This is a genomic window from Bowmanella denitrificans, assembly GCF_039522935.1.
Classification (GTDB): Bacteria; Pseudomonadota; Gammaproteobacteria; order Enterobacterales; family Alteromonadaceae; genus Bowmanella; species Bowmanella denitrificans.
On sequence record NZ_BAAAEI010000015.1, the window covers coordinates 1 to 57,671 of the forward strand.

Sequence of the window (57,671 nt, forward strand, 5' to 3'; positions counted from 1 at the left end):
TGGTAAGGGAAACTGCGCGTATTTGATCAGACTTTAAGATGATTTACAAAGTTTGATCCCGCCCTGGGCCATACCCACATTAAACCTCATCTACACCAGTCTTTCTGCAAATGTTGGTTTAAGTGCATCCGAAGTTGATTGGGCCGAAGTCGCCTTTGTTGACGATGAAAGCTATATTCCCCCCAGGCAGAATGGGAAAACCAGGTGGGTAGTTGTTCACCCCAGTTCCAACAGCATATCCACAAGGGCTCTGAAAGATCTATACACCTTCATTGGGCATGAGCAAACGCATTCAATACAAAATACTATTAGCTGTGATGTTCCCAGGTGGTTTAAAGAAGGCCAAGCCATGTGGAATGAACAAAAAACAACAAAAGCATGGGATGAAAGGGTGGCGCGGGAGGAGCGTCAAAGATATCAGACTGCGTTTCAGAATCTGGTCGGTGAATTGAATCTGGATAATTGGGGAGCTATGCAGGTAAAACCTGATGCAATAGAGCGACAACTGACGCCGGAACAGAAGAAGAAAAAACAGCAAGACCCAAGTTATTCTCCTCCTGGTCCCTTTTCTTTTGGACCGGATGACATAGTTAGCGATGAATCAAATACATCCGCTAGATATTTTGTTTCATTAACAATATTCGAATTTCTTGAAGAAAAGCTAGGATTAAAAAAACTTCAAGAGGCCTTCAATGATATTAGGAAATCAGAAAGTTGCTCTTCAGCTGAACTCAAAAAACTTATCAGAGATAAGTATAATACTGATATTTCCAGTTTCTTTAAGTAAGTTTCTGAATTTAACTGCATGTAAATTAAAAATAAGAAGGAACTAATTTTGTGCAAAGACCTTGTGATTATTCGCCCCCTCTTTAGTTAGCCTACATCTGTTCGACAACCAACAGATTTTTTTAGCCAGGAAGTCATTGAGTGTCGAACTTTGCGTACAAGGTGTTCACCAGAATCATAGGGCTTTCTATAGACTTCATCAGATATTCTTTGTAGATCCGGCTTCATTCCGCTCAGCTCATCTACACTATTGAGATGGTGCTAGCGGTATCAGACACCTTTTATCGGAATTACCGCTAAATTTTGACGGCCCCTGCCGATACAGAATTTGACTCAAAGCAAGTAGTTGCCGCGGCGAGAGCGAAATCCGGATGTCAATTAGGAGGTTTGTAGTCATGTCTTACAGAAGTATTGAATCGTTAATGATCAACGCATTGGACTGGGTTGATGAGTGGGACCCTATGAAGGGCAACCAGTTTCACCGGGTGTCAGCGGATGGCGGCAGCGTTAGAATGGCAGTAGGCGATATAGACCACGGCGGCATGCGTTACCGCGCTCTGAAAATCTTCGATATTGTTATCCCCAGCGGGAAAAGAGAGCAGGGGCTCTATTCCTTCTTTGTCCATCGCCTGGAAGACACTGCTTATGGCTTCGGTGCCATCTGGCATGATCAGGTAGACAACCCCATTCTGCGCGCCCGACACCTGCGCTACAAATTACAGCGCCGGGGCTGGTCCTTCTACAAAATTACCGGTATGCCTCATCCCAGACATCTGGTGGCGGGGAACAGCTTCTTACACTCACTGGAAGCGGTTGGCTATCATTGATAGCCAACCCAGATTGATTTCAACCCTGATCGGTAGGCGATGCTATTCCAACTCGCCTTTACGATAAGGGATTTGTTTATCCAGTTTCTCCAGCTCGTGTGTCTTTTGCAGCGGTGAGCCGGTGTGACGTGCCAGCCAATAATAGGCGGTGGGCACCACATACAAGGTCATAAAAGTGGCCATCATTACCCCGGCAAAAATCACCATACCAATCACCATACGGCTCTCCGAGCCTGGACCACTGGCCAGTACCAAGGGCAAGGAACTGAAGACAGTGGTAAAACCTGTCATGACGATGGGGCGCAGACGCTGTTTGGCAGCGCGTTTTAAGGCCTGCTCGAACTCAATGCCCACATCCCTGAGCTGGTTGGCAAACTCCACAATCAGGATACCGTTCTTTGCTGCCAGGCCAATCAGCATCACCATTCCTATCTGGCTATAGATATTAATCGACATATCCGCCAGATACAGACCTATATAGGCACCAAGCAGTGCCAGGGGCACGGTCAGCATAATCACCAGAGGGTGTACCCAGCTTTCAAATTGCGCCGCCAGCACCAGATAGGTGACCGCCAGTGCCATGGCAAAAATAAACAGCACCGAATTGCCCGACTCGTGGAAAAGCTGCGACTCCCCACGATAGTCCACCGCAATGGTATCGGCGACCTCTTCGTCCACCACTTTGTTCAGGAACGTCAGGGCTTCGCCCAAGGTGTATCCCTCTGCCAGGTTGGCACTGATAGTAATAGCCCGCATGCGGTTGTAACGATGTAATGTGGAAGACGTTGCCCCTTCTTCGAAGGTCAGCAGGTTGTCCAGCGGGATCAATTTACCGCTTCGGTTGGAGCGCACGTAGAGGTTTTCAATACTTTGCGGGCTGCGGTAATCCTCCTTGTTTCCTTCCATAATCACATAGTACTCCTGGCCACGGTCTAGGTAAGTGGAAACCCTGCGCTGCCCCAGCATGGTTTCCAGGGTGCGGCCAATATCACCAATGGAGACGCCGAGATCGGCGGCCCTGTCCCGGTTAATTTTCACCAACAGTTGTGGCCAGGTTTCCTTATAATCACTGTCAATCCGCACTAGTCCCGGATTTTCAGCGGCTCTGGCCATTACAATATCACGGGCCCGCACCAGGTCCTCGTAGGTATCGCCTTTAAGCACAAACTGCACCGGACGACCCAGGCCCCTGCCGCCAATACTGCTGCGCATAATGGCAAACGCACGTACATCAGGGATCTCTGAAATCTTAGCACTGACCTCGTCCATTATATCGAAGGTAGAACGTTGCCTGAGCTCCCAATCCACCGCACCAACTATGGCAATACCTGCTGTTCCTCCCCAGCCAGGGGTGCGCACCAATACCCGGTTCACCTCCCCGGCATCCAGATAAGGCAGTAAGATGCTCTCTATCTTGGCGATATTGCGACTATTGCTTTCAAAGCTGGCTCCCTCGGCGGCCTGCATCATAATAAAGAAGTTACCCCGATCTTCTTTGGGCACAAACTCACTGGGTACCTTGGCCGTCAGACCATACAGGGCAACCAGACTGACCAGCACCATCAACAAGCTCACCAAAGGCTGGTGCAGGCTCTTACCTAATGCTGTAAAGTAGCTGTTTTCCAGGCGCAGAAAACCTTTGTCCACCAAACGCCCAAACCAACTGCCTCTTTCTCTTTTTTCCAGGATCCGGGAACAAAGCATGGGTGACAGGGTCAGGGCCGTAAAACTTGAAAACGCCACGGCCGCCGCAATGGCCACGGCAAACTCGGTAAACAGGCGACCGATATTGCCCTGCAAAAACACCAGGGGCAAAAACACCGCAATCAAGACCAAGGTGGTGGCGATCACGGCAAACCCCACCTCCCTGGCGCCACGGTAAGCGGCCAGTAGCGGTGGCTCGCCCATTTCGACCCGACGATAGATATTTTCCAGTACCACGATGGCGTCATCCACCACCAAGCCGATGGCCAGTACCAACGCCAGTAATGTCAGCAGGTTAATGGAATACCCCAGCATATACAGCACCATAAAGGCCGCCACCAGGGACACAGGCACTGTCACGGCTGGAATTAGTGTGGCGCGTACATTGCCTAAAAACAGGTAGATCACTATCACGACCATTGCCATCGCAATAGCCAGGGTTTCGTAAACTTCATCGATAGAGTCTTCAATAAATACCGACGAGTCATAGCTGGGCACAATAAAGATACTGGCGGGCAGGTTAGCTTCGATTTCGACAATGGCTTTTCTGGCCGCAATAGCCACATCCAGGGTATTGGCCTTGGATTGTTTGACAATGCCCAGGCCAATCATATTCACGCCATTCCCACGGAATTCGGTTTCATCGTCTTCGGCCGCCAGTTCCACCCGCGCGACTTCCCCCAGTCGCACCAGATAGCCGTCTTCACCCGCCTTGATGGTTAACTTGGAAAAATCGTCCGGGGTCAGAAAGGTACGCGCCACCCTGACCTCAAAGTCCCGGTCATCTGATTCAATCACCCCGGCTGGTAGCTCTACGTTCTCGGCACGAATGATCTGCTCAATATCGCTGACTGTGATATTGCGGGCTGCCATGGCATTGCGATCCAACCACACCTTCATGGCGTAGGTGCGTCCTCCACCAATCTGCACCCTGGCCACCCCATCAACTATGGCCAGACGGTCAACAATATAGCGATCGGCATAATCGGTCAGTTCCATCACCGACATGGTATCGCTGCGCAGGTTGTACCAGACCACCACATCTTCGTCTGAATCTGACTTAAACACTTCCGGCGGATCGGCCTGTTCCGGTAAGTTATTTAAGGCCCGGCTAACCCTTTCCCGCACATCGTTGGCGGCCGCATCAATATCCCGATACAGTTCGAATTCAATGCTGATGGATGAGCGGCCATTACGACTGCTGGAGGTAATATTTTTGATACCTTCGATACCGCTGATTCTGTCTTCCAGTAACTGCGTAATGCGGCTTTCGACAATATTGGCTGACGCGCCGGGATAGTTAGTGTTAATTGAAACAATGGGCGGATCCACATCCGGATATTCCCGCAGCGACAACATACTGACCGCCACAATACCGAACACAATCAACAGCAGGTTAACAACAGAGGCGAAAACCGGGCGTTTTACCGACAGATCTGACAGCAGCATGACTTTACTCCTGAATCCTGACCTGTGACCCTTCGCTTAAACGCAGGGTCCCTTCAATCACCACCTTGTCACCGGCCTGGATACCGGACAGGATTTGCGCCAGACCGGGTTTTCGCCGTCCAACCTCAACTTCCTGTTGGTGGGCTTTACTATTGCTGTCCACCACATACACATATTGCTTATCCTGAATGGGTAATAGCGCCCCTTCCGGTAACACCAGCGTGTTTAGTACTTGTTTTTGCAAATTAATTTGCAAAAGCATACCTGGGCGAAGTTTCAGCTCCGGGTTACTAATCATGGCGCGCACCTGCACTGAGCGAGTCACAGGGTCGATACGCGAATCCAGACTGGATATCTCTCCCCTGAATTGTTGCCCTGGATAGGCCACGGTGCTGGCCAGCACCAGTTGCCCTTTTTCCACATCAGGCAGGTGGGCTTCGGAGATACTAAAGTCCACTTTAATCTGCTGAAGATCATCCAAAGTAGTAATCACATCGCCGGGTTTTACCAAAGCCCCTTTACTGAACCGGCGAATACCCAGCTTACCGGCAAAGGGGGCACGTATTTCCAGCTCTGCTAATTGCGCATTCGCCACTTCCAGTTGAGCAGCCAAAGCATTGACTCGGGCTTCCTGTGCATCCAGTAGTTGCGCCGATGTGGCATTCTCTTTGGCCAAGTCACGAATTCGCATCAACTGGCGCTTGGCTTCCTGCAGGTTGACTTCCAGTTCATTCACTCTGGCCCGCTCTTCGCGGTTATTTAAGGTCAGCAACAACTGACCTTTCTTGACCAAATCACCGTCATCAAAAGCAATACTGTCAACAATCTCACTTTCCAATGCGGTAATGGCCACGGCTTCGTTGGCTCTGGCGGTTCCCAGTGCTTCAATCAGCACGGCAAATTCCTGCTGCTGCGCCTGTTGCACTTTGACCGGCACAATCTGCACCATACGCTGATTCTGCGTCTGGTCTTCCTGTAAAAATAAATAAAGGGTTAATGCCGCCACCAGCAGCAGTATGATTAGTACGGGTGAAATATGGCGTTTGTTGCTCATCTGGCCTGTTGCCCCAAAGGTAATTCATTATTTTACGGGGTCGTGGACACGCCCACCCCTGTTATTGTTAACTTATGCAGTATGGCAGAGTTATGCGGGAAGTATTGATTGCCAAGTACCATCCGCCTAATATGGGCGCCTGCCCGACTCAATACCAATGCTGCCTTGCGAATCAAATTACTTGTTGCCTGTACTTTATCCCTGATGGCCTGTACCCCAGAGCGGCCAGCCGATCCTATGTGCAGGGTAAAAGAACAGACCAAGGAGGCTACCCCCGGCAACGCAGCCTGCCTAATTAAAATCGACAAATGGCTGGTAACTATAGGTCACCGACATTCCGGAAAACTGGACTTACCCGGCGGTTTACGCAGCGGGCAGGAAAGTGCCCAGTGCACTGCACACCGGGAAACCTGGGAAGAAACCGGCTTTAACGTGGAAGTGGGACGTTTTCTGGGCGCCAATGAAAACGGCTTTCGTATTTACGCCTGCCAGTTGCAGGGTAATTTCGGCCATGATTTTAAGACCTTCCCGGTCCCGGAATGGGCCACAACAGAGGTCAGCAGCATCCAACTGACCGACCCATTTGAGATACAGATTCAACAATGGCGTTTTGAAGAAGAGCTACTTCTGATCAGAAGGCTATTTAATCAGGCTGATTAGTCACTTAAATCCCGACATTCACTATAAAACTGCCGCAAACCCACAAAATCATTTAATGAACTTATCTATTTTGCCGTTGAACAAGGTTAAAGATGACAAGGCCAGCGCAGAAAGTAGAGCTAATACTTTGAATAATACACATAAAATCGACTTAACATGGTTAATTCAAACCTGCATAGTTAAATGCAAAAGTGGTTAAAAAGCACACTATTTTTAAATCTTATCGTTCCTAATCAACGGTAATTAGGAATTGTTGCGCCACTTTTATCGTCTTTACACATAATTTGTAACAAAGCTGCTATTAGTCGCACTTTTATTCTTGGAGCTGGCTTTCAGGCAAAGATGGCAGCGACGAAGCCGATGGGTTTTGGTGGTAAAACCACAAGCGCATAAAGTCCTCTGCAATCTTTTGTTCAATTTCAATGGCTTGCTCAGTCGGGCAGAAAATCTTAATCCGGACTTCAGTATCGCCAAGATGATTGGTGGTCACGCGGATATCTGGGTCTGGCCCGGGGATACTGACATCCAATCGTTTCTGAATCAGGTTGTTGTAACGCATGGCCACATCGCGAAAGTGTTCACAATGAACTTTTGCCAGGTCGAGTAATTCCCGTTTGAAGGCAAACACATTCACCGACTGATCCCTGACCAAAGTGAAAGTATGGCTGGCATAACGTTTCAGATAATTGAGGTTTTTAACCGTGCTGGTGACTAACAGATTGTTAGGTATGTTTAAGGTTTTACCTGAATACTCATAGGTCTCGATATCGACTTCGAGCAGGGTCAGGGTAAACCAGTGGGACTCTATAACCTCCCCCTGATAATTGCCCACCTGGATCCAATCACCAACCCTGAACATACGGGTACTGGTGGCATATACAAAACCCATGATGCACTGAATAAATTCACGGGTAGCCAATACAATGGCCACCATAAAAGCGGCGATGGACAGGGCCAGATTCTGCAATTCGGTGGACCAGACCGCCAGCAAAAACAACACTAACAACAGGTTAGTAATGTTTTTAATAGCATTGACCACATGGCGTTTATCTTCTGACTTACGCTTGGCACGTTTACGGATCAGCCTTAGCAGCCACTGCCGCAGCACCAGAAACAGCGCGCCAAACAGCACAGACAACACCAGCTTATGTCCGACCACAAACTCCAGGATCTTCTCAAGCCACAATTCCAAGCCTTATGCTCCTCGCTTCGCAAAAAGGGCAATAATCCGGTCTGATAAGGCAGATTGCAAGGGGTGCCCGGTCAATCAGGGCTGGTAAAGCGCCAGACTGCCTATGCGACGATGTATTTCTTGAATTTCAGCCTTATAGGCTTGGCTATCTACCTGCTGATATCGTTCGGTGAATGCCTGTTTATCTAAGCCTTCCGGCAATCCACTAACATCGGGGAAAAACAATGCTTCATTACCCAGGCCGGCAACCGCTTCCTGCAGCCTGACAGCCGTATAAGGGTGCGTGGCCAACTCAGCAAAGCGTATCCCTGTCATATCTGCCGTCAGGTCTACAAAACTGAAACCACTGTCTTTCTTACTTCTGTCCATCAATTCCTTAAACTCCCCGATAGCCATACTGACGCCTTGTTCCGATAACAGCTTGATGGCCGCAGAGTAAAGAAAGTGCAGGCTAAGGTCACGACGACCCGCCAGGGTTGTGTGGGTTCTCGCTACCGGTATCTTGCCCTGCGCATTGTTAAGGTCGCCAACAAAATGGGCGAAACGGTATGTTCCGGCAAAGATAGCCAGCGCCATCAAAGCGGCTTCATTTTCTTCATATGCATTGGCACCAGCCTGGGCACGCTGTTTGGCATGTTCAAAAACATGTCCAATCAATGGGCCAAGAGAAATGTCTGCCGGTGGCAGCGCCATGCTGTCTAACTGACTCAGGTAAAACTGTACTCGCTGTCGCTTTAACTCATCCTGTGCCGATAGGGCAGATTTGGGTAAGGCTTTGAGCTTGGCATATAAATCATTAAATGCCGCGATGCGCACTAGGACCTGTTGTTCACTCAATTGCACTTGCTCTATGCGCTGCAAAAAATCACTGGCCAGTTCATCGCCCAGTTTCCAGTCCAGCAGCCAAAGTGCCAGACACTTGACTGTGTCACCTGAGAAACTTAAGCCACCAACCCGGATATCGCCAAGCTGAATACCATTAGCCGGCAACAACTCTACACTCAGATTAATATACCGGCCAAAAGGGTTGTCTGGCAGACGATAGCTCCAGACCGTCCAGCCCAATTGCTCACTCAGTCCGACCTGACCCTGCAAACCTGGCAACGCACGCTGGGCCAATCCGGCTAAACTTTGCAACTGAGGTTTGCTGACCCTGAGCGTTTGCGGATACTGATTGTAGCGCAGCAAGCCGCGTGCTTGCTTCAGCAAGGGGTTAACGGAATCGGCCTGATCGAGCTGGCTGACAACATCCTCTTCAACCCAAGGTTTGTCTTCGAGCAGCCACCACGCCGTGCCAGCAGTAAGCAGAGCCAGCAGTAAAAATAGGCATACCAACCCGTATGCCAGGCGCGCGACCGCTTTTGTCATTGAATAACCGCCAGGTTCCCTTTGTTCTCAAGCCATTCCTTGCGATCGCCGGCGCGCTTTTTATTCAGCAACATATCCATCAGTTCCTGGGTGTGAGCGTCATCATCGACGGTAAGCTGAACCAGGCGACGGGTATTGGGATCCATGGTGGTTTCGCGCAATTGCAACGGGTTCATCTCGCCCAAGCCCTTAAAGCGCTGGACATTGACTTTACCGCGTTTGTTTTCCGCTTCGATGCGGTCCAGAATGCCCTGCTTCTCGCCTTCATCCAGGGCGTAATACACTTCTTTACCCACATCAATGCGAAACAGTGGCGGCATCGCCACATACACATGCCCGTGCTCCACCAGTGCGCGGAAATGGCGGATAAACAAGGCACATAGCAAGGTCGCAATATGCAGACCGTCTGAGTCGGCATCGGCCAGAATGCAAACTTTGCCATAGCGCAGACCAGATAGATCACTGGAGTCTGGGTCTATCCCCAGTGCCACAGAGATATCATGGATTTCCTGCGAGCCCAGCACCTGACTGGACTCCACTTCCCAGGTATTAAGAATCTTTCCACGCAGTGGCATCACCGCCTGAAACTCCCGGTCACGGGCTTGTTTGGCACTGCCACCAGCCGAATCCCCTTCCACCAGAAACAGCTCACTGCGACTGTTATCCTGACTGGAGCAATCGGTTAGCTTGCCGGGCAAAGCCGGACCTTGTGTGACCTTTTTACGTTCAACTTTTTTCACCTGACGCAAACGACGCTGGGCATTACTGATGCACATGTCTGCCAGTTGCTCAGCAATGTCGGTATGCTGGTTCAGCCACAGACTAAAGGCATCCTTAACCACACCAGAAACAAAAGCAGCAGCCTGGCGGGATGACAAACGCTCTTTGGTCTGGCCGGCAAATTGCGGATCCTGCATTTTGGTCGACAGGATATAACTGCACCTGTCCCAGATATCTTCCGGGGTCAGCTTGACGCCTCGCGGCATCAGGTTGCGGAATTCACAAAACTCGCGCATAGATTCCAGCAGGCCCTGACGCAAACCATTCACATGGGTGCCGCCCTGGGCGGTGGGGATCAGGTTCACATAGCTTTCGGTTAACAGCTCCCCGCCTTCGGGCAGCCAGATCACCGCCCAGTCAGCGGCCTCGTGATTGCCGGAAAAACTGCCCACAAAGGGATTGTCGCTGGGAATACTGATGCTCTCGCCCACCGATTGGAACAAATAATCACGCAGGCCATCCTCATAGTGCCATTCATGACTTTGATTGCTGGTTTTGTCTTCAAAGCGAATCCGCAGACCCGGACAGAGTACCGCTTTAGCGCGCAGAACATGTAACAGTTTGGATACCGAAAACTTTGGTGAATCAAAATATTGGCTGTCAGGCCAAAAACGCACCCGGGTGCCGGTATTGCGTTTGCCACAGGTATCCACCACCTGCAGCTCTTCCACCTTGTCACCATTGGCAAAGGCCATTTGATAGACCTGACCGTCACGGCGAATGGTTACTTCAACCCGGTTAGACAGCGCATTCACCACTGAGATACCGACGCCGTGCAAACCGCCGGAAAACTGGTAGTTTTTATTGGAAAACTTACCGCCGGCATGCAGCTTGGTCATAATCAGTTCTACGCCGCTGATGCCATGCTCAGGGTGAATATCCACCGGCATGCCACGACCATCGTCAATCACTTCAAGTGACTGATCTTCAAACAAGGTGACCTTAATACTGCTGGCATGCCCCGCCAGGGCTTCGTCCACGCTGTTATCAATAACTTCCTGGCTCAGGTGATTGGGCCGGGTTGTGTCGGTATACATGCCCGGACGGCGTTTTACCGGGTCCAGTCCACTTAAGACCTCTATGGCTTCTGCGTTATAGCTTTGATTTGACATGCAATTTCTACAGGTTGGAGGTTGATTCAGGCCGTTCCGGGGCATAGGAAAGCGGCGACTGGTTTGATGTTATCAACTCAATGTCAGCGGAGCAATTCCAGCATCAGGCACAGTACATACCGTCTTGTCATTAAACAGAAAATCCACAATCTGCGGCAAATAGCGCTCAAAGCCATCAAAAGCGTGGCTGCCGTTGGCTTCGATGCTCAAGTGCCCGTGCTGATACAACTGTTCTGCCCAGCGATAATCCAGGGTTTCATCCCCCTGTTGCAGCAATACCCAGAAGGCGTCAGGCTGCTTAATGCCTTGTACGGCCAGTGCCTGCAACTGCTTCACATGCTGGCCATCCAGGGTAAATTGCTCTTGCGTGTAGGGATTTTGGTGCTGTCCTAATAAACCGCTTAGCAGTATATGTGGGTTAACGGCAGGGTTGATCAGTACCGCGCGACCACCAAATTCATTGACCAGATGGGTAGCCAGAAATCCGCCCATTGAGCTGCCGATAAAGGCCAGCTCCGCATCTTTATACTGGCTGGCCAGCGCTCTGGCCTGAGCCAGTGCCTGTTCAGGGAAATTGGCCAGCTGCGGGCATTCCATACGAATATGCCTGGCATGCGTGGCCATATAATCTGCGACCAGTGACGCCTTATGGGATTGTGGCGAACTTAAAAATCCGTGCAGGTAGATCAGCACCTTTTCCGTCATAGTATTTTCCTAAATATCGCTGTCTAATGACAACCTGGCTACCCGGCTGTGTATGTCGCCATTGTCGCCCAGATCAATAATACGCAGTCCCGGCCGTTCATCGGCCAGGGCAAATTCCGGCTGCATAGCCCATTGCCAGCAACTGGAGGGGCAGGCGGCAATAGTGGTGCTGGCATATTGCCAGGTTTTATCGGTGTGAATATGGCCATGCAACACCAGGCGAATCGATGGATTGCGCTCCAGCAACTTAAGAAATGCTTCGCTGTTGACCCAGGCGTGCTTATCCATCCAACTATCAGACGCTAAGGGATGATGATGCACCGCCACCAGATGATAAGGTTTTGTCGATGCATTGATACGCTGTTGCAGGTCAGCAAGCTGCGCCGCACTGACCTGGCCTAAGGTGCCACGGTATTGGCTGTCCAAACCATGCAATTGCCAGTATCCCATATCCACAGGGCTAGCCAGACAACCCATATTGTCGGTAAACATTGACTGCATCAGTGCACTGTCATCATGATTGCCGGGAATCAGATGCCAGGGTATCCCCTGGCAATACTGGTTGATTAAGGTCTGCAAGTGCTGGTAGCTGTGCCGCGACAAGTCATTACTGATATCGCCGCTAAACAGCAAGGCATCCGCTGTGAACTGAGTCGCCAACTTAAGAACTTCAGCCAGACTGTACCAGGGCCGGATACCGCCGTAACCGGCTCTATCTGGTTCAGCAAACAGATGACAATCGCTGATTTGCACCAGCCGAAAGGATTTCATATTGCCTGTAATCAACCTTGTTGGATGGATGAAGGGGACAGGTTACGCAGGCAGAATCCCAGCCATTCCGATAGAAAATGGTTCACCAGTTCTTTTTCGTTGCGCTGATGCATCAGGCTGTTTGGATAGGGGTAGCTGGGCTTAAATCTGCCCATTTGCTGAAAACCCATCACTTCTGCCATTCTGGCATCATGATATAAGCGGATTTGCATAACCGGTTGCATATAAGCTGGCAACCCTTCATTTAACTGACGCATTTCCAAGGTAGTTGTGTAAGGTTCACAAAGCTGAATCACGATGCGGTAACTAAGCCCTTTACCCACGGCAAAACAATACTCCAGCTTCTGCTGATCCAAATCCGGCAGCAACCTGAGTAAACGGCCATAATTCGCCTCGCAAACTGCGTGCAGACTGGCCAGTTTTGGCACATGTTTTTTCAGGGTTCTTACTTCACTCACACCATTGCTCGATCAGTTTGTTCTTGTTCAGGGCAAACCACTGCAGAGATATCAGGGTTGCCGCGTTATCTATCTGGCCATTTTCCATCATGGTCAGGGCCTGGGCAGAAGGCATTCTGTGTACCCGAATATCTTCGCCCTCTTCAGCCAATCCGTGCACGCCCTGGGCCTGTTCGGCCCGACACTCGCCGATATACAGATAAAGGCGTTCGGTCGTGCCACCCGGACTGGACAGATAACTGAGCATGGGATGCAAACGGCCAATCTGCAACCCGGCTTCTTCCATTGCTTCACGCCGGCAAACCTGTTCGGGGCTCTCACCCTCGTCAATAATGCCGGCAACACATTCAAACAACCAGGGATTAGCAGAGGTGGCCATGGCCCCCGCCCTGAATTGTTCTATTAATACCACCTCATCGCTGACAGGATCATAGGGCAGTACCGCCACAGCATGGCCCCGTTCAAAAATTTCCCGGTGCAGTATCTGACTCCAGCCGCCTGCGAACAGTTTATGCCGGAAACTGTACCTGAGCATGGTGAAAAAACCCTTGTACAGAGGCTGCTTGTCCAACATTTGTACCTTGTCGTCGCAACTGACTCCGAAGTCTTTCAATTCCTGCTCCTAATTCTGGTAGATTAACGGCGGGAGCCTAGCATAGCCAAATCGAAGCTGAATTGTCAGTATGGATTTAGTTAATTCCGGACCTGGATTTGCTGAATAAATATTCTGTTACACTTGGACACTCAGTGTTACCCTTAAAAGGTTACAGTTAGCGCTTGATTTACTTAGACTTTGCAGCCACTAATCAGAATTGTGATCGTGCAAATCATTTCTTAGGAACACTCATGAAGAAATCCCTGCTGTCTTTGCTTGTGGGTTTTAGCCTGACCTCGCAAGCTTTCGCTGACGACCTGTTCCAGGTGTATCAGCAAGCATTACAAAAAGATCCAGTTATTCTGGCAGCCCAGGCTCGTAAGGAGGCCGCTAACTCCGCGGTAGGTATTAGTCGCGCCAGTTTGTTGCCACAAATCGATTTATCCCTGAATGCAGGTATGGAACGTTGGGATGCCGACGGTGAAAGCAATAGCGGCACCCTGACCCTGCGTCAGTCCATTTATGACCACAGCTACTGGAAAAGCCTGGACAGGGCAGAGCTGTCAGCAACACAAGCCAATGCTACCTATGCGCAAGCCCAGCAAGCCCTGATTGTGCGTGTTGCCAGTGCCTATTTCCAGGTGCTGCAAGCCCTTGACGATCTGGAACTGGCGCAGGCAGAAAAACGTGCCATTGAAAGACAGTTGGAGCAAACCAAACAACGTCATGCGGTAGGCTTAACCGCCATTACTGACGTACATGAATCACAGTCCCTGTTTGACAACGCGGTGGCAAAAGAGATTTCTGCACGTAATACGGTTGAAATCAGCCGCGAAGTGTTACGCGAAATAACCGGTGCATACCATGCCGACATTAATGTGCTGAATACCGACAGTTTCAGTACTGCCCCGCCAACTCCTGCAATCGTAGAGGATTGGCTGAAGATTGCTGATGAGCGCAGTCTGGAGCTAACCGTAGCCAAGCTCGGCGTGGATATTGCCAAGCAGGATATTGAAATCGCCAAATCCGGCCATTTGCCGTCGGTGGGATTAACCGCGTCAGCGACCTCAAGTGACACAGATAAGATCAACAGCCGCAATAATACGGCGTCTATTGGCATTGGTATTGATATTCCGATTTATTCCGGTGGCAGAGTCAGCTCGCAAACGGAACAGGCCAGACATCAGTTTGTTGCCAGCAGCGAAGAGCGCGAGCAGGTTTACCGCAAAGTAGTGCGGGATGTACGCTCAAACTTCTATGATGTGTCTGCCTATATTTCCCGTATCAAAGCCCTGGAACAGGCCGTGGTCTCGGCCGAAAGCGCCCTGAAAGCCACAGAAGCCGGTTTTGAAGTGGGTACTCGTACCATTGTTGACGTGTTAAACAGTACCAGTAACCTGTACAACGCCCGCCGTAACCTGTCGATTGCCCGTTATGAGTACATCGTAGCCAACCTGGAGCTGAAACAGGCCGCTGGCACCTTATCTGAACAGGATGTAATGGATATTAACCGTGGCCTGAAGGTCGCCGGAAAATCCTGATTTAACAGATATTTCTGACCAAGCCCCGATTCAGGGGCTTTTTTATTTCTGAAGTTTTTCTGATCTTCTCCTTGTTAGCCCGGTGGCAAAGCGCCGGCTAAAAAAGTGTGTAATTTTTCCACAAAAACAGCATTGACAACGCTGTCATTCGATGAATAGGATGTTATAAATTTACAAAACAAAGGCACCAACATGAACAAAAGTCAGCAAGGGTTACCGCTTTACCTCAGTGTGGTGTTGCTTGTGACGGCCTGCTCGCAAGAACAGAGGCAAACATCTCATTCCACAGATCCAGTCACCAAACAAGTGATGTTTGACGATTTTGCTTATCCAGACCTGGCAGCCTTCTATGCTAACGGTTGGAAGAGCCGGGATGAAACCGGCCACCCTGGCATTAAAGGTGCGAACTGGTCCGACGAGGGCATCAGTTTCCATCAGGCGCCAACCGGCGCGGAACATGGCATTCTACGCATGGCATCACAAACGGCCGGACAAGGGGAAAATACCCGCCATACACAGATTTGCCATGCGCGAAAATACCTGCAGGGTACTTATGCGGCCAAAGTATTTTTCCGCGACGAACCCACTTTCGGCCCCGATGGTGACGAGGTTATTCAAACCTTCTATGCCATCAGCCCAATAGAAGCGCCGATGGATCCTGATTACAGCGAAACCGACTTTGAATATCTACCTAATGGTGGTTGGGGACATAATCATGATCCGGCCATGTGGACCACCACCTGGGAAACCTTTCAGTTAGAGCCATGGACACCGGTTAACGAAAACACCCGTCAGGGCGGCAGCTACGCAGGCTGGCATACTTTACTTCTGCAAGTAGAAGAAGATGCGGTGCGTTACTACGTGGATGGGCAGCTGTTCAGTACCCATTCCGCAGCCGTGGCCCCGGAAGTACATATGTCGATGAACTTCAACCTGTGGTTTATGCCTAAAGGCGCGGATGGCTCACAGGGCCCCCTGGAGTCAACCGAATTGCGTGAATATCAACAGGACATTGACTGGGTTTACCATAGCGTTGATGAGCTGTTAAGTCAGGATGACGTTGAGCAGCGAGTTGCGGCACTGCGTGCCAACCAACAATATTTTATCGATACCGTCACGGAGCAATCCCCTGCTTTACCCTCTCCCTGTGGCCTTTAACGCTTGTTGAAGGAGTGCGGATACGGACTGCTTGTGTCGTATCCGCTTTTTTCTTCTCATCCCAAGTCAATTGGTATTCCAGACAAGCTGGTGTATAACTGAGCCCAATAAAGTGCTGTAGGCAGGTTTCCCCATTTATGAAAGGTAAGGCCACATCGTTTGATATAGCTCATTTGGCCGGCGTATCTCAGTCCACCGTCTCCAGAGCCCTGCGCAATAGTCCGTTGGTTAACCAGGAAACACGCGACAAGGTCAAGGCCATCGCCCGTGAACTGAATTATAAAGTGGATAAAAATGCCAGCAGCTTAAGACAAAAAAGTAGCAAGACCCTGGCCCTGTTGTTGTTTGAAGATCCCACCTCGGACGACTCCATGATCAATCCATTTTTTTTATCCATGCTGGGCAGCATTACCCGCGCGTCGGCTCAGGAAGGTTACGATTTGCTGGTGTCCTTTCAGCAATTAAGTGATGACTGGCATGCGGATTATGAAGATACCAACAAAGCCGACGGTATTATCCTGCTGGGTTATGGCGATTATATGGATTACCAGGACAAGTTGGCCAAGCTGGAACAGCAGCAGACGCACTTCGTGCTGTGGGGCGCAGTGGATAAAGAACACCCTGGCATCTCCATTGCCTGCGACAACTTTCAGGGTGGCTACAAAATCACGCAGCATCTGATTCAAAAAGGGCGCAAACATTTTGCCTTTGTCGGCGGCGCCGACAGCCACTGCCCGGAGTTTTTTGAACGATACCGGGGTATGTGCCACGCCCTTTCTCAAGCCGGGGCGAAACAGCTTCCATTGCAAATGGATGCCATTACCACCGAAGACTCAGGCTACCGGGCGGCCATGCAATTGTTGGACACTGGCCACAAGATTGATGCCATTGTCTGTGCCAGCGATCTGATTGCCATAGGTGTAATGCGTGCTCTGCATGACAAAGGCTTAGCCATTCCAGGCCAGGTGGCCGTGGTAGGCTATGACAACATTCTGGCTGCCAGTTTTACCAATCCACCACTGACAACAGTACATCAGAACACCAAACTGGCCGGTGAAATGCTGGTCAAAGCCCTGGTCAGTCTGATTAAAGGCGAACGCCAGGAGCCGAAGTTGTTGCCGGCTGAATTAGTCATACGACAAAGTTGTGGCGCAATCAAAGCGAGCTAATTCAATGTTGCAGTGCCAACTGGCCGGCCATAGCAAGGGTAAATCCAATGACCGCACCCAGTGGTGGCGCCCAGTGTTTACGCAGATGGGATTGAGGTGCGATATCCTGAAACAGCAGATACAAAATCCCCCCGGATGCAAACAGCATGATGCCGCCCAGCAACTGGGGCATATCCGCCAACCATACATAGCCGACAACAGCCGCCAGCGGGCCGAGCAGCGACAAGCACAACATAAACAACAACACTTGTGCAGGCCTGCGATTGGTAAGGCCAACCATTTCCCTGAAACCATTAAACCCTTCAGGAATATTTTGCGTAGCAATTAACAGCGCCAGCAACCAGGCTTCATTGCTGCCAAGTGCCAGTAATCCGCCCAATGCCAGGGCTTCGGGAATAAAATCCAGCAACATGCCCGTGAGCTGCGGCGCTTCGCGTCTGCGCAATCCAAGCAATCTTTCGAAACAGAAAAAGCAGCCGCCCCCTGCGACAAAGATGCTGATGGCCCACAAGCTATGGTTTAGCTGAGTCAGGCCCTCAGGGATCAGAACCAGAGCCACGGCCCCCAATAACACGCCGCCGCCCAGTGCAATCACAAAATGGCGAAACTCCCGCTGTAGCCACTGCGCACGAAAGCGGCCCAGGGTCGCCAACCAGCCGCCAGCCGGAATCCCCAGGCCAGCCAGCAAGGCCAATAGTATAGCCAGGTTAAATTCTGTCATTGACGATATGAGATATATTCACACTGTCGTCAGCAGCAGATTCTTGCTCAGCAACATAACGTCCGTGCATACGCAAACTGAGTTCCTGTAGAAATTTGCTGCGGTTAGCCGGTGAAATCAGCAGCAGGCCCTGATGGGACTCAATGGCCAGGCGACGCAATGACAACGCCGGTGATGGCATTGACGCGTTACTGGCCTGAACCCGCTGTATGTCTTTATATGGCAAAACAATCCTGGCAAGTCCGCACCGCACTTCTAATTGCGATTCGCCCAGCAGGTAATAACAAGGCCAGATAAACACCAGGGTAAGAACGATGTGAAACAATGCCAGTACCATGGCTGCGATACCAACCAGAGGGCTGTCTGTAACAAACCAACAACCTATCGCAATCAATAGGGTTGGGAAAAACAGCAATACAGGCAGCAGGCCCTTGTCCAGACGAGAGGAGTAGCGGGAGTTTTTCAAGCTCAATGCCAATGTTTCCACCCAGTAAAAACGCGGGCCTTAACCATCAATGATGGTGGTGGCCACCCTCGCCATGCGCATGACCATGCTCAATTTCATCGGCCGTGGCTTCGCGTACACCCACCACTTCCAGATCAAATGCCAAGGTCTTACCAGCCAGCGGATGGTTAAGATCTACCGTGGCCATAAACTTGCCCACTTTCTTGATTTTGACTTGTCGTGCACCATGCTCGGTCTGTACCAGCGCTAACATGCCCGGCGCCCACTTGTCTGCACCAGACAAATGTTTCAGCGAAACCCGTTGTTCTGCATCGTCCTGATATTCGCCATAGGCATCTTTGGCTTCAAGGGTAACAGACAGCTTATCGCCCGCACTCTTACCAATCAGAGCTTGTTCCAGGGCTGGCATAATATTGTTGTGGCCATGTAGGTAAGCAACCGGATGTTCTTCTTCACGACTGCTATCAACTACTTCACCATCCAACTCTTTCACATCATAGTGAAACTGAACCACTGCGTTATCGGCAATTTGCATTTTTAATTCTCAGTTAACGTTTGGGGGCGGCAAAATATCACAGGTCTGAGCAGCAATGCCACCAAGGCATACGACCTTTGTGCACAGATTTCGATTAACGTCAGCCAAGGCAGGCCGACAGCCAATATCACTTTCGCCCTGCCCTTCCCTGCACTAAAGTAGCATGCAAGACCTTGTGTTGAAATAAGGAACGTTCTTGAACCCGGTTTACCTTATCCATGATGAGACACTTGACCCTGAAACGCTGTTATCCGGCGTGGAAGCAAATGTTCAGCCCTTGTTATTCGGCCAGACAGAATTACCGCCGCAAGGGGCCAGGGTTATTCTTTATCTCAATGATGAAAGCATAAAACTGCTTTGGAATAATGCCAGTGAAAATCAATGGCAATTGGGCATATTACCCCACCCACAGAGTAAACATGCCAGTCGCGCATTCTGCCCGGCTAATGTGAAACTTACCGACTGCTTCACCAAGTTACTGGAGGCAGAATGCCAAAGCCTGGATACCTTGTCCTGTAATGGCACCCCGGTATTCTCTAATATTATCGTCGGAGAATTACTGGTCTTTAATTTAAAAGACACGTCTCACGCCTTGTCCCGCTGGCATGCGCTTATCAATATGGTGCGCAAATTCAGGCAACTACAGTTACATAGCTATGAACTGGTGACCGCCACCGACCAACGTATCAGTCTGGCACTATTGGGCATGATGGTGTTGGAACAAGGTCGCCGGCCTTGGATGGGGCGGGGACTGGCTGAAATACTCGACCCGGGTGACCGAAGACTGTCCCTGGTAGCGGTGGCCCCGCGCAGTGTGATGGCCTTTATCGCCCTGATTTTGCGTTTCCTGTTTCAGGGCCGTATAAATCCCCGCAACCTGCCCGACAGTATCGGCCTGATCAAAACCCGCCGTCTGACATTGAGCGCTGCGGAAGGGATAAATTATCAACTGGATGGTCTGGCCATGGGCGCTAAAGAGCTGGTTTGTGAAGTACAGGAGAAACATATCCAGCTTATTAGTCCGCAACTGAAGGAAAAGACCAGCACTTCCGATATTCGTAAAGATCAGCTCAAGATGGCCCAGCTACCTTGTGGTAGCGCGGTAGCGGAGCTGGCCGACAAGCCGATTCCGTTGTTTCACCACGCCTCCGAGGATGAGTTTCGCGAACTGTTTCGCAGTCTGAGAGAAAATGCCATCGCTAGTCCGGCCTTTAATGTGTTGATGGTGCTCAGTGTACTGCTGGCGGTAACCGGCCTGTTCGCTGACTCTGCACCTGTCATTATCGGCGCGATGATCCTGGCCCCTTTGATGGCACCGATTATTTCCCTGGCCATGGGCCTGGCCAGAGCCGACAGTGGCTTGTTGCAAAATGCGATTAAAACCCTGTCTGGTGGCATTGTACTGGCCCTGTTTTGTGCCGTGCTGGTAACCTGGCTGATGCCGCTTTCCACCCTCACTTCAGAAATGCGAGCCCGCCTGACCCCCACATTATTGGACCTGGGTGTTGCGGTTATTTCCGGTATTGCCGGTGCCTATGCCAATGCCAAGGAAGAAGTGGCCAAGAGCCTGGCAGGTGTTGCCATTGCCGTAGCATTGGTGCCACCGCTATCGGTAGTGGGAATTGGTCTGGGGTGGGGCGATCTGGCGATGGCCGGTGGCGCCATGCTGCTGTTTACCACTAACCTGGTGGGTATTGCTCTGTCAGCGGCCTTAACCTTTCTGGTGCTGGGTTTTGCGCCTTTTCATCTGGCCCGCAAAGGCGTCAGCATTACCTTGCTGTCGCTGGCCATTATCAGCATCCCGCTGTTTTTGTCCTTTCAGAAACTGGTGGAAAAAAACCGTTTGATCAGGGCCTTGCCACAGGGTCAGGTCACCATACTGGATCACCAGGCAGAACTGAGTATTCAGGAGGTGATCCGCGGTGAACCAACGCTGATATCAGTTAAGTTAGTCAGCAGTGAACAGTTAGGGACGGCACATGTTGAAGCCCTGAAGCAAAGTATCACTCAACGTCTTGGTCAGGATATCGAGCTGGAGGCAGAAATTCGCCTTAAAAGGTAGTCAGTGATGAACAGCTTACAACTTATCGCCGCATTGATGCCGGTGTTATCGGTGTTCCTGCTGTTGGTGGTATTGCGTTTGCCCGCTACCAAAGCCATGCCATTCAGCCTGCTGATATGCGCTGTGGCAAGTTTTGGTCTGTGGCGAATGTCGCCCACTTATATGCTGGCTGCCACATTGGAAGGCATATGCTTGGCATTTTCCATCTTGTGGATATTGCTGGGTGCGCTGTTGTTACTGAACACCCTGCGAGAAACCGGTGCATTGGATGTGATCCGTCAGGGCTTTGTGCGGCTATCCCCCGACCCCAGAGTACAGTTACTGCTTATTGCCTGGCTTTTCGGTAGTTTTCTGGAAGGGGCGGCCGGATTTGGCACCCCAGCTGCCATTTGCGCCCCTTTGCTGGTGGCCGTAGGGTTTCCGCCTTTAGCGGCCGTGGTGCTGGCTCTGGTCGCCGATTCAAGTGCGGTATCCTTTGGCGCGATTGGCACGCCGGTGGTGGTTGGCCTGCAACAAGGGTTGCAAGCAACAGATGAGCAAGTGCTGCAAATTGCCCTGCAAGCGATTGGCATCGATATTCTGGTGGCCTCTGTTTTGCCACTGCTGATGTGCGTGATGCTGACCTGTTTCTTTTCCGCTCGCGCCAGTTTGAAAGCCGCATTGGTCATGGCCCCGTTTGCGCTGATTTGCGGGCTGGCTTTCACCCTGCCGGCTTATCTGGTGGCCTGGTTACTGGGTCCGGAGTTTCCGTCTCTGATAGGCGCAATGGTGGGGTTGCTGCTGGCAACGATGTTGATCAGAAAAGGTTGGTTACAGCCTAAAGTCCTCTGGCAAATCAGTGACCAGCCTCAGACATCAGTTCCTTCCGCTCAGACCCGGGTAAGTCTGATACGTGCCTGGCTACCTTACCTTATTGCTACCAGTCTGCTGGTATTGAGCCGTATCAATGCGTTGCCATTTAAAGCCTATCTGCAGGCACTTGATCTGAATTGGACAGGAATACTGGGCACTGAACTGTCGGTAAGTTTCCAGCCGCTCTACTTGCCCGGTGGTTTAATGATGCTCGCCACCTTCCTAAGTCTGCGATTTTTGCGTGCCGACCAAGGCATGCTTCAGCGGGCGTGGACTGCCAGCCTGCTCAGCCTGAAAGGGGCGGTGATTTCCCTGGGGACGGCTGTACCTATGGTCAGGTTATTCATTCATTCGGGGCAAAATCAAGCCGGACTGCAAAGTATGCCTCTGGAGCTGGCCAATTTAGCCGCCACTCACCTGGCAGACCACTGGCTGATCATTGCGCCCTTTCTTGGCGCACTGGGCTCCTTTATCGCCGGCTCTGCAACCTTCTCTAATCTGATGTTTGCCTCGATGCAGCAAGCTACTGCCGGGCTAGCGGGGTTGAATCACAACCTGGTTCTGGCGTTGCAGATGCTTGGTGCCAATGCCGGCAATATGATTTGCGTAGTTAATGTGGTGGCAGCGGCCAGTGTGGTGAAACTAGCTGGTCAGGAAGGACGGGTGATCAGCTTCACGCTGTTTCCCATGTTGTATTATTGCCTGGCTGCGGCCTTTGTCGCTACCTGGCTGGTTTAGATCTTTGCCATCGCCAATAAGTGCGACCGCCATGGACATACAAAAGCCCGGGAATCCGGGCTTTGTTAATTCATTGATGCAATCAGTCGATACGAGCGATCAGTTCCTGCCCGATAGGGTTGTCCAGATAGCCGTTATTCTGTGCCCAGTCTTTCAGGGCCATGCCATCTTTCTCCACCGTGGTCAGGTCGCTTCTGCCCATTTTCTTAATCATATAGGTGCCGGTTTCCACCGCGCCGTTTTCCATGGCATAACGAATCAGGCTATTGCCGCCACAGCTGATCCCTGAGTAATAATCCCCCAAGCGTAAGCGAAAATCGTCCTGCACATTTTTAAGCTTTTTACGCAGCTCCGACTTATCGTCGTTTTTTACAATAGTGCAGATATTAGCCAATGCTTCATTAATATCTGCAAAGCTGGCGGGTGAAAAGGTAAAGGCTGATACCGCACCCAACAGAATAAAAGTCGATTTTTTCATGATGTTGCCTCTCTTTTGTGTCTTGACGCAAACAGGCTAACAAATGAGCAATCGTCAATTACAGACCCTGAACTGGTACGTAAGTATAAGGTTAAATACCTTTGAGCCACTCAGGTATAAAAGCCAGAGCGCTGCAGCTCAGAAAACACGCGGCCTGGCGCAATTTTGCACAGGCCGTAAAAAATGCCTTTGGAATTCTGCTTTTCCGGATAATTTTTATAAAAATCAACGATGGGCGGTTAAAATACGCAGTTTCTCAAGCAAGTCTGCGCCCTCGATTTGCCCTTGCCGCAACCAAATTCTGACGCTGTGGGCCGGCACTTCGTCATCTAATACTCCATCGGCAGACAGATCGCGACTTTGTTGGCTGAACTGTTCCTGCCACAACCCGGATTGCAGATATCGGCTGACATGGAACTTGGCGGGTGTGTCACCTTTATTCAGCAGCACCAGCGCCGTCTGCGCCTGGCCCTGATACTGCAATACCCGGTAAAATGCGGCCTGATCGCCGCCAAAGTCCAGATTTACCTGCAATCCGCGCTGCAATGCAGGCAAGTTTTTACGTACGTTTGCCACTTGCTTGAGCTGCTGGTGAATAACATGTGTCTTGGCCAGTTCAATATTGTCCTGCCCGTAATAGTTGCGGTTGCCCTGATGCTCCACCGTGCCGCGCATATAGCCCATTTCTGAGCCCATATACACCACCGGAATGCCGCGGCTGGTAAACAGCCAGTTATGGGCATCAATAAATCCCGCATCGCTGGCGTTCATACGCGCCATATCATGGTTGTCATAGAATATGGTCAGCTCATAGGGATTCTGGTAAGGCCCATGGGTCAGATGCAGATAGTCAAGTAAATCTGCATAGTCACTGCCAGGGGTGGAGAAGGTTTTGCTCATGGCCTGCTGGCCAGGGAAATCCAATACGCTGATGCCGCCGTTTTTATCCAACTGGTGCTGCGCAATAAAATTGGCGTTGTAGTCATAGCTTTCGCCAAACATAAACAGTCCGGGATGCCTGGCGCGAATACGATCGCTGAATTGCTTCCAGAAATGATGCGGTACATGCTTGATGGTATCAATACGCAGCGCTGCTGCACCTTGCTCTAACCAGTAGTCATAAGCTTCAACAAAATAATCCACTACCGCTGGATTCTGATCATTCAGATTGGATAATTGCAGTATGTCCCGCTCGGTATGAAAGAACTGGTGTAATGGATTGTCCGGGTTCAGTTGCTCGGGCGGCAGATTCTGGTGATCGGCCAGCAACGTGCCGTCGCGGCCATAAATTTCGCCAAATTTTGGCTGATCAACCGGCATGTCGAATGAAGGCGAACCATGGTTGGTAACAATATCCAGAATGGTTTTAATACCAAAATTATCACGCAACTGTGCGGTTAATTCTGCATACCCCAGACCCGATGAGGGATAATGTTCGTCTACCTTAAAAAAGTTTACCCCCCAATAGCCGTGATAGCCTGTTTTACCGCCGTCTTTAAAAGCCCCACCAAAGGTAATAGGCTCACCTCCGGCAAAGGCCTCATCGGGGTTGTCGACGATAGGTGTCATCCAGATGGCGGTAAAACCCATGTCGCGGATAAAAGCGGCGTTGTTCAGTACGCCGCGAAAATCACCGCCCATATAGCCCACATTGGCGACCTGGCCATCCGGCCCAATTAGCGGCAGATTAAAGGTCGGATGCGCACCTCCCTGATCTTCATGATTGTTAGACGGGTCGCCATCAACAAAGCGGTCAGTCATCAGAAAGTACACTGACTCGGCGGCAAACGGATGGCGGGTACCGACAAATTCCTCAATGTCTGCTGATCTGGGTACTTGGTTGGCACAACCGGTGAAGACCAGTAATGCCAGCATTGTCATCGCGGTGGACTTCATACCGACGGCTCCTGCTGATAATCAGGCTCTTTAACACGCAGTACCAACAGCCCCGCTAACAACATGCTGCAGCCGCCCACCACCAGCGCATACACCGGCTGGTTGTCGAAAATACGGGTCACCAGGAAGCCGAGAATACTGGCGGCCAGAATCTGTGGCAGAACAATAAAGTAGTTAAATATGCCCATAAATACGCCCATTTTCCCGGCCGGCAGACTATTAGACAAAATGGCATAAGGCACAGCCAGAATAGATGCCCAGGCAAACCCTACCCCAATCATCGGCAGCACCAGCCAATCAGGATCGGTGATAAACAAAAAGGAGATAAAGCCAAGCCCACCAAGAAACAGGTTCACCATGTGCGCCATGCGCAGGTTGGTGAGTTTCACCAAAATGGGGAGCAGCATAGCGGCAAATATGGTGGTGCCATTGTAAGTGGCATTTAAGACGCCAACCCAGTCAGCCCCTTGATTATATAGCTGGCTGGTTGGGTCACTGGTGCCAAAATGGTGTGATGTCACTGCCGCGGTCATATAAGTCCACATGGCAAAGAGCGGAAACCAGGAAAAAAACTGCACAAAAGCCAGTTGTTTCATGGCGGTGGGCATGGCAAACAGATCGTTCATCACCACGGAAAAACCATTGCTGTGTCGCCCTGTACTTGCCAGCCAACCGGCAACTAGCAGACAAACACCAAACACGGCACAGCCTCCCGCCAGGATCAGCAGGTTTTTATCCAGCCGCTCGATGTTGCCCTGAATCAGCGCCCAAAGCACCAGCCCGATAACCAGCCAAATCCCGCCTTGCAAATAGCTGCGACTGGCGGTTCTGACCACCTGTGGCAATGCCTCATAACTCTGCCCTTCGGCCGCTTTGTCTGCGGCTTCAAATGCCTTCAGTTGTTCTGGGCTGTATTCCTTGGTGGTATATACCGTCCAAAGCACTGCCAGCAGAAAAATCAAACCGCCGGCATAGAAAGAAAAACGCACCGAATCGGGGATGACACCAGCCGCAGCGGTATTGCTGATACCCAACCAGTTATTCATAACCCAGGGTAATGCCGACGCCACCACCGCACCAACACCAATAAAGAAGCTTTGCATGGCATAACCCATACCACGCTGATGCTTGGGTAACATATCACCAACAAAGGCCCGGGTGGGCTCCATGGCAATGTTTATAGACGCATCCATAATCCACAGCATGCCCGCAGCCATCCACAACACCGGTGAATGAGGCATAACAAACAGCGCGAAACTGGCAAGCAGCGCCCCCAACACAAAGTAAGGGCGACGGCGGCCAAAGCGGGTCCAGGTGTTGTCACTCAGATAGCCAATAATGGGCTGCACAATTAAGCCGGTCACCGGTGCTGCCACCCACAAAATGGCCAGATTGTTATAATCGGCGCCCAGGGTTTCAAAGATACGGCTGACGTTGGAATTTTGCAGGGCAAAGCCAAACTGGATGCCTAAGAAGCCGAAACACATGTTCCAGATTTGCCAGAAACTCAGATTAGGTTTGGCGTTGGGAATGACGTGGGTTGGTGCGGGCCCGGCAACAGGTGCGGAAGTCAGAGAACTGGCATTTTGCATAGTGCGGCTTCTCGGTTAGTCCTGATAGATCCTCCATTAGCTTAGGTGAAGTCCAGCCGGAGTGTAATCAGGTTGTAAATATGAGTGAAAGTTTGATGTTACAAAATCAGCGGCTGGGCAAGAAGATAATAGTTAAATCTGCATACGTATTCATGCACTAACAATCTACAAACCAGTAAAACTGGCGCTCCTGTCAGCACAGAAGCGCCGATACGATGTTAACGAACCTGTAACACCAGCGACTGCAGTGGCGCCAGTTGCAACGACAAATGGCCAATACCCTTTTCTACCTTCAATTCCAATTCAGCTTGCTGGTATAGCAACTCTGCCAACGGATACTGACCATTGGCCACGCCCATGGCGGCTATCACCCCGGCCGGAATGGTGAATTGCACCTGCCGCCCTTGCTGGGCATCAAAGTTCGCGATAACTAACAGCGCTTGCTCTTTGCTAAAGCGCGCAAAGCTATATAGTTGGTTGTCATAGCCCGGGCTTTGGCTGTTGGCCTGATGCAAGTCAGCAAATTCACCGCGCAGGGCGGGTTGATGGGCTGCCAGGTTGAGCAATCGGGTATAAAAGTCACGCAGGGCTTTTTCCTGGGTAGAAAGCTGCCCGCCATCAAATTTACCGTCATTCATCCAACGCTGGTGGGCAGGAACGCCCCAATAATCAAAAATAGTGGTGCGACTGGCCTGACCAAAACCGGCATCGCCGGCGCCAGGTTCACCCACTTCCTGGCCGAAATACAGCAGATTAGCCCCGGCTGCGACCAGCGATGACACCACCATGGCTGGCATAGCCTTACGTGGATCACCGGCAAACTCTGGGCTGGCAATACGTTGCTCGTCATGGTTTTCCAGGAACATCAACAAATGGCTGTGAATATCCGCCATATTGTTGAATAACTGCGGCAGGTGCTCAGTGCCGCTTTTTCCTTCAATCACCGCACGCAGTGCATCATAGGTACCCACCTTGTCATACAGGTAGTCCATCTTGCCCAAACGAATATAGTTACGATACTGCTCGGGAATATAGATTTCAGATAACAACAATGCATCCGGGTTGGCGGCTTTGACAGAGCAGTTCAGGTAACTCCAGAATTCCACCGGTACCATCTGCGCCATATCATAACGAAAACCATCTACGCCCTTTTTTGTCCAGTACAGCGCAATATCCCGAAACTTCTGCCAGGAATCCGGCACGCTTTTATCGGCCCAAAAGGCCAGATGCTCATCACAGCTTTTATCGGCGAATTCCTGAGGTAACGAGGCAAAATCATGGCTGCCGTCCGGGCGAACACCAAAATTAATCTTTACTGTTTCGTACCAGTCATTGGCGTCCGGCCTGGCACTGCGGCTGCCATTGCCTGTCCATTTGGCCGGGTTCTCGGCAAACTGCCCGTCAGCCAGAGGATGCGGTTCGCCACCTAAGGGCTTGACCCCATGCGGCACCGCAAAAGGCTGGCCGGGAATATAGTAGAAGTTGTTGTCTCTGGCATATTCCAGATGGGTGTCGTCATCGGCACCAAAATCCCTTACCCCTGCTGGTTTAGACAGAGATTGATACTGTCTTGCCACATGATTGGGCACAATATCCATCATCACTTTAAGACCAGCATCATGGGTACGGCTAATCAGCGCTTCGAATTCCGCCAAGCGCTTAGCCGGATCTGTGGCCAGATCCGGATTGACGTTGTAATAGTCCTTCACGGCATACGGCGAACCGGCCCGGCCTTTAACCACATCCGGATCGTCAGCACTGATGCCATACTGACTGTAGTCCCCCACCAGTGCATGGTGTGGCACACCGGTATACCACACGTAGTTAGCCCCCAGAGCCTTGATTTCAGTCAGCGCTGCTTCGTTGATATCAGCAAACTTACCCACCCCGTTTTGCGCCAGCGTACCCCAGGGCTGATTGGTAGTATTTTTGTTGCCGAACAGTCTGGTCATCATCTGATAAATGACCGGCCGCTCGGGCGCTGATACTTCAGTGTTTGGTGTCGCTTTATGCATGGCAGCCTGCTCTGGAGCTGAATTGTCGCCACAGCCAGTCAACACCAGGGCCAGGCTCAACAGAGAAAGTTTAGTCTTTATCATTTATGGGTATCCAATGTTTTGTTACTGGCTGCTGTGTCTGTTTGACCGACATAGATGTCAAAGCCTGGCACTATTCCACCTCCAGGGTGATGTCATGCATCCCCCAGGTAAAAGGGATCCGCAGTATCTGCTGGTCCTTTGCATAATCAAAGCCAACCTTCTCACCATTTAGCCTGATTTGTCTGGGTTTGGACGGCCAGTGATGTACCACCAGTTTTATCTCCCGGCTGTCTGGCATACCAGTGTACTGGTAAGCTTCGCGAGTCAGATTGATGCTCAGACGGTGCTCCTGCTGCGCAGCGGAAAAATGCAGCAGTTCGTATTGCTTTTTGCCAACCGCATCAAAGCTTTGCCCATCGTCCTCATACATCTGGCCCTGGGCCTTCTGTACCGATTTATCAGCGTAATAATGTAAAGTGAGTTTGTTACTGCGGTAATCACGGGTCGTAGCAACCGGCTCCACCATAGGGACAAAAGCGCCGCCTCTGACCAGGATCGGCAAGGTTTCCAAATGGGTTGGCTGATGGATTTGCTGCCCGCCCGAATAGCGCTGGCCGGTAAAATAATCAAACCACACGCCAGCAGGCAGGGTCACTTGTACCGACGTCACCCCAGGTGCCACTACAGGGGTGACCAGGAAAGCATCCCCCCACAGATAACTGTCTTTATTATCCATCAGGGCCAGATTCTGCTCGTCCTCAAAAAACAACGGCCGCATCATCGGCATGCCGGTCTGGCTGTTTTGGTAGCTCAGGCTGTAGTTATAAGGCAGCAGTGCGTAGCGCAGCTTAATAAAGTCCCTGACAATGGCCTTGGTCTTGTCGTCGTGAAAGATGGGCTCAGGGGCAATCTCCTCCTGCGCATGCGGGCGGTAGACGGGTTGAAAAACACCGTATTGCAACCAGCGGGTATAAAGTTCAGCATCAAATTGTTCACCACCGGCAAAGCCGCCTAAGTCTGAATGGGTGTACGCCATACCCAGCATGCTCATGCTTAGGGCCAGTTCCACCTGTGGCTTCAATCCGTCCCAACTACGGCTTACATCACCGGTCCAGGGGATCATGCCGTAGCGCTGTGAACCGGCAAAACCACTGCGCATCATAATAAAAGGGCGCTCATTGGGGCGGGCCTGACGATGGCGTGCAAACAGCATCTTTGCCCACTGATGGCCATAGGCATTGTGGATTTCATCGGCGCTGACTTTCCCCACACCGGGTAACTGATGGAGGGTATCTGCAGGATGCACTTCCGGTTCACCCAAATCTCCCCACCAGCCGCCGACACCCTGCTCCAGCAGACGCTGATAGGTTTGCCAGAACCAGTCCTGGGCTTTTGGGTCGAACACATCGACCAGGCCGGTATTGCCAAAGTAGAAATCGAAACGTTTCGGCTGACCGGCCAGATTTTGCGCCAAAGCCCCGGCATCCGCCGCTTCTGACCATTTATCCGAAGTGGTCAAAATAAAAGGCTCGGTGATTAAGATGGTTTTTACCCCATCCGCGCTGAAATCCTGCAGCATTTTTTCAGGGCTGGGCCAGGCGTCTGCATCCCAATCAAGATTACCCATAGTGCCCTTGATATCCTTACCAAACCAATACAAGTCCAGGATCACCGCATCCAGCGGGATATCCTGTTGCCGGAAGGCATTGACCACTTCACGGGTTTGCGCTTCACTGCGATAACCAAAACGCGAGGCATAATTGCCCAGCGCCCAGCGCGGCGGCATCGGCTGCGTACCGGTCAGCGAAACATACCGTTGAATAAGCTGCGGATAGCTGTCTGCCGCGCCGATAAGGTAAGCCGTGCGACCGGAAACGGCTTCAAACTGCAGAATATCCGCTTCATTGTGGCCCAGATCCAGATAGCCACTGGCCGCATTGTCAAACACCAGAAAATACTTATTGCTGGACACCAAGGCAGGCAGGCTGAAATACATCTGACTGGATTCGGTGCCATAGCCATAATGGGCGCGATTATACAGCGGCAGGCGTTGACCACGCCTGTCCATACCCAGTACCCGTTGACCGCCGCCCAACAGTTTTTCTCCGTCTTGCAGCTTAAAGCGAAAACCGCGCAAGCTTTGATGATTAAATAAACCGCTGTCCTCGGCAATCAGAGGGTTATTTTGATGGAAATAGCTGAGTCTAAACGGCCTCTTTTGAATATGTACCGACAATTCACCATGACGAAACACTAAGCCGGTGTCTTGGCTGGTCAGTTGACCGCTGTGCTTTATGGCCGTATCGGCAATCGCAAAAGAAGGAAACTGTTGAACACCGCTGGGTTGATAAAAGACTTCAAAGGTATCCCTGGCGTAAGGGGTGATACTGACCAGGCCCTCATCCGTCGTCAATTGCAGGCTACCGTCAATCATCTGGTGGCTCAACAACTCGGCAGCTTTGACCTGAATCACAAACAGCGATACGAATACTAGCAATACAAATTTTTTCATCTTGTTATCACAGCTAATGTTGAAGCACAGACAAGCGCTTAGGCGGACCACGGCATAAAACTGCCAGGTTCAGAATGTCTTCATAGTATCGGCAAGGCTGCACAGCTGCAGCAAAGTGCATACGTATTCATGCTGTGGTTGACAAATTACATGGCACCCTGCGGACGGCCAGGGCTCAGCTGACTGAATGTGTCCGCCTGCTGGAGGTACGCACGACGGTTGTCTGACAACATATGCGCAGCCATGCGTTCAGCCCCCGCGAGGATAAGCGCATTGTTTGTCACAATATGATTGATATTAGCAATAATCTGCTGCCCCCAGGCCCCTGTGGTACAGGCGAAATGGGCGCTAAAATGTGCCGGACTCTCTTCGAAAGGCAAGAACGAAAGCAAGTCTTCACTATCATATTTCGCCGAATAATATCTGGCTTCAATGGCATTACCAAGAATGATATCCAGGCGCCCCTTTAGCAGCATACCCATCATGGGCTGGTAGCTTTGTGTATTCATAAAAGGCACCAGTGTGGGCCTGGGTCTGCCCCGGCCATCCACCAGCAATGCATCGATATCTGGTCCCAGCGAGCGGCCGCCGATATGCCCCAACAGCATATTCTGTGAATTCAGCAAAGATCTCAGGCTAAGCCGCCCGTCTGGCAGTAAAAATGGCTCTAGCTTGTGCTTTTCTGATTGTTTGAAGATTGCGCCATAGGCAGGCAAAGGTAGAAATGGCTCTGAGAACATCAGATAGGCCTGGCGCTCCGGCGTTTTTGTCAGACCAAATAAGCACAGCGGCTTGCCCTGCTGCATTTCCAATAACAGTCGGTTGAAATTCGAATGGTCAAACTGATGCCGATATTCGGACAGTTGGTCCAGCACCAGTTGCTGCACTTCAGCGAAGATCCCCTTTGGCGGTTGATTATCCTCCACCTGCCAAAAGGGTGGAAAATGGGCAGCACCCCAGTGAATCACCGGCAGGTCGTCGGCCAGAACATTTACCGGCCAGGTTAGTAACATACCCAGACATGCCCTGAAAAATAAATGCTGTCGCATCAGTACCTCAGACAGTCAGCCAGTTACCAGACGCTCATTCCCTTTTTGGCACATCCATTCCAATACTTATGCCGCATTGGGCCGCGAACAGCAAACCAGCGTCACTAAGACGTGCTTAAGTATTGGTACAGTAATGAGCTAAAGTAAAGGCTACACAACTGACACTAGCCATAAATAATCAAACCACAACAGGGGCAAGATGGCGCAGCGTACAGGCATCGGCATCCAGCTCAACTTCAGCTCCCACCGCCAGGATATGATTGTCTTTAATATGCCCGAACTGCGCGCCCACATAACTGGGAATGTTGAGCGGCCTGAGGTAATTCTGCATCACTTCCATCAGGGTAAAACCACCGTAGCCTTTTTGCGGCTCACATTCGGTGCAGTGGCCAAAGACCACACCGGCTAATTGGTCCAGAATACCTGCCAGTTGCAAGGTGGAAAAGTAGCGGTCAATTCGATAAATGGCCTCACCCACATCTTCCAGCATCAATATTTTACCGCGCATATCCGGCAGGTAAGGCGTGCCCACCAGACTACTTAAGACCGTTAGATTGCCCCCGACCAGCAGCCCTTTGGCCTTGCCAGAACGCACCGTTCTGGCTCTGTTGCTGCGCATAGTCAGGGCATCATCGTCAGCAGGCAGGTTTTGCATTTGCGTGGCATTGGCGTCAAACAACATGGTGCGTACCTGCTCGGCCTGAAATTGCCCCCAGTACGACATCCCCACTGGCCCGTGAAATGACACCAACCCGGTATAGTGATACAAGCTATTCAGCAACGACGTGATATCACTGTATCCCAGCAACACTTTGGGATTGGCCGCAATGTTGGCAAAGTCCAGATAGGGCAACAGGCGGTTACACCCCCAACCACCACGAATAGCCACAATGCCTTGCACCGAAGGATCGGCAAAGGCCTGGTTTATATCCTCTGCCCGGGCTTTATCCTGTCCAGCCAGGTATCCATAGCGGTCCAGAATATGCTGCCCCGTATCAACTGCCAGGCCCATGGCCTGGAAAGATTCTTTGGCTATTGCCACTTCATCGGGATCAAAAATCGCACTGGCCGGTGCCACCAGACGAATCTTGTCGCCCTGCCGGAGCCGTTTCGGCAGTTTGGCTGATACACTGGCGTTTGCCAGTACGGTAGTAGGTACAAGTTGGCTGGCCATAAGACCCGCGGTGGACGCTTTAATAAAGCCTCTACGGTCCATATAAACTCCTCAATATATTGCTTTTGGGCTGCCTGGTGGAAAATTTGGGATCAACAACGCCGTGAGTTTTGACTTGTTACTGACCAATGATTAACCTGATATAAATAAATTATTACCATAAAATCACATTAAAGTAATAAATAATGAAACCACTGTTATTTATCATGAGCCTGATTATGTCAATGTCATTGTTTGCTGCCCCGATTAACTGGCCATCCTTTCAGGTACCCGGACTGGACAAGCCCCAACTGCGTTATGCGGATATTCAAGCATACCTGGCGCAGGCCAAGGCCGACCCGCAATTCAGGGTAGACAAAATAGGCCAGTCATTCGAAGGCCGCGATATCTTTCGTATCGGATTTGGTCAGGGTCCGGTCAGGGTGATGCTGTGGTCACAAATGCATGGCGACGAACCCACCGCCACCGCGGCGGTATTTGATTTAATTGCACGCATCCAGCAAGACCAAGCCTGGCGGGCGCAATGGCAGAACAAGCTAAGCCTGTATATTATCCCGATGTTAAACCCGGATGGTGCCGAACGGGCCACCAGAGAAAATGCCCAGGGCATAGACATTAATCGTGACGCCGCTGCCCTGCAGACCCCGGAAGGCAGGATTCTGCTGGAGCAGGCCAAGGCTATTAAGCCGGCTTTTGGTTTTAACCTGCACGATCAGAACCGTTTCTATGCCGCTGGCGACAGCCTTAATCCGGCTACTATTTCATTATTGGCTCCGGCCTTTGATCAGGCCAAAACCATTAGCCCGGCCCGTAAAAAGGCCATGCAGCTTATCGGCGTGTTAAAACAGGTGGCCGATGAGATGATCCCTGGCCACTTAGGCCGCTACGACGATACCTTTGCCCCCCGTGCCTTTGGCGATAATCTGGCGGGTATGGGTATCAGCACCATTTTGATTGAGTCCGGTGCCCACCGAAATGATGCCAACCGCCAGGTGGCCAGAACCCTTAACCTGGCCATGCTCAGTGCCGCTATCGACAGTATTGCCTCGGCTGGTTTTGAAAACCAAAGCCTGTCCGCCTATCAGGCCATCCCGATGAACAGGCGGGAAGCATTTCGCGATGTCATTATTAAGAATGTGCAGGTCGAGGCAAACAGCCAGTCATACCAGCTCGATATTGCCCTGGATCTGGATCTACCGGATGCAGATGCCGTGCGTATTAAAGAAGTGGGCGACCTGTCTACTTATACGGCATTCTTTACATTTGATGCCGAAGGCTGGCACTACAAACCTGCCAGGGAGTATCGACTGGACGCCCCCCTGGTTTTAGATAAGGCGGGTTATTTAGCCCTGTTAAAACAGGGTATTGGAATATTTGACCGCAATGGTCATCCAATTGAAAACCGCAGCACACTGCCGCTGGCGATAAAAACCACCTTGTCATCGCAACCCAAACCACATAAAAACGGGCCGGCGATATTTTTTCTCGAACACCAAGACGGCCGGCAGATGGCTGTTATTCAGGGATTATTGATTGATCTCGAACAGGGCAAGGTGCTGAACCGATACAGCACCTGAGCAAACCTATTTACCGATCTGCTGCCCCATTCTGGCCAGGATTTTAATTGTGTCGTCACTGGCCGTTTCCATACTTTTCAGGGCACTGATGGACGCTTGCATATCGCCCGCCACCAGTTTTTCCAGGGCCTGCAATCCCCCCTTATGCACTGCTGCATGGGGTTTTTCCAGGCTGGCATAGCTGTCCAGGTGGCGGAAGTTCGCCGCCCCATCGCCCTGATAGTACCATTTACCCAATCGACATTGATGGTGATCGGAAACCTCGCCATTGGCGGATTGATTATTCAACCAGCGCCGGTAAATAACCTGTTTCCACACCATATGATCCAGCTTCACGGTTTCGATAAAACTGGCCATGGCTTCGTCGGTAATAGTGGCATGCATTGAGCGGGAATGATCAATCAGACTTTCCAGCGACTTCGCGGTTTCTGTGGCGGTATCCAGCATCTCCGAACATTGATTCAGCGTGCTGGAAATATTGTTATCGGCTTCCAGGGTGCTTTTATCGATATCAGCCACCTGCTTGGCAATTTCCGCACTGGCTTCCCCCGCCCGCTGGGCCAGCGTCCTGACTTCGTCGGCAACCACGGCAAAACCGCGGCCCTGTTCCCCGGCACGGGCCGCTTCAATAGCCGCATTCAATGCCAGCAGGTTAGTCTGTTCAGAAATATTATTAATGATGCTGACAAACTTGGTGATTTCCTGAGCTACTCCACGCAGCCGGGAAATACCGGAATGAGTCAGCTTAACTTCCTGGTCAACTTTGTTAAGACCGCTCAATAAGGTTGCCATATTGGCCGAAGATTGGTCATAGATAGCAGAAGAACTAATAATATTATCTCGTTCTTCAAGCATATGATTGGCCAGTTCGGCCACCCTTTCGCGAATCTCTGACAAGGGATTCATGCCATTGACGGCCATACGCATCACACCCAAGTCGTGCTTTTCCCGTGCTTTTTCATCCAGTTGATGCTGCAAAGCGTCGCTCTGACTTCGGGCCTGTAGCAGTTGTGCCTGCAGTTCCTGATTTTGTTGTTTGAGGCGTTCCACTTCGGATTGTGAATCGGTCAGTCTGCTGGCTTTAACAAACATGGGTTATTGTTCTCGTTTTTCCTGGATAGCATTGAGAATAATGGCTTTATAGGATTCTCGCTATGAATTTAACATGGCCATAACAACAAAAAAGGCGGTGATTACACCGCCAGCTCCGCCAGGGAGGTTGGGAACTTAAAAACTGTAGCGGGCACCCAGCATAAAGATCATTGGGTCGATATTCACTGTTACCGGTTGGACGCTGGTGCCATTAACCCGCACTTCGGCATCGGTATCAATATCGGCCCAGGCCACCATGGCATGCACACCCCAGTTCTGATTCAGTTTGTAGTTAAAACCGGCCTGTACCGCCACACCAAATGAATCATCCAGGTGCAGACTCACATCATCTCCCGCGGTAGCGGCCCCGGTGGATACCAGTACGTTCTTCAGCGCCGGGCTAACCTTTTCAGAAAAAAACAGCGTGTAGTTCAGGCCCAGTCCCACAAAGGGGCGAAATGCCTGTTGCTTGTCCATAAAGTGGTATTGCATCAACAAGGTGGGCGGCAGATGCTTGGTTTCACCTACGGCCAGACCATCAACTGCGCCGACTGAGCTGTCCAGGCTGATATCATGGGAAAACGGTGTGGCCGCAATCAGCTCCAGTGTCCAGTTGTCGTTCAGGTCGTAATCAAATGTCAGGCCAAGCTGGGTATTGCTGTCTACATCCAATTTACTTGAGTTCTGTGGCAATCCCGCCACGCTTTCCACCACATTCAGATAGGTGCTGTCGGCATTAGGATTGACATTGATGGCGCCAACATTGACGTGAAAATTGGCCAGCGCGGCCGGGGCAAACATAGCAGCCATCAGGGCGGATGTGGTAAACAGAGACTTCATATTTCTCTCCAGAGTGTTGTGTGTCTGGTGAGGATTGTGCTGCTACATGGCCTGCAATAATCTGATTGAGATCAAGTTTTTCAGCTCGCCAGCAGGGCCAAAAGCGCCTAAGCGCCTTTGTTATGATCCAAATCAAATGAAATGCACAGCCGCCTGGCTGGCAGATAGATTTACCCCGCCCTGAGCTGGGCCAATGCTTGCATATGCGGTGGGAAGTTCATGGCACAACCCTGAATAAAGCGCTGAATGCCATCAATCTTATATTGGTTAGCCAGCTCACTGCCCGGCTTCAGTTGTTCCTGACTGGGGTAAATACCTTTGCCCGCCAGTAAGCAGTTCCAGGAGACATTAGGAAAATAGGCATCCAGCTTCTGTTTTTCCAGCTCATCGGTAATGTTATTGCCCGCCATCCAGGACATCAGAATGGAACGCAGTGACATGGAGATCTTCTCGTTGCTGCCACAGGCACGCCAGTATTCGCTATCGGTGCGGGAGCTAATGCGATAATGGCAAACAATATAGTCGCGTACCGCGTCAAATCGATTACTGATGCGCTGATTAAAGGCCTCGCGATGCTGGTCGCTGCCATTACCCTGGTTATAGGCCTCGATAAAACGCACCACAGTTTCCTGCACCATATCCAGAGCAGTGGCTTCCAGTGGTTCAATAAAGCCTTGCGACAAGCCCACCGCCAGACAGTTCTTGACCCAGTGGCGCGCCCCCCGTCCCACCTTAAATTGCAGACGACGTGCTTCCGTGTCTTTATCCAGCAAGCCTAAGTGCGAGCGAAACTCGGTCTCTGCCTGATCATGATCCACAAAAGCCGAACTATACACGTAACCATTGCCTACTCGATTGGTCAGCGGTATACGCCAGGCCCAGCCATATTTAAGGGCGGTTGACACGGTATGCGGGGCAATATCCTGATCCGCTTCGGTAGCAAACACCACGGCCGAGTCATTGAACAGGCTGTCGGCACAGCTTAAAAATGGCTCTTTTAAGGCCTGCTGGATCAACTGCCCCTTAAAGCCGGTTGAATCAACATAGAAGTCGCCTTTGATCTTGTCGCCACTGTCGGTGACCAGACAATCGATATTACCGGCACTGTCCAGCAACACCTCAGTCACTGTCGCATATTGGTGTTTCACTCCCTTGCCAGCCGCAAAACGTGCCAGGTACTGGCCCAGCAAGCCGGAGTCGAAGTGGTAGCCATAGTTAATTTCAAAGGGAAAATTCGGCGGTGCCAGAGGCGCCAGCTTTTGCCGGATCAGTTCAGTGGTCAGAAAGAAATGATCCGGATGGCCTTCCAGATCAACGCCTTTACGACGCAGAAAACTATTATGAAAAAACGCCGGCGCGGTAAACTGGTCAGGCTGACACAAAAACGGGTGCACATACTGACTAAAGCCGGGTTTTACCGACCAGTCCTTAAAGGTTATACCCACTTTGTAGGTGGCATTACAGGCTGGCATCCACTCGCTTTCCTTGGCACCGATCGTCTGCATAAAGCCTTTAAGCGGTGGAGTGGAACCTTCGCCCACACCGATAATGCCAATATCCGGTGACTCCACCAGGGTGATCTCCACTCCTTTGTCTGCCCAATGGGTCGCCATCAGATTAGCGGCAATCCAGCCTGCGGTACCACCGCCAAGGATAACGATTCTGTTAATGCTTTGCGTCATGGGATTTACCTTCTACTTCTGTACCTGCTCAGCATAGCGGCTACCAGATAAAAAATCGCCCACCAGAAGCGGGCGACTGGCATCTGCCCGGTTACCCGGGCTACATTCAACTTAGTATTTGTAATTGAAACCTAAGTAATACTGGCGACCAAACTCGGTAAACTCCCCCAGTACGCCAGGCTGATCGTAGGCAATCACATTAGGCTCATCGGTCAGGTTGCTCACCGACATGACCACTTCCAGACCATTACCGAAGGCATAAGAGGCCTGGGCATCCATGGTCAGGTAATCCTGTGCTTCAACCGGTGTTGAACTGCCTGGGATCGGCATATTCAGGATAAACTCGTCACGATAACGTACGTTTATATGAGTGCTGAAGCTGCCGATATCCCAGAATGCCGTGGTGCTCCAAACGTTTTTAGACAAACCAGGCAGAGGCAGATTCTGACCAAACAGGTTACCACCGCTGATTTCAGTCTCACTTTCGGTATAGGAGTAGCTGGCGGTAATACCCAGACCGGCAAAAATACCCGGTAAATCAGTAAAGGTAGTCGTGCCAGCCAGTTCGAAACCGCGGATGTAGCCGCCTTTGTCGTTATTGACGAAAGTTTCAAAGGCACCCGCTACCTGACCGGCAGGAATTTCAATGCCCAGATTGTCAAAGAAGGCCTGACCGGTCTGCGACGGATCAAAGAACTGCTTCTCTACCAGGCTTTCAATGTCTTTCCAGAACACCGCAGCAGAGACTGCACCACCATCTTCGAAGTAATGCTCATATGACAAGTCCAACTGCGTAGCACGGAATGGATCCAGATAAGGGGAACCTTTGGTCCACACGTTGTACTGGGTTTCACCGTTAGCATTCTGGTCGTTCCAGGAACCAGCGCCACCTTTCAACTGGCCAACGGGCGGCCGTCCCATCACTTTGGCTGCGGCAAAACGCACGACATCGTTGTCGGTCAGTTGGAAGTTCAGGTTTAAAGACGGCAGAGTGTCTGAATACTCAGGGCCATAGCTGACGTAATCGTAGTTGTCCTGAGTCACCCCCACATCATCGGTAATGGATGAACCATTGCCTGCGCCCACGTTTTGTACACCGCTGGATTTCACATCGGTTTTCACATAGCGCACACCGATGTTACCGGTTACCGCCACATCACCCCATTGAGTATCCAGATTGGCCATCAGGTAGTAAGCATCAACTTTCTCGGTCAACAAACCTGATTCCACAAAGGTCCAGTCACGGCTGAACACCTTTTTACCGGCATAGTTGCCGGCCCCGAAGATACTGCTGGCCAGGCCGTCAAAATCCGTTACAACAAAGTGGTCTGGAGCGCCAGTAACCGACTCAACAGACACAAAACCGTCCAGATCCTGTGGCATACAGTCAATATCGGACAGATTGTCTGCACAGTAGCCATTAAACTGACCATCACGGGCACCATACAGGAAGGTACCGCGGTCAGAATTAAATTCACGCTCAGAGATACGCGCGCCCACCTCGAACGAGGTAATAGGTCCCAGCTCTACATACTTTTTATAGTCCACCTTGTAGCTGGTGACTTCATCGGTATACAAATGCGGGTATTCCTCGTAACGGGACATACGCATAGTATCCAGGTCGGTGAAATTCACCCCCGAGAAACTGGCGGTTGGTATTTCCTCGCCATTGCTCTGATAAGTAAACGACTGACCAGCCGCTTCTTCCCAAGCCACTAAATCGTTACCAGCATAAGTCAGGTCATAAGCGTGCATGGTCACCAAGCGGTCTTTACGGGTTTTGGTGCCTTCACTGCGTGCTATATCAACAGTAAGCTGTTGGGTATCGTCTATTTTCCATTCCAGGTTCAGGCCATAGCTGTCGGTATCGGCCACCGTTGACTGATCTTCACTACGCGCTTCAAACCATGGGCTGGAATCAAAGGTGGTTTTAGGATCGGTCAGACTGACGGTAGCCCCGGTTACAACGCCGTTAGCGGCCGTAACGTTAGACAAGTCAAAGGTATTGGCATTACCCAGTCCACCCACGGTAATGCCATGGCGCACATCTTTACGGTCAAACTTGGATTTGAAATAGTCTAATTGGGCTTTAAAGCTTTCATTCGGCTGATAAACCAGGCTGGCCAGATAGCCATTACGCTTGTCGCTACCTGTCCCGGCTTGCCACTGGAAGGCAGCAGCGCGGTTATTGCCCTGCGCATCGGTGGGGCCATAACCAATCTGGCTATCTGCACCCGCGCGAGCTTTGGTAAAGCTATTGGGCTGGTCCAGATGCGAGAAGCCCAGGGCCAGGCCCAATTTCTCATCCATAAACTTGCCGGTATACGACAAGGTAAAACGCTCACCAAACTCATCGGCGCCGACGTCGCTGGCACCGTCGTTGTATGATGCACGGAAGCTGGCATTAAAGTTATGCTCTTTTTCAGCACGCAGCGGGTTAACGGTTTTCAGTTCCACCAGGCCAGCCACACCACCTTCAATATGCGAGGCTTTAGGCGATTTATACACGGCCGCTTCGGTAATTAACTCGGCTGGATATTGATCAAAGGCCATCCAGCGCGTGCTTTCGGTATAACCAGAGGTAGACGCCTGCTCACGGCCATTTAAGGTAGTCTGAATAAAGTCGCCGTTCATACCGCGAATATTCAACTGTGATGACTGACCGTTGTCCCGCACTGTGGTCACACCAGGAATACGACCAAGGGCATCTGCTATGGAAGGATCCGGCAGCACGCCGAGATCACCACCACCGACGAAATCGCCGACCACGTCAGAATTGCGCTTGGCATCCAGAGCACTTAGGATACTGACGCGTACGCCGGATACTGCAATGACTTCAACGTCTTCACTGCTTGGTTGCTGTTGTTGAGCTTCCTGCGCATAGGAGGCTGCACTCATAGTGAATGCAGTGGCCACCGCCGCGGAAAGTAAACTGGGTTTAAATGTTTTCATGCCTGGTGTCCTGAGTTGCTTGAGTGTGTTTTCAACCTGCCCAATCGAAGGGCGTACTTTTACAAACCACTGCAAAAGTGTGTCAAAAATGTTGCAAAGGATAGTATCGCTGGCCATCAAACAGGCACAACTGCCTGCATACGTATTCATAAGTCACAAAAAAACATTTCATTAACAACAAACTCTGAAGACCAGCAAAAATGCGGCCTAAGAACTTATTGACGGCATTATTAAACATAGAGCAGCAAACAGAATGTTCACAATTAACAGAATGTAAAAATCCTGAAACAAGAGGTGAAAACTTTCATCTTTAATGGCTTGTTAATTAATGTATCCCAGCGTATCGCGCCATCCAGTGACCAAAAATTCATCACTAACGCCAAAGGCCCAGCTTGTTGCCGAGCTTAAGTTGCCCATGCAGAAAATGGCGGCTGCGCCGCTGCCCGGCGGATTCATCCCACAGCCAGTTAACAAAAGTACTGACAAAGATCTTGCTGAGAAACAGCTCCTGAGCGGTGCGCCTGAGATCTTTGGCCTGCAGACCTGCCACATCCCGAATCCACTGGACCGTGCGACTGATCCTGAGCAACCCGGCAAGTTGCAGATGAAGATGACCAGGCTCAAGTTTGTAGTACAACATTTGCCGGGTAAGGCGGCGATGTGGGGCAAGAGCAGACAACCAGGCCCAGATTGTTTGCTCCAGCCTGATACTGGCATCAGTATTGGCCCAATCTGCTGCCTTACCGCTTTGCAACATGGCCAGGTCGGCACGTTCAAACCAAGCCTCTGCCAGCGCATCTTTGTCGCGAAAGTAACGATAAACTTCAGCGACCGAATGCGTCATTGTCGCCGCCACCTGAGCCAGATTCAGGCGTGACCACCCCAACTGTTCTGCCAGTTGCAGGGCGTTATCTAAAATAGCGTCTCGCTGTGACATAAAGATCACCTATCTCAAGAGCATGTTGTGCTTTTTGAGTATAGAAGTTATGTCGGTCTTACTCAGGGCCGGATAGCAGCCTGAACAACGGCATGCTCAGACTGCCTCTTTATCAGGAAGACTTTTGCACAGTTTAGTCTTGTGCGTCTTGGCGGGCGTTTTGAATGCGGTCTTTAAGCATGGGGTGACTGGACAACCAACGCTCCATACTGGATGAAGGTGCCAGACTGGCCAGCTTCTCCATTGCCTGGGCAAAACTGTCACGTCCTTTGCCCAGTTTATCCAATTGCGTCAGGGCATAGCCATCGGCCTGCCATTCCAATTCCTGGGAAAACTGGTTTTGCACCAAAGTGGTAGATGCACCGGCAAACAGGTCAGCCATGCCGGATAGATCGCCGAACATATAGCTGATCACCACAGAAGAGACCAGGGTCTGCGCGATCAGACGCATGGAATGACGATGCTCCACATGACCTATTTCATGTAGCAGTACCGCCTGTAATACCTCTTTGTCGTTTTCCAGCAGAGTTACCAGTTGGTCGGTAATCACGATGGTGCCATCAGGCAAGGCAAAGGCATTAGGACCAAGGGTTTCGGCGTGACGAAACTGAATATGATAGCTGGCGGGTGAAAGCCCCAGCTGGGTCACGGTATTCTGCCAGTAATCCAGGTAGTCCTTTTGCGTGGCAGCATCCAGCTCACTGGGGTCCAGCAGCGATTGGTCCAGAGCCAGCAAGGTATGTTCTGAGGCAATCTGTACATAACTTTGCGGCACATACTGGGCAAAGCCAATGGCCAGCGCCGGAATGGCATATTTAAATAACGCAAACAAACACAGTGGCGCCAGGATCAGGCTGGCCAGTATTCCCCAGCGATTCGTCTCCATGGCCGCAAGACGGGCCGACAGGCCATCACCGTCGAGCCATTGATTCAGCGCTTTATCAGCCGCTACCTGCAGCAGCCCGCCATCCGGTAGCCGGATTTCCCTGGGCATACGGCCAAGGGCCGCAGGGCTGGATAAACCAGATTTTTCATAACTGTGCCAAACCCCATCCGCCTGCAGACACAGCTCCCCGGCATCGAACCGAACCTGCACCTCGCAGCTTTGACTGCTGCCAGGTGCATATAGCTTGCCTTGATACAACTGCATCAGGTCAGGCCTATATCCATATCAAAAATATCCGATACTTCCTCAGCAATCGCGTTGGGGTCGGCACTGTGTACGGCCACCACCTGATCCGCTTCGGCCAGTACCTGCAGTTCGGTGGCAGTCGCAAACAGGTTAGCCACTCTGACCTTCACCCAGGGGTAAGCTAATCCCAGACTGAATACCAGCATAAATAAGTTGGCCAGTCTTAATTTAGCCAGGGCCCAGAAGCTGAGGTCGGAATGAAAGGCGGCCACTTTGTCGATGCGACTGTTATTAAACAGATGATTGCGGATCTGCGCCTGGTAGTAACTGCTTGCCAGGGTAATCATCAGGATATACACCAGCATGGCGGCAATAGTGATGATGGTGGCTGCAGCGCTGCCGTCCTGCATATCGCCGCCGCCCGCCGCCAGGCCAACCAACAGGCCGACAGGAAACATAATGACCACGCTCAGTAGTGCCGCGATAATCGCCGCGCCGATGGCCGCCACATAATATTCCCCGGTACGCAGATTAGTCTGTACCTGGCGGTCACCAAAGCGCATATTGCCGTATAGAAACTCATCGATTTTTTTCAGCAGAATCGGCATGGTCAGATACAAGGTTAACAAACTTAAAATCGGGTACAGCAGAAACAACAAATAGGCGCGGCCAATACTGCCCTTAAAGCCAAACCGCACATTACGATACGCCGTCATACGCAAATTAAAGCGCAAACTCAGGCAAATCAGCACCGGCATCAAACCCACCAATACCAGCATAATAATGGCGGCCACAAAGGGGCTGAGATAACTGGCCAGAAAGTAACCACCAAACAGCAGCACGCCAATAATACGACCTTTCAGAATTTGCAGCGGTTCAGCCAGGTAGCTGAATCTGTGGCCATCCGCTTCCAGATTGCCATAGAAATATCTGTTGGTACGCACTTTGGCCCAGGCAGAATAAATGCCCAGAGTGACTATGCTCAGCAGCAGATTAACAATCCAGATGCCGAAAAACTCCCGTCCTTCGCCGTGAAACACCAGCCGGCCTTTGCGCAGCGGGTCTGCCTCATTGCGTCGGGCCAGCTCGGCGTCATGCTGCTCGGCAATGCGTTTTTCCAGCCATTGCTCCAGCTCGGCGGCGCGTTCAGGATGCGCCTCGCCGTCCAGCGTTTTGCGCGCTTCGTTTAACTCTTTAAGGCTATAGGTAGAATAATCGATAGGTTGCATTTCACTCCCCTGAAGTACTATGTAATTCCCTGATGAACGCCTTTATGTCAGGCGTACCCGACAAGAATATGTCATTGCCAGTCGCGAGAAAAGTGACGGGTAACAAAATATGTCTCAGCTGAATACGTATGCAGGGTTTTTACAGTTAACCTTGGCCTGGCGTATCCTTCGCCAACATTCGCTTAACACCAGATGCACTATGACTGAACAGCCATGGTGGCGGGGCGCCGTCATCTATCAGATATATCCTCGCAGTTTTCTTGACACCAACCAGGACGGTATAGGCGATTTGCCGGGTATCATCCAAAAACTGGACTATGTGGCCAGCCTGGGGGTAGACGCGATCTGGATTTCACCGTTTTTTAAATCCCCGATGAAAGATTTTGGCTACGATATCAGTGATTATCGGGATATCGACCCAATGTTCGGCAACATGGCCGACTTCGATGCCCTGGTAGCCAAAGCCAATCAGTTGGGTATCAAACTGATGATTGATCAGGTTCTGAGTCATACCTCAGACCAACATGCCTGGTTTGAAGAAAGCCGTCAGAGCCGCGACAACCCCAAGGCCGACTGGTATGTGTGGGCCGATGCCAAACCCGATGGTTCAGCGCCCAACAACTGGTTGTCTATATTTGGCGGTAGTGCCTGGCAATGGGAGCCCAGACGCTGTCAGTACTACCTGCATAACTTTCTGGTCAGCCAGCCGGATTTGAACTTCCACAACCCGCAGGTTCGTCAGGCGGTGTTGGACAACGTTGAATTCTGGCTGCAAAAAGGCGTGCATGGCCTGCGGCTGGATGCCATTAATTTCTGCTATCACGATGCTCAGCTTCGCGACAATCCGGCTAAACCCGTGCATGAGCGCAAAGGCCGGGGCTTTCGTGAAGACAACCCCTATGCCTTCCAGTACCACTATTTCAACAATACCCAGCCGGAAAATCTGGGCTTTATTGAAGCACTGCGCGCCCTGCTGGACAGATACCCTGGTACTGTGTCATTAGGTGAGCTGTCGTCGGAAGATTCCCTGGCCAGCATGGCGGAATACACCGAAGGCAATAAACGCCTGCATATGGGCTACAGCTTTGAATTGCTGTGTGACGAATTCTCTGCTGCCTATATCAGGCACACAGTGGAAACACTTGAACACAAAATGTTGGACGGCTGGCCTTGCTGGGCTATCAGCAATCATGATGTCGTCAGAGCAGTCAGTCGTTGGGGCAACGGTGAGGCAAACCCAGCACTGGCCAAACTGCTGCTGGCGATGCTTAGTGCCCTGCGCGGCAGCTTGTGCCTGTATCAGGGTGAAGAATTGGGCTTACCGGAAGCCGAGCTGACCTTTGAGGATCTACAAGACCCCTACGGTATCACCTTCTGGCCTAACTTTAAGGGGCGCGACGGCTGTCGTACTCCACATCCCTGGCGCAACCAGCCTCAGGGTGGCTTCAGTTCGGCCAAACCTTGGCTACCGGTGCCAGAAGCACATTTACCTTTGTCGGTTGAGGAACAGGAAAAACAGCCTGACTCGGTACTAAATACTTACCGGCAGATCATGGCCTGGCGTAAGCAACAGCCCGCACTGCTCTATGGGGATATTCGCTTTATCGACACCGAAGAGCCGGTACTGGCATTTGTTCGCCAGTGGCAGGGCGAAGCCATACTGGCTTGCTTTAATCTGTCGGAACAAAGCACCAGTCTGACGGTTCAGTTAGGAACCATGCAACCGCTGCGGGGACAGGCTGTAGCTAGTGGTGAAATTGACGGCAATGTGATTCAACTGCCGCCCCACGGCTGCTTATTTGCTGCGCTCGACCAGATTAGCGGATGATAATTCTTCCAGCAGGCTCTGCAGAGCCTGCTTCATCTGACGCACATCTTCCAGGCTGTTGCCTGATGACGCCAGACAGGTATTAAAATCCCTGAGTTTTTCTTTCAACTGCACAATAGATTGCGATGTGACTGCCATGGGTCCATGTCCGGGCTATTTTTTGCGCATCTAGCTTAACAAAATAAACAGGGGCTGAAAGCCCCTGTTTAAGATTTAATAGCCGATTCGTTGTGCCCGGCGTTTAACACAGCAGATCAAAGCTTGCCGCTCAATTGCTCGGCCCGCGCCTGAGCACCGTCGTCCTTGTACTGACGCTGCTGTAATTTGCGCCCGGCCAGCTCTTTCTTGCCCCGTTTGATCAGCAAGTCCACATAGTTCAGATAAACCTCATCGGTCACAGCCTCGCTATTTGATGCTCTGGACAAGTATTCTTCCGCCTTGCCCAAATCTTTTCTGGCAATCAGAATTTGCGCCGCCGTATCCAGCACTGACGGTTCCTGAGGCTGCAGTTCCAAAGCACGGTTGGCATACTTCAGAGCATCGTCCAGTTTATTCTGTTCGTATAACAAATAAGCCAGGTTGTTCAGCACCAAAAAGTTAGCCTCATGGAGTTCAAGGGACTGCTGATACAGTTCTATCGCCTTGCTGTTATCCCTGCCAATTTCCCGTTCGGCCAATAACATAATGGCCGGCAGATCCTTGGGATGAGCCTGCACGTGGCGGCTCAGCAAATCATGGCTCAGATCTTTTTGCCCCAGTTTTTCCAGGCAAAACATCGCCAGGGTCAGATTGCGCTGATTAGGCTTGTTGTCGTAGGCCGCCTGAATACTGGCTTGAGCCGCCTGGCAATTGCCTTCACCGGCCAGCAAACGCCCCTGCATGCCCAAACCTGCCGGAGAATCTTTCACCGCCTGCGGTAGGGTATCAAAACGCCTACGTGCCTCTGCGAATTCCGCATTCATTAGCAGGAAATGGGTATAAATGGACAAAAAGCGCGGATCGTCCGGGTACTTGTCCAACACGGATTTCGCCAGTTCCTTGCCTTGTTTGAAGTTACTGCGCACATCTAACAGGAACAGCTTGCCTAACAACGCCTGGACATTGCCGGATTGCACCTTCAACCAATTGTCATAGTGCGCTTCCGCATCGGCAACGCGGTCTTTTTGCAGATAGGCCTTACCCAGCATATCCCAGTAGCTGGCCGGCAGTGGCTGACCATCTGCTGGCTGCTTAACCTCGGCGAGCAAACTGATGGTTTTATCTTGTTGGCCAAGCAGCATATGGGCATTAGCCAACAACAAGCGCAAAGACAGGTTGTTCTTCTGTTTGTCAAAAGCCTTCTGAATCAGGGCCAGACCTTCCTGCCCTTGTTCACGCAATCTGGTCAGGTCAAAATAACGTGACAGCGCGGCAATGTTATCGGGGTAATCATTCAGGTAGGCGCGCAGTTCAGCTTCGCCCTCTTGCAACTGATTTTCAACCAGTTTAATGTCAATTAAAGCCAGTCGTACCTTGGCATTGTCTGGTGCCAGCTCTTTTGCTTTAAGCAATTGCTCCAGCGCCTTGTCTTTTTCGCCTTTACGCTGATACGCCGTAGCAGCCAGCAGGTAAGGTTGCTCAGATTTCGGCTCTTGTGCTTTCCATTCATCAGCCAATGCCAACGCCTTGTCCAGTTGCTTGGTGGCCAGATAGGCCGTTGCCAGTGTGGTCCTGGTAATGGCCTGGTCCGGTGCCTGCTCCAGCGCCTGTTCAAGATTCAATATACCTTTAACATCGTTGACCGACAGTTGCAAAATCCCCAAGCGGGTCAGATCCATCGGACTTTGGCTGACTTGCTCGGATTTGTCGATCATGGCCTGGGCACCATGCAAATCCCCTTCCCGCAACAAACCAAAACCCGCTGCAGAAAACAGCGATGCATCGTCAGCAGAGCTTTGGTCCAGGCGATTCAGGGTTTCTTCTGCCTGCTCGTTTAACCCTAGTTTTAGCTGTGCAGCGGCCAATAACCGCAATGCCGGGTGGTTGGCTGGTAAATCACTGGCCACCAGTGACAAGTGGGTGCGGGCCGATTCATAGTCTCCGCTTTGATACGCTGCAAAACCTGCGGTCAGGCGCATGGCCGGATCGGTGGTTTCTTTGAGTAAGGCCTTTTCTGTAAATTCCTGGGCCGCTTCAAAATCTCCGGCATCCGCGCGACTTAAGCCTTTGAGCTGGTTCAGCAACGGATTGTCTTTGTTGAGTTTCAGCAATCTGTCTACCAGAGGCTCAGCTTCGGCGGCCCGGCCATGATCGGTTAGCAAGCGCGCCAGCATAAAGGTGATTTCATGATCGTCCGGGTTGGCCTGCTGATAGGTTTGGTAGGTGGCAATGGCAGCGTCTACATCGCCTTGCTGAAGTTGCATACGGGCCAGCAATTTCAGCGCATCCGGTTGCTCTGGTTGATTGGCCAGAATTTCTTCCAGTTGAATGCGGGCGGCTTCTACATTTTCGTCCAGCAAATACCCATACACCAATGCCAATGACTTAAAGGCAGAACTGGTCTGGTAGTTACGAATATCTTCAATCAGGCTTTTGGCTTTTTCTTTCTGATCGAGGCGGACCAGGGATTCAAGACGATAAAAGCCCACCTCAGCGGCTTGTGCTTCAGTCAAACCTGCGTACTTGTTAGCTAACTTGCTCAGCGCCACATCAGCACCGGTTTTCTGATACGAACGCGATAACAGCGGCACAACCTGGGCTGGATCGTAACCGTATTCCATCGCCCGGTTCAGTTCTTTTTCTGCGTCCTGATACATTCTTTGTTCAAGATAGAGTTTACCCAGTTCGAATCGTACCCGCGCATCCTGCGGCGCCACCTGTACGGCATTTTTAAATTCGATCACGGCAGCCTGGGTATCGCCTTTGGCCAACGCATCTCTGGCCGCCGCCAGATAGCTGTCCGAATCTTTGGGGGTACAGGCCAGCAGGCTGCCAAGCACCAATGAGGCGATGAGTGTTCTACGCACTTGAATTCCTTACATCTGCGAATTGATATGGTAAAAAGCCTAGGCTATTGCGGTTGCACCTTTATTGCAACGACATTACACCCCCCCACAACAGCTTAATTGCTATAAATTCACCATCAACGTGGTGTAAATTCCGCTGATCTAATATAATTGCGCTTTTGCAGTCGGCCCAGCAGTAGTTTTTTGCCTCGCCACCTATCAGGATCCCAGATGACCAGCACCACAGACATCAGCTTCAAAGATTTAAACCTGCCTGAGCATTTGCTCCAGGCCCTGGAAAAAGTGGGGTATGAAAAACCGTCCCCCATCCAGGCTGAAAGTATTCCTTTATTGCTGGAAGGTCATGACCTGCTGGGACAAGCCCAGACTGGTACCGGTAAAACCGCCGCGTTTGCCCTGCCGATGCTGGCACGACTGGATCCTGAAGACAGCACCACACAGTTATTGGTATTGGCGCCCACCCGGGAACTGGCCATTCAGGTTGCTGAAGCCTTCCATACCTATGCCAGTTTCAACCGCCAAATCAAGGTATTGCCCATCTATGGTGGTCAGTCTTACGACAACCAGATCCGCCCTCTCAAGCGTGGTGTGCAGGTGGTGGTGGGAACCCCGGGCCGGGTTATCGACCATATCAAGCGCGGCACTTTGAAACTGGATAAGCTGAAGTTCCTGGTGCTGGACGAAGCTGACGAAATGCTACGCATGGGCTTTATTGACGATGTGGAATGGATCCTGAGCCATGCGCCGAAAGAGCGCCAAACCGCGCTGTTCTCAGCTACCATGCCGGATCGTATCCGTAATATCACCAACAACTATCTGAAGAATCCCAAGTTGGTGAAAATTGCATCTAAAGTCAGCACCGCCAGTACCATTCGCCAGCGTTTTTGTCAGGTAGCAGGCCATCACAAACTGGAGGCCCTGACCCGTATTCTGGAAGTGGAAGAGTTTGACGGCGTGATTGTTTTCGTACGCACCAAAACCGCCACCCTGGAACTGGCAGAAAAACTGGCAGCACGCGGCTATGCGGTCGAGCCACTGAATGGTGATATTCCGCAGAATGCCCGTGAGCGCACGGTAGAAAGGCTGAAAGACGGCAAGATTGATATTCTGATCGCCACAGACGTGGTTGCTCGCGGTCTGGACGTAGAACGGGTCAGCCATGTTATCAACTTTGATATCCCTTACGATACAGAGTCTTATGTACACCGTATCGGCCGTACCGGTCGTGCTGGCCGTCAAGGCGATGCCATTCTGTTTATTTCGCATCGTGAAAAGCGCTTGTTGTTCGCTATTGAGAAAGCCACCAACCAGCGCATTGAGTCCATGCCAATTCCATCTGTGTCAGAGCTTAACGAGCAGCGTCTGAAGCGCTTTAAGCAAGCCGTGGTGGAAGCCATGGAAGACGACAGTATTGAATCACTGATCCCTATTATCGAAGCCATTCAGGCCGAAACCGAAGCCACTCCGGAAGTGCTGATGGCGGCACTGGCCAAAATTGCCCAGGGTGAAGAGCCGTTGTTACTGAAAGAAACCGATCGCCCGGATCTGTCTGAACGCGCCCCAAGGGGCGATCGTCCTGAGCGCGGCGCTAAATTCCGTGACCGTGACGATCGTGGTGAAGGCCGTGGTCGTGGTGACAGAGCAGAGCGTGGTGAACGTGCCCCACGTCGTCGCAGCACCCCGGATGAAGGGATGCAGCGCTTCAAGCTGGAAGTGGGTCATGCCCATGGTGTCAAACCAGGCAACATTGTCGGCGCTATCGCCAATGAAGCCGGGATTGAAAGCAAGCATATTGGCGCCATTGAAATTTACGACAATTACAGCACAGTTGATTTGCCCCAGGGAATGCCTGCCGAGATCCGTCAGATTCTGCAAAAGGCCAGAGTGGCCGGTCAGCGTATGAATCTGCGTGAATGGTCAGATGAGCCACCACGTCGTGATAAGCCTCGTTTTGACAAGCCCAGATCTGACAAACCCAGATCGGATAAACCTCGCGGTGATCGCCCCAGACGCGATCGCGCACCAAAAGAGTAAAATAAAGGGTTCCTACGGGAACCCTTTTATATCCAGGGATGGATGGTATGCCGTGATCGCATGGATGCGAAGGAACGGCGATATCCAGGGATGGATGGGCAAATAACTGCTCCTGCGTGATTTGCACTACCGCCATCCTTGGCGGGCGTATGCCGTGATCGCATGGATGCGAAAGAACGGCGATATCCAGGGATGGATGGGCAAATAACTGCTCCTGCGTGATTTGCACTACCGCCATCCTTGGCGGTCAGCAGAAAAACCGCTCAGGTTATCGGCCTGGCCAGCGCCGGTAGCTCACCACGTAGTCCGGCGGCCAGTGCCATGGCCTGGTGCTTTGCCAAAGGTAATTTATCCACCAAGTTCATGCCCAAGCCGCGCATCAGCTTTTTCATTGGATTGGCGCCATCAAATAACAGTTTAAAACCGGCCATGGCCGCCAGCATCTGGACCGCTTCCGCCTTACGCCAGCGCTCATAGGGCCGTAAATTAACCCTAAGGCCGATATCCTGCTGCTGCTTGCATAACAGCAGCAGCCGCTCGGCCAGCGCCGCCGCATCCATCAAGCCAAGGTTGGCACCCTGTCCGGCCAGCGGATGAATGGTATGGGCTGCATCGCCCACCAGCACCAGTCTGTCTTTCAGCCATTGGCGCGCGTAGCGCATGGTCAGGGGAAAGGCCTGTCGATCGCTTTGCAACTCACAACAGCCAAGCCGGGCATCAAAAGCGGCGGTAAGTTCGCGGGCAAATGCATGCTTATCCAGCGCCATCAGCCGCTCAGCCTCAAGGGTGTTGGCCGACCAGACGATGGAACACAAATCCGGTTCATAAAGGGGCAGAAATGCCAGCGGGCCGTGGGGAGTAAAAATCTGTCTGGCCGCTTGCTGATGAGGCCGCTCACAGCGCACTGTGGCGACCATAGCTTTATGCTGATAGTCGGCAAAGCTGAGCGGCAGCCCGGCTTGCTGACGTAGTTTTGAATGGGCACCATCGGCCCCCACCAGTAAACGCGCGGTATAAGTGCTGCCATCGTGCAATTGCACCTCCACGCCCTGTTCATTCTGTTGCCACTCGGTGATGCCCATAGGGGCGCTAAGTTCAATATTGTCGGCTTCCAGCAAGGATTCCCACAGGGCATTGACCATTACCTGATTTTCCACAATATGGCCTAAATGGGCCTGGTGTAACATCTGATGGTCAAAGTCGATACGGGCAAAACGGTCCTGTTCCCAGACCTGCATATGACTATACGGCTGCAGGCGCATGTCTTGCATTCGCGGCCAGACTTCCAGGCGGCGCAGCAGATTTTCACTGGCCTGATTAATGGCACTGACTCGCAATTCAGGTTGGCGTGACAAGGGTTTAAGGGGCAGATGTTCATCTATCACCAACACCGATAAGGCGCTGTTTTTCAAAGCCGCCGCCAGGGCCAGGCCTACCATACCGCCCCCAACAATAATCAGGTCCAGGTCACGCATCTTGTTTCTCCGCATACCCCATGGCCTGCCAGGCCAGCAGATTTTTCACACTCTGGCAGCCCTGCAACAAGCTCAGGCCCATATTGCGTCCTACTACCAGCGGTGCATATTGATTGGAAAAAAGCCGCACCAATGAATCGGTCAGGCCGATAACTTTACGCTGATCGCCCTGTCGCGCCTGGTGATATTGGTTCAACAGGCTGAACATGCCAGGATCCTGGCCCGTATGACTGGCCAATATGGCGGCCAATTGCTCGACATCCCTAAGACCGAGATTAAAACCCTGACCAGCAATAGGATGCAGGGTATGGGCGGCATTACCTAAAATCAGGCAACGATGCAGCAGGTTGGTTTCGCTGGTCACCAGGCGCAGCGGATACAAGGTTCGGCGGCTAATCCGGGTGAAACGCCCCAGATCATAACCAAAGGCCTGTTGCAGCTTGCTCAGCAGGGCCTCGTCAGTCAGCCCGGCAAAATCGTCCTGCATCGTCTGAGCCAGACTCCAGACCAACCCGGCCTGGCGTTCCCCAATAGGCAATAACGCCAGTGGACCATGCTCGGTAAAACGTTCAAATGCGCGCTGCTTGTGTGGTAATTCACATTCCACATTGGCCACCAGCGCCACCTGAGCATAATCCTCAATGTTGCTGTTTACCCCAAGTAACCTGGCGGTAGGTGAGTCACCGCCATCGGCCACCACCAGCAAGCTGGTACTCAGGACCTGGCCCGATGCCAGCGTAAGGGTTACTTTGTCCTGCGCTAAACGCAGGGCATCAATCTTATCCGGGCAATGCCACTGCAAGTCTTGTGATTGCAGCGCGCTATACAGCATGGTCCCCAGTTGCTGCTGACTGATCACATAGCCCAGTGCCTCAATACCCTGGCTCTGACTGTCCAGATAGCACTGCCCCAGATGCCCCTGATCGGTGATTTTAATGCTCTGAATAGGCGTGCTAAATTGGCTGAGTTGCGGTTTAAAACCCAACTGCCACAAGTAATGGGCCGAATGGCGGGCCAGAGCCAGAGTACGACTGTCAAAACCGGGGTGACCTTGTTGTGGCTGATAGGCCCGGGCTTCCACGATGCCAATCTTCAGATCTGTGTGTTTGAGCGCACGGGCCAACAGACAGCCCACGACCCCGCCTCCAACAATGATGATGTCCAGTTCGCTGCGTTGTTCCGTCACCTTGTCGCCATTAACCTTTCAATGTCTGCTATGTGTTTGGGGCAGGCGGCGGTCAGATTCTCATAGCCGTCTGCGGTAACTAGCAGATTATCTTCAATACGAATGCCAATACCCCGCCATTTTGCCTCAACCTCAGCCATGTCGCTGATATACAAACCGGGCTCGATGGTCAGCACCATGCCTGGAACAAGCGGCTGGTCCTCGCCATCGCGCTTGTAATCGCCCACATCATGTACATCCAGTCCCAGCCAGTGGCCGATACCGTGCATAAAGTAATCACGGTAGTGCTGAGACTGTATATTGTCCTCCAGTTCGCCCTGCAAAATACCGAGCTGGATCAAACCCTGGGTTAAAACCCGCACTGCAGCATCCATGGCCTGGGGTAAGGTACCGCCTGGATGAATATGCTGAAAGGCCGCCAATTGTGCATCCAACACCAGTTGATAAAGCAGCGCCTGTTCAGGACTGAACTTCCCCGACACCGGAAAGGTACGGGTAATATCGGCGGCGTATCCGCACAGTTCGGCACCAGCATCGATCAGCACCAGATCGCCCGCTTGCAGCTCATCCTGATTTTCGGTGTAGTGCAATATACAGGCGTTGATACCGCTGCCGACAATAGTGCCATAGGCCGGATAACGGGCGCCCTGCATGGCAAATTCATGATGCAATTCAGCTTCAAGCTGGTATTCGTACCGGCCGGGGGTGCAGAACTGCATGGCGCGTATGTGGGCCTGACAGGAAATCTCTGCGGCGCGGCGCATTAACTGTATTTCCGCTGCAGACTTAATATGTCGCAGACTGTGCACCGCAGGGCGAATATCCTGCATCAGCTTTGGGGCGATATAGCCTTTCTTCGGCGCACTACGCAGCTGGGCCAGTGTACTGAATAACATGTTGTCCAGTGCCTCATCGGCGCCCTGGGCAAAAACCAGTCGGGACTTGCCATTGGCACGGACCAGCACTTCCTCTTCCAACTGCGATAAGGTAAACGCTGCATCCACCCCCAGCGCCGCTACAGCACGCTCTGGCCCCAAACGGCGGCCATGCCAGATCTCGGCATGCGGGTCACGCTCACGACAAAACAACAAACTGACGGATTTCCCCTGGCTTTTTTCCATCACCAGCACGGCATCAGGTTCGTTAAAGCCGGTCAGATAATAAAAATCGCTGTCCTGACGAAAAGGAAATTCGGTGTCGCGGCTGCGTGTCACTTCCCTGGCCGCCGACACAATGCACAGTACATTGTCTTCGAGTTGTGCCAGCAGTTGCTGACGACGCACAGCATATTCTTGGATGGCAATCATATTAATGCAGTGTCTTATTCGACTTATTGGCCTGTACCGTCGCGTTGCCCATTTCGTTAAAACACAACATGGCGGACATACGCACGTACTCCATCACTTCGAACAAGGCCTGCTCAGAGTCTTCATTATCCGGCATTTCCTCGTCCATGCGGGCAATCTCGGCGAAATCTTCCAGTGCCTCTTTGGCATCATCAGAGCAACGGCTCAGATCTGCCTGGTGCAGGCCAAACCCCAACATAAAGCCCTGTACCCAGTTCACCAGCCCCTGCCCTCTGTCATTAATCGGCGCAGCATCGTCGGGCAAGCATAAATTCAGCAAGAAGTCTGCCGCCTGCAACTGCTGGCAGGTGGTATCATAAAGCGCCTGAATAGCGGTTTTTACCTCGCCGGGTAACGGCTCACCCTGATTGGTAAAATCCGCCAGCGCTGCCATCCACTCCTTGCTGTCAGTGGCCATGCCACCAGCCAGCATCCCGGTCAGTATGCCCTGAATTTCGGCTGCATCACTGGCCACCCCATTTTGTTCCAACAATGCTGTCAGTTCGTCAAAAACTTGATTAAGGTTATTCAAACCCGTTCCACCTATTGTGAATTGTTAGCCTTATCTTACTCCCATTCAGCCAGGCAAAACAGTGCAACGCCAGGCCATGCGCCAGCCACACTGCACAGACAGTGATCGATTCGTTGGTTAAACCGCCAGTCGAACAGTTTGGGCTGGTTTTCCTGTGCGGACCGGGCCTATAATGAGGCATTGAGATGCACTTGCTGGCATAACCACAATAATCCAGGCGCGATTCATGCGCCCAGCCGCACTCTTCTGTTAAGGGAAATTCACAACAGGATGTTGAAGAATTCGGTAAATCCGCTCTGCGGGTTTGCCAACCGGTTTGTCTCCTGAGGTGTTCGCCAGTTCAGTAACGTCCCTGGCCGATGCTATCATCATAGGGAGTTGATTCGGCTGCTTTTGTGCAGGCTCGGCTGGTACCGAGAAGCCTACGGTAGTGATGATACTCCCGCCCTGAACTTTTCGGTTCTAGGGCTAATTCTGGGCAGCGGCATTTTGGGAGACGCCCTCTTTCTTTGCAGTGGACGCCCTGTTCCACAATTCCAACATGGCCTCTTTGGCCAGCAGCAAACAAAGCGCCAATAAACCAAGACAACACCTATCGTTAGCTTTCATAAACAAGAGCCTGGCAAGCCGAATAATCAGCTTAACCGAAGCCAGGACAAGCTGCGGCAAAATATAATTCTATTTTTTAGAATTCAAAGCCCGTTTTTAAGTAATTTAAATTCTTTTATTACGGACTAATATAATTCTCGTCAACACCACTTAACGAGACTTAAATATGAAAACTGAAATCCTGACTTTTAATCACGACGCGACCTTTAGTGCTGTTATTAACCTCACCGCCCGGGTCCTGCTTATCGCGCTGTTTTTCCTGGCTGGCACCAGTAAAATCAGTGCATATGAAGCCACAGCCGGTTGGATGAACGCCATGGGCGTACCCGGCAGTTTGTTGCCATTGGTGATTGTCGCCGAAGTCGGTGGCGCGCTGGCCCTGCTGATTGGCTTTCAAACCCGCCTGGTGGCATTGGCCCTGGCGCTGTTCACCCTGGCATCGGCCTTTATCTTCCATCTGGATCTGGCTGATCAAACCCAGTTTCTGATGTTCTACAAAAACCTGTCCATCAGCGGTGGCTTTCTAGCCCTGATGTTGTTGGGTGGCGGTAAGCTAAGCCTGGATGCCAGACTGAATCGCTAAGGGCATCTGGCGGATCTGGGTTGGCAAATAAACCCAGATCCCACAGGTTAAATGCCCTGGTTGCATATCCGTTGTTAAAGCGTCTAGGATTAGTGCAACCGACCTGATTTGAGACATGGATGCAAATAGCCCGGCTACCCGATACCGAACAGCAGCGCCTCGAGGCGCTGGCTGCTTATGAGATATTGG

The 57,671-nt window shown here is 51.5% G+C and carries 45 protein-coding genes, 1 other RNA gene and 1 pseudogene (1 of these 47 running past the window's edge); 14 read left to right on the forward strand and 33 right to left on the reverse strand.

The features are described from left to right. Positions 1-52: 52 nt before the first annotated feature. Together ABD028_RS13620 and ABD028_RS13625 are read left to right on the forward strand one after the other, a co-directional pair. A complete protein-coding gene (locus ABD028_RS13620) occupies positions 53-787 on the forward strand; it encodes a hypothetical protein (protein ID WP_343845596.1) in 735 nt (244 codons plus the stop codon). Positions 788-1,181: 394 nt separating this feature from the next. Beyond that, positions 1,182-1,613 (forward strand): hypothetical protein, encoded by a 432-nt coding sequence (locus tag ABD028_RS13625; RefSeq protein WP_102797409.1) that lies wholly within the window; start codon positions 1,182-1,184, stop codon positions 1,611-1,613. 42 nt (positions 1,614-1,655) lie between these two features. Here ABD028_RS13625 and ABD028_RS13630 read toward each other — a convergent pair whose 3' ends face one another. Together ABD028_RS13630 and ABD028_RS13635 are read right to left on the reverse strand one after the other, a co-directional pair. After that, positions 1,656-4,766, reverse strand: a complete 3,111-nt coding sequence (locus tag ABD028_RS13630) for an efflux RND transporter permease subunit (RefSeq protein ID WP_343845598.1) — start codon at positions 4,764-4,766, stop codon at positions 1,656-1,658. Positions 4,767-4,770: 4 nt separating this feature from the next. After that, positions 4,771-5,820, reverse strand: a complete 1,050-nt coding sequence (locus ABD028_RS13635; protein ID WP_343845600.1) for an efflux RND transporter periplasmic adaptor subunit — start codon at positions 5,818-5,820, stop codon at positions 4,771-4,773. 108 nt (positions 5,821-5,928) lie between these two features. Between ABD028_RS13635 and ABD028_RS13640 the strand changes: the two genes are divergently transcribed. Further along, positions 5,929-6,480, forward strand: coding sequence for an NUDIX hydrolase (locus tag ABD028_RS13640; RefSeq protein WP_343845602.1), 552 nt, complete (start codon positions 5,929-5,931; stop codon positions 6,478-6,480). 313 nt (positions 6,481-6,793) lie between these two features. Here the strand turns inward: ABD028_RS13640 and ABD028_RS13645 are convergent, their stop codons facing one another. From ABD028_RS13645 to nudF, 7 genes are all read right to left on the reverse strand, one after another. After that, entirely contained in the window at positions 6,794-7,672 is an 879-nt protein-coding gene (locus tag ABD028_RS13645; RefSeq protein WP_343845603.1) for a mechanosensitive ion channel family protein, read from the reverse strand. Positions 7,673-7,747: 75 nt separating this feature from the next. Then, positions 7,748-9,040, reverse strand: coding sequence for a hypothetical protein (locus tag ABD028_RS13650; RefSeq protein WP_343845605.1), 1,293 nt, complete (start codon positions 9,038-9,040; stop codon positions 7,748-7,750). After that, positions 9,037-10,932 carry a DNA topoisomerase IV subunit B gene (gene parE / locus ABD028_RS13655; protein WP_102797417.1) on the reverse strand — a complete coding sequence of 632 codons (1,896 nt, stop codon included), beginning with the start codon at positions 10,930-10,932 and terminating at the stop codon, positions 9,037-9,039. Before parE ends, ABD028_RS13650 begins: the two co-directional genes overlap by 4 nt. A gap of 72 nt (positions 10,933-11,004) precedes the next feature. After that, positions 11,005-11,637, reverse strand: a complete 633-nt coding sequence (locus ABD028_RS13660; protein WP_343845608.1) for a YqiA/YcfP family alpha/beta fold hydrolase — start codon at positions 11,635-11,637, stop codon at positions 11,005-11,007. A gap of 9 nt (positions 11,638-11,646) precedes the next feature. Further along, positions 11,647-12,408 (reverse strand): metallophosphoesterase family protein, encoded by a 762-nt coding sequence (locus ABD028_RS13665; RefSeq protein ID WP_343845609.1) that lies wholly within the window; start codon positions 12,406-12,408, stop codon positions 11,647-11,649. 11 nt (positions 12,409-12,419) lie between these two features. Next, the gene (locus tag ABD028_RS13670) at positions 12,420-12,866 is read right to left on the reverse strand and encodes a DUF1249 domain-containing protein (protein ID WP_245921690.1); all 447 of its coding nucleotides are present in this window, start codon (positions 12,864-12,866) and stop codon (positions 12,420-12,422) included. Continuing rightward, positions 12,859-13,440, reverse strand: coding sequence for an ADP-ribose diphosphatase (gene nudF, locus ABD028_RS13675; protein ID WP_343845906.1), 582 nt, complete (start codon positions 13,438-13,440; stop codon positions 12,859-12,861). Before nudF ends, ABD028_RS13670 begins: the two co-directional genes overlap by 8 nt. A 272-nt stretch (positions 13,441-13,712) precedes the next feature. Between nudF and tolC the strand changes: the two genes are divergently transcribed. The 3 genes from tolC (at position 13,713) to ABD028_RS13690 (ending at position 17,329) form a co-directional block, all read left to right on the forward strand. After that, entirely contained in the window at positions 13,713-15,002 is a 1,290-nt protein-coding gene (tolC, locus tag ABD028_RS13680) for an outer membrane channel protein TolC (RefSeq protein WP_343845611.1), read from the forward strand. Between the two features lie 192 nt (positions 15,003-15,194). Next, positions 15,195-16,160 (forward strand): glycoside hydrolase family 16 protein, encoded by a 966-nt coding sequence (locus tag ABD028_RS13685; RefSeq protein WP_343845614.1) that lies wholly within the window; start codon positions 15,195-15,197, stop codon positions 16,158-16,160. Between the two features lie 137 nt (positions 16,161-16,297). Further along, positions 16,298-17,329, forward strand: a complete 1,032-nt coding sequence (locus tag ABD028_RS13690) for a LacI family DNA-binding transcriptional regulator (RefSeq protein WP_343845616.1) — start codon at positions 16,298-16,300, stop codon at positions 17,327-17,329. Position 17,330: 1 nt separating this feature from the next. Here the strand turns inward: ABD028_RS13690 and ABD028_RS13695 are convergent, their stop codons facing one another. From ABD028_RS13695 to ABD028_RS13705, 3 genes are read right to left on the reverse strand one after another with little or no spacing between them, the layout of a single operon-like run. Continuing rightward, entirely contained in the window at positions 17,331-18,050 is a 720-nt protein-coding gene (locus ABD028_RS13695) for a ZIP family metal transporter (RefSeq protein WP_343845618.1), read from the reverse strand. Beyond that, complete coding sequence (locus ABD028_RS13700; RefSeq protein WP_343845620.1) at positions 18,037-18,522, reverse strand: PH domain-containing protein; 486 nt, start codon at positions 18,520-18,522, stop codon at positions 18,037-18,039. The genes ABD028_RS13695 and ABD028_RS13700 overlap by 14 nt, the downstream gene beginning before the upstream one ends. 40 nt (positions 18,523-18,562) lie before the next feature. After that, on the reverse strand, positions 18,563-19,051 hold the full coding sequence (locus tag ABD028_RS13705) for an FKBP-type peptidyl-prolyl cis-trans isomerase (protein WP_343845622.1): 489 nt from the start codon (positions 19,049-19,051) through the stop codon (positions 18,563-18,565). Positions 19,052-19,247: 196 nt separating this feature from the next. Here ABD028_RS13705 and ABD028_RS13710 point away from each other — a divergent pair, with 196 nt between their 5' ends. Beyond that, entirely contained in the window at positions 19,248-21,113 is a 1,866-nt protein-coding gene (locus ABD028_RS13710) for a TIGR00341 family protein (RefSeq protein ID WP_343845625.1), read from the forward strand. Between the two features lie 6 nt (positions 21,114-21,119). After that, positions 21,120-22,703: an L-lactate permease gene (locus ABD028_RS13715; protein WP_343845627.1), complete on the forward strand. Its 1,584-nt coding sequence runs from the start codon at positions 21,120-21,122 to the stop codon at positions 22,701-22,703. Positions 22,704-22,785: 82 nt separating this feature from the next. On the opposite strand, the gene ABD028_RS13720 is transcribed toward ABD028_RS13715, so the two are convergent. The 7 genes from ABD028_RS13720 to ABD028_RS13750 all read right to left on the reverse strand — a co-directional run bounded on the left by ABD028_RS13720 (position 22,786) and on the right by ABD028_RS13750 (position 33,485). Beyond that, a complete protein-coding gene (locus tag ABD028_RS13720) occupies positions 22,786-23,181 on the reverse strand; it encodes a DUF3718 domain-containing protein (protein WP_102797428.1) in 396 nt (131 codons plus the stop codon). 225 nt (positions 23,182-23,406) lie between these two features. Next, entirely contained in the window at positions 23,407-25,077 is a 1,671-nt protein-coding gene (locus ABD028_RS13725; RefSeq protein ID WP_343845629.1) for an alpha-amylase family glycosyl hydrolase, read from the reverse strand. Beyond that, entirely contained in the window at positions 25,074-26,564 is a 1,491-nt protein-coding gene (locus ABD028_RS13730) for an MFS transporter (RefSeq protein WP_343845907.1), read from the reverse strand. The genes ABD028_RS13725 and ABD028_RS13730 overlap by 4 nt, the downstream gene beginning before the upstream one ends. Positions 26,565-26,887: 323 nt before the next feature. Beyond that, positions 26,888-28,768 (reverse strand): alpha-amylase family protein, encoded by a 1,881-nt coding sequence (locus ABD028_RS13735; RefSeq protein WP_343845631.1) that lies wholly within the window; start codon positions 28,766-28,768, stop codon positions 26,888-26,890. A gap of 70 nt (positions 28,769-28,838) precedes the next feature. Beyond that, the gene (locus ABD028_RS13740; RefSeq protein WP_343845633.1) at positions 28,839-31,220 is read right to left on the reverse strand and encodes a glycoside hydrolase family 31 protein; all 2,382 of its coding nucleotides are present in this window, start codon (positions 31,218-31,220) and stop codon (positions 28,839-28,841) included. 146 nt (positions 31,221-31,366) lie between these two features. Beyond that, the gene (locus tag ABD028_RS13745) at positions 31,367-32,269 is read right to left on the reverse strand and encodes a transporter substrate-binding domain-containing protein (RefSeq protein ID WP_343845635.1); all 903 of its coding nucleotides are present in this window, start codon (positions 32,267-32,269) and stop codon (positions 31,367-31,369) included. Positions 32,270-32,447: 178 nt separating this feature from the next. Then, positions 32,448-33,485 carry a S66 peptidase family protein gene (locus ABD028_RS13750; RefSeq protein ID WP_343845637.1) on the reverse strand — a complete coding sequence of 346 codons (1,038 nt, stop codon included), beginning with the start codon at positions 33,483-33,485 and terminating at the stop codon, positions 32,448-32,450. 143 nt (positions 33,486-33,628) lie between these two features. Between ABD028_RS13750 and ABD028_RS13755 the strand changes: the two genes are divergently transcribed. After that, complete coding sequence (locus ABD028_RS13755) at positions 33,629-35,020, forward strand: M14 family metallopeptidase (RefSeq protein ID WP_343845639.1); 1,392 nt, start codon at positions 33,629-33,631, stop codon at positions 35,018-35,020. A 6-nt stretch (positions 35,021-35,026) separates the two neighbouring features. On the opposite strand, the gene ABD028_RS23285 is transcribed toward ABD028_RS13755, so the two are convergent. From ABD028_RS23285 to ABD028_RS13790, 8 genes and pseudogenes are all read right to left on the reverse strand, one after another. Then, entirely contained in the window at positions 35,027-35,404 is a 378-nt protein-coding gene (locus ABD028_RS23285) for a CZB domain-containing protein (RefSeq protein WP_425542117.1), read from the reverse strand. A 24-nt stretch (positions 35,405-35,428) separates the two neighbouring features. Beyond that, a pseudogene (locus ABD028_RS23290) lies at positions 35,429-36,112 on the reverse strand (methyl-accepting chemotaxis protein); the annotation flags it as partial. Positions 36,113-36,247: 135 nt separating this feature from the next. Beyond that, complete coding sequence (locus ABD028_RS13765) at positions 36,248-36,952, reverse strand: OmpW/AlkL family protein (RefSeq protein WP_343845644.1); 705 nt, start codon at positions 36,950-36,952, stop codon at positions 36,248-36,250. A 170-nt stretch (positions 36,953-37,122) separates the two neighbouring features. Then, the gene (locus tag ABD028_RS13770) at positions 37,123-38,634 is read right to left on the reverse strand and encodes a tryptophan halogenase family protein (protein WP_343845646.1); all 1,512 of its coding nucleotides are present in this window, start codon (positions 38,632-38,634) and stop codon (positions 37,123-37,125) included. Positions 38,635-38,745: 111 nt separating this feature from the next. Next, positions 38,746-41,586 (reverse strand): TonB-dependent receptor, encoded by a 2,841-nt coding sequence (locus ABD028_RS13775; protein WP_343845648.1) that lies wholly within the window; start codon positions 41,584-41,586, stop codon positions 38,746-38,748. Positions 41,587-41,959: 373 nt separating this feature from the next. Then, a complete protein-coding gene (locus tag ABD028_RS13780) occupies positions 41,960-42,523 on the reverse strand; it encodes a TetR/AcrR family transcriptional regulator (RefSeq protein WP_343845650.1) in 564 nt (187 codons plus the stop codon). A 133-nt stretch (positions 42,524-42,656) separates the two neighbouring features. After that, positions 42,657-43,673: a M48 family metallopeptidase gene (locus ABD028_RS13785; protein ID WP_343845653.1), complete on the reverse strand. Its 1,017-nt coding sequence runs from the start codon at positions 43,671-43,673 to the stop codon at positions 42,657-42,659. Further along, a complete protein-coding gene (locus tag ABD028_RS13790) occupies positions 43,673-44,884 on the reverse strand; it encodes a YjgN family protein (protein ID WP_343845655.1) in 1,212 nt (403 codons plus the stop codon). Before ABD028_RS13790 ends, ABD028_RS13785 begins: the two co-directional genes overlap by 1 nt. Positions 44,885-45,083: 199 nt before the next feature. On the opposite strand from ABD028_RS13790, the gene ABD028_RS13795 reads away from it, so the two are divergent. Next, positions 45,084-46,712, forward strand: a complete 1,629-nt coding sequence (locus ABD028_RS13795; RefSeq protein WP_102797447.1) for an alpha-glucosidase family protein — start codon at positions 45,084-45,086, stop codon at positions 46,710-46,712. Here the strand turns inward: ABD028_RS13795 and ABD028_RS13800 are convergent. Together ABD028_RS13800 and prsT are read right to left on the reverse strand one after the other, a co-directional pair. Then, on the reverse strand, positions 46,680-46,850 hold the full coding sequence (locus tag ABD028_RS13800) for a hypothetical protein (RefSeq protein WP_172449398.1): 171 nt from the start codon (positions 46,848-46,850) through the stop codon (positions 46,680-46,682). The two genes, ABD028_RS13795 and ABD028_RS13800, sit on opposite strands and share 33 nt — an antisense overlap. 116 nt (positions 46,851-46,966) lie before the next feature. Then, positions 46,967-49,717 carry an XrtA/PEP-CTERM system TPR-repeat protein PrsT gene (gene prsT / locus ABD028_RS13805; RefSeq protein WP_343845657.1) on the reverse strand — a complete coding sequence of 917 codons (2,751 nt, stop codon included), beginning with the start codon at positions 49,715-49,717 and terminating at the stop codon, positions 46,967-46,969. A gap of 210 nt (positions 49,718-49,927) precedes the next feature. Between prsT and ABD028_RS13810 the strand changes: the two genes are divergently transcribed. After that, positions 49,928-51,751, forward strand: coding sequence for a DEAD/DEAH box helicase (locus tag ABD028_RS13810; protein WP_102797449.1), 1,824 nt, complete (start codon positions 49,928-49,930; stop codon positions 51,749-51,751). A gap of 263 nt (positions 51,752-52,014) precedes the next feature. Here ABD028_RS13810 and ABD028_RS13815 read toward each other — a convergent pair whose 3' ends face one another. From ABD028_RS13815 to ABD028_RS13830, 4 genes are read right to left on the reverse strand one after another with little or no spacing between them, the layout of a single operon-like run. Continuing rightward, positions 52,015-53,226, reverse strand: a complete 1,212-nt coding sequence (locus ABD028_RS13815; protein ID WP_343845659.1) for an FAD-dependent monooxygenase — start codon at positions 53,224-53,226, stop codon at positions 52,015-52,017. Then, entirely contained in the window at positions 53,219-54,412 is a 1,194-nt protein-coding gene (gene ubiH / locus ABD028_RS13820) for a 2-octaprenyl-6-methoxyphenyl hydroxylase (protein ID WP_343845661.1), read from the reverse strand. Before ubiH ends, ABD028_RS13815 begins: the two co-directional genes overlap by 8 nt. Beyond that, positions 54,409-55,719, reverse strand: coding sequence for a Xaa-Pro aminopeptidase (pepP, locus tag ABD028_RS13825; RefSeq protein WP_343845663.1), 1,311 nt, complete (start codon positions 55,717-55,719; stop codon positions 54,409-54,411). Before pepP ends, ubiH begins: the two co-directional genes overlap by 4 nt. A gap of 1 nt (position 55,720) precedes the next feature. Then, on the reverse strand, positions 55,721-56,290 hold the full coding sequence (locus ABD028_RS13830) for a UPF0149 family protein (protein ID WP_343845665.1): 570 nt from the start codon (positions 56,288-56,290) through the stop codon (positions 55,721-55,723). 317 nt (positions 56,291-56,607) lie between these two features. On the opposite strand from ABD028_RS13830, the gene ssrS reads away from it, so the two are divergent. From ssrS to ABD028_RS13845, 3 genes are all read left to right on the forward strand, one after another. After that, a non-coding RNA gene (ssrS, locus tag ABD028_RS13835) (6S RNA) lies at positions 56,608-56,790 on the forward strand. Positions 56,791-57,065: 275 nt separating this feature from the next. Then, positions 57,066-57,482 carry a DoxX family protein gene (locus ABD028_RS13840; protein ID WP_102797454.1) on the forward strand — a complete coding sequence of 139 codons (417 nt, stop codon included), beginning with the start codon at positions 57,066-57,068 and terminating at the stop codon, positions 57,480-57,482. Positions 57,483-57,601: 119 nt separating this feature from the next. Continuing rightward, on the forward strand, positions 57,602-57,671 hold the 5' portion of the coding sequence (locus ABD028_RS13845; RefSeq protein WP_343845666.1) for a hybrid sensor histidine kinase/response regulator. The gene runs 1,550 nt beyond the window's last position; only the first 70 of its 1,620 coding nucleotides appear in the window; the start codon lies at positions 57,602-57,604; the stop codon falls past the right edge of the window.

Coding starts and splice junctions, on each gene's coding strand:
- ABD028_RS13625 (WP_102797409.1), top strand. CDS start 1,182: ATGTCTTACAGAAGTATTGAATCGTTAATGATCAACGCATTGGACTGG.
- ABD028_RS13630 (WP_343845598.1), bottom strand. CDS start 4,766: ATGCTGCTGTCAGATCTGTCGGTAAAACGCCCGGTTTTCGCCTCTGTT.
- ABD028_RS13635 (WP_343845600.1), bottom strand. CDS start 5,820: ATGAGCAACAAACGCCATATTTCACCCGTACTAATCATACTGCTGCTG.
- ABD028_RS13650 (WP_343845605.1), bottom strand. CDS start 9,040: ATGACAAAAGCGGTCGCGCGCCTGGCATACGGGTTGGTATGCCTATTT.
- parE (WP_102797417.1), bottom strand. CDS start 10,932: ATGTCAAATCAAAGCTATAACGCAGAAGCCATAGAGGTCTTAAGTGGA.
- ABD028_RS13660 (WP_343845608.1), bottom strand. CDS start 11,637: ATGACGGAAAAGGTGCTGATCTACCTGCACGGATTTTTAAGTTCGCCA.
- ABD028_RS13665 (WP_343845609.1), bottom strand. CDS start 12,408: ATGAAATCCTTTCGGCTGGTGCAAATCAGCGATTGTCATCTGTTTGCT.
- nudF (WP_343845906.1), bottom strand. CDS start 13,440: ATGTTGGACAAGCAGCCTCTGTACAAGGGTTTTTTCACCATGCTCAGG.
- tolC (WP_343845611.1), top strand. CDS start 13,713: ATGAAGAAATCCCTGCTGTCTTTGCTTGTGGGTTTTAGCCTGACCTCG.
- ABD028_RS13685 (WP_343845614.1), top strand. CDS start 15,195: ATGAACAAAAGTCAGCAAGGGTTACCGCTTTACCTCAGTGTGGTGTTG.
- ABD028_RS13690 (WP_343845616.1), top strand. CDS start 16,298: ATGAAAGGTAAGGCCACATCGTTTGATATAGCTCATTTGGCCGGCGTA.
- ABD028_RS13695 (WP_343845618.1), bottom strand. CDS start 18,050: ATGACAGAATTTAACCTGGCTATACTATTGGCCTTGCTGGCTGGCCTG.
- ABD028_RS13705 (WP_343845622.1), bottom strand. CDS start 19,051: ATGCAAATTGCCGATAACGCAGTGGTTCAGTTTCACTATGATGTGAAA.
- ABD028_RS13715 (WP_343845627.1), top strand. CDS start 21,120: ATGAACAGCTTACAACTTATCGCCGCATTGATGCCGGTGTTATCGGTG.
- ABD028_RS13720 (WP_102797428.1), bottom strand. CDS start 23,181: ATGAAAAAATCGACTTTTATTCTGTTGGGTGCGGTATCAGCCTTTACC.
- ABD028_RS13725 (WP_343845629.1), bottom strand. CDS start 25,077: ATGAAGTCCACCGCGATGACAATGCTGGCATTACTGGTCTTCACCGGT.
- ABD028_RS13730 (WP_343845907.1), bottom strand. CDS start 26,564: ATGTGTTTCGGCTTCTTAGGCATCCAGTTTGGCTTTGCCCTGCAAAAT.
- ABD028_RS13735 (WP_343845631.1), bottom strand. CDS start 28,768: ATGATAAAGACTAAACTTTCTCTGTTGAGCCTGGCCCTGGTGTTGACT.
- ABD028_RS13740 (WP_343845633.1), bottom strand. CDS start 31,220: ATGAAAAAATTTGTATTGCTAGTATTCGTATCGCTGTTTGTGATTCAG.
- ABD028_RS13745 (WP_343845635.1), bottom strand. CDS start 32,269: ATGCGACAGCATTTATTTTTCAGGGCATGTCTGGGTATGTTACTAACC.
- ABD028_RS13750 (WP_343845637.1), bottom strand. CDS start 33,485: ATGGACCGTAGAGGCTTTATTAAAGCGTCCACCGCGGGTCTTATGGCC.
- ABD028_RS13755 (WP_343845639.1), top strand. CDS start 33,629: ATGAAACCACTGTTATTTATCATGAGCCTGATTATGTCAATGTCATTG.
- ABD028_RS23285 (WP_425542117.1), bottom strand. CDS start 35,404: ATGCATGCCACTATTACCGACGAAGCCATGGCCAGTTTTATCGAAACC.
- ABD028_RS13765 (WP_343845644.1), bottom strand. CDS start 36,952: ATGAAGTCTCTGTTTACCACATCCGCCCTGATGGCTGCTATGTTTGCC.
- ABD028_RS13770 (WP_343845646.1), bottom strand. CDS start 38,634: ATGACGCAAAGCATTAACAGAATCGTTATCCTTGGCGGTGGTACCGCA.
- ABD028_RS13775 (WP_343845648.1), bottom strand. CDS start 41,586: ATGAAAACATTTAAACCCAGTTTACTTTCCGCGGCGGTGGCCACTGCA.
- ABD028_RS13780 (WP_343845650.1), bottom strand. CDS start 42,523: ATGTCACAGCGAGACGCTATTTTAGATAACGCCCTGCAACTGGCAGAA.
- ABD028_RS13785 (WP_343845653.1), bottom strand. CDS start 43,673: ATGCAGTTGTATCAAGGCAAGCTATATGCACCTGGCAGCAGTCAAAGC.
- ABD028_RS13790 (WP_343845655.1), bottom strand. CDS start 44,884: ATGCAACCTATCGATTATTCTACCTATAGCCTTAAAGAGTTAAACGAA.
- ABD028_RS13795 (WP_102797447.1), top strand. CDS start 45,084: ATGACTGAACAGCCATGGTGGCGGGGCGCCGTCATCTATCAGATATAT.
- ABD028_RS13800 (WP_172449398.1), bottom strand. CDS start 46,850: ATGGCAGTCACATCGCAATCTATTGTGCAGTTGAAAGAAAAACTCAGG.
- ABD028_RS13810 (WP_102797449.1), top strand. CDS start 49,928: ATGACCAGCACCACAGACATCAGCTTCAAAGATTTAAACCTGCCTGAG.
- ABD028_RS13815 (WP_343845659.1), bottom strand. CDS start 53,226: ATGCGTGACCTGGACCTGATTATTGTTGGGGGCGGTATGGTAGGCCTG.
- pepP (WP_343845663.1), bottom strand. CDS start 55,719: ATGATTGCCATCCAAGAATATGCTGTGCGTCGTCAGCAACTGCTGGCA.
- ABD028_RS13840 (WP_102797454.1), top strand. CDS start 57,066: ATGAAAACTGAAATCCTGACTTTTAATCACGACGCGACCTTTAGTGCT.